Consider the following 57,436-nt stretch of genomic DNA (forward strand, 5'->3'; position numbering starts at 1 on the left):
GCAAAACAAACAACACGCCCCCACAATGATGTGATGTGCCATTACTATACCTGTATAGTATAATTTGTTTTAGTTGGCTGAAAAATTTTCCATAATGTATTCATTTTTGAAAAGGAGGCGATTAGGATGAACGAAGATCTCCTTGCGAGATTGCAGCAATTTCTATTTCGTGAAGACAATGAATCTTTAGTCGGCAAACCCGCTACTGATGAAGAAATTGCTGCTGCCGAGCTAGAGCTTGGTGTTCCGTTAGACAAAGAATATATTCAATTTATTAAACGCTTTGGAGGGGCTTATGCGGGATTGTCGATTCATGCATTCACTAATGGGTCCTCCATCGGCCGGGAGACGGTAACGGAATTAACGAAATCTTTCAGAGCGGACTTCATGGGCACATCTGCAGGAGACATGTTGAACCGTGCATGCGTGTTTTCCATTGATGGTTCGGGCGACCCAATCTTTCTTGATTCGGAAGGCAGGGTCATCATTTGTTATCACGATACAGGCGAGAGCAAGATTTTGGCTAACTCTTTAACCGAACTGATTGAACAACATTTTGACGAATGGTGAGCAAAACTGGGGGGAATTACCACAAATAGCATCGGAAATGATTACTCTTTCATATAAAGAAGCCGAGACGCTTATTCCTTAAGCGTTCCGGCTTCTTTATATCGGCTTGTCAGTCACAAATAGGAATAAAGATTACGTTTCCTATGACTGCACGGTTTCAGTTCATGATCTATTTCTATTCTTACAAAATCTTCGCTTAATCTAACGTAATGAGATCACGGTATACGCCTGGGAAAGAATCTTCAATGACAACGGCTCCAACGATTCTTTGATAGAATTGCAGAGCCTTATCCACCCAGCCAATGATTGCATAGCCGTAGCCATCATTGCGCATCGCATGCAGGGACTCCAGAAGCAGCGCCGTACCTATGCCAAGGCCGCGATAATCCTCCAACACTCCCGTCGGACCAAAGAAGTTTTTGACTACGGCATCATGGCAGGAGAAGCCAATGATCTGTTTGTCTTTCACGGCTACAAAGCAATTGACAGGCAAACGGGCAAAGGTGCACTCGCATTCATTGCTCCAGTTCGTTGTGAAATGCTTGCTGACAAAATCAACAACCTTGTCTTTATCTGCTGTGAGCACCCGCTTGATTTGGATGCCTTGTGCTTTCAGCTTGCCCAGCAACTCCTGGTTATCCGGCAAATCATATAGTTTTACGAGCATATCAGGCATGTTATTCCCCCGCTTCCTTATCGTTTTGTTCGTGCTTCTCAAGCATGGATTGCAGCTTGGCTTCGTAAAGATCGAATAAATAAAACCTAGAATTCATAAACAATTCAACCATCGTCGGCGTCAGCAGTTTGGACAAAATCTGAAACATGCTGGTTCTAGCAATCCTCAAATCTCCATATGCCAATTCATATTTATGTTTTAATGTGGTTACAACCTCTTCAGTTACCTCGGACATCTCGCCCCGGAACAGAAACGTATGAAGCGGGAAGCGTCGTTTGGCTGGAAGCTCGAACTGGATCATAGCTGCAATGAGCTCAGCCGTGTGAAGGTTATGTTGAATATCCGGCAGCAATCGTGGTATCAGCTGATAATAATCTGTTGCCACATAATCGAATTGTTCGCTTGCCTCCTCCCCCTCGGTGCTTACACCATGGTATTGAAGAAGAAATCGTTTCAGAAAATCGCTGCTATCTGCATGGACGTTCCAATTGCAATCCGCTGCAAAAAAGGCAGGATAGCGAGAGGTTTCAAATAACCCGTACGGACTGCCTAACGAAAATGGAGCCGACCAATTCGTATTAATGATGCCGCTAAGCTGTTCCGATTGCGCGAGCTCTACCCAATCCAGCACATTTTTGATACGGTTCTGAATGACCGGATAATTCTGGTCGCCTTGATCGTCCCAACAGCGAACTGCTGAAGCTCCGATTACTGCAACGCCAGCGCTGCGAAGCTTCCGAATAATATCCTTCGCATCCGCCTTCATGCGGTAGCCGCCATAAATCCAAACGACAACGATGACTCTTTTATCAAGCTGGGCAATTTCATCTTCAGCAGCATGGGCAAGCATGTCATGCCAAATCATCGGTTTCTTGCCAAGCGAGCAAGCCTTGTCGATTAAGCGATTTACGAACCGGACAAACGATAATTCCCTGCTTAAGCCGGAAGCTAAGCAATCTTCACAGGTACCTAGGCTCCAAACTTCGTCACACCCTAAATGAAGATATTCGCTATGCGGATGAAGCTCGGCGATTTCTTCCAGGATGCCTTCCATCATTTCAAAGGAGCCTGAACGATGCGGGCAAAGCTCCCCTACGTTGCTCGGTGTCTCCCGCAAGTCTATAAATTGCGGATGCTTCAATATATATTCCAAATGGCCAAAGGATTGCTGCTTCGGAATAATTTGAACAAAGTGCTCATGCGCCGTTTGCAGCAGCTGCTTATGATGTTCATCCGAAAATACCAGCTCGGAATGACGCAAAAATGAAAGTTTGCGGAACGGAAGCTTGTCTTCATACTCAACAACTAGCGTATTGATCTTATAGCTGGCAAGCTCTGCAATATATTCGAGCATATGCTCGAAAGTCGGGTATACGGTTCGCAAATCAAGATAGTCACTGCGAAGCTGTAAATCCGCCCAATCCACAATCGTCAATGCCGGCAAATGTCCATTGTAATTATGAAGCAGCTGCTCGATCGTTTTCATGCCATAAAACAATCCGCTTGCCGTAAGAGCATAAATTTCAAGACTTCCTTCGTTAATAATGAGAACATAGCCGTCCTGCTTGCCTTTAATCCGGTTCAGCATCTCAAGGTTAAGCGGCAAGCCGACGGTATGAAGCGCATACACATCCGATCCTTGAATAAACGGAGTCACCTGCCCAAAGATACACTGCCCCAGCATATACAAACGATTGTCCGCTACCGGGGTATGAATGACAACATCCACATTCGAAAAGTCGGAGGCCAATCGATGGCCGTTCCTTTGTACGAATTGCGGTTGAGGAATGAGATTAAGCTTCATTTTATATCTCCTTTGCCCATAACGAATCTTATAGCCAGCGCACTCTGCCTTTGAAGCGTTGGATGAATTGATTGTTCCACTCGTCCCCGCCCGGCGCATTGCCGCTTCGCCATACCGGAGCTTGAACGCCCATCTCCCCTAAGTAGGCAGCCGTCGTCATCATTAGTGAATTGAGCAAAAACGCATTGGCGAACGTTGAGGTAGATCCCATTTTCGGTTCAATGCCATCGATTTCAAGGGCCGCATCCCCCGGCTTCACCTTGCTGTCCAAATAGTAGTCGCAGACTTCATATAGATTCAGCTGTGAAGGATGGCGGGCGATATGGCCGGATGGTGTCGCCTGTGCATGGCCGACTGAGGTTACTGCAATCGTCGTCACCCCTCTCGCCTTCGCTTCTTGCGCTGCATCTATACAGGCGGTATTGATTCCATAAGCATTCGCAATAATTAAAATATCGCCTTCTTTAAGATTATTGTCGGCAATGACGATTTTCCCATACCCTGGTGTCCTTTCAATAGCCATGGAACGAAGCGCACCATTGGAGATCATCGTACCTTCATCCAAAATCGCGCTAATGTGCATCAAGCCTCCTGCTCGAAAGAAGACCTCCGTTGCGTTCATATTGGAATGTCCTCCTGGTCCATATAAATAGATCAGCTTATCCTCCGCAATATGGCCTGCCAGCAGCTTGGCGACGCTCTGTAATCTCTCCGGCGGCTCACTCTTGATTTCCGTAAAAAGCTCTATAATCTTATCCATATAAGCTGACATAATATCCGAATTCGCATTCATGAATGAAACCTCCTAATCGAGTATAGAAATCGATTTCTATAAAACACTTTAAAACTGATGTATGCATAACGACAATACCAAACATATGCTGAAAAGTAAATGCTAAATTGCTGCTAAAATAGCGGTTACATTTTAAATTCGAACTTAAAACTGCTCAATTTTACACTTACTATCCCATAAAATAAGCAGAAACATCAAAGAAACAATTAATGATTCTGCTTAAATAACTATTATTTTCGGGCAGTAGTGGATTCCCTGATTACCAATTTCGGCTCTAATTGCATGGATACATGGGCAAGCGAATTTTGCTTCTGGGGAACAATGTTTTTGAAGAGTAAATCAGCTGATAAATGCCCTAGGTCAAAGGTGCTTTGGTCGATCGTCGTAATGCTCGGCGTTGTCATTTCAGTAAATGGAATATTGTCAAAACCAACAACAGCCATATCTTCCGGTACTGAAATGCGTTTTTCTTGCAAACGCCTAATTAATCCGATCGCGGCCATATCATTAATGCAAAAAACTGCGGTAGGCGGTGTTGGCAGCGACAAGAAATAATCTGCTGCTCGTTTCCCAATCATAAAATCATAACGCTCGTCATCGTCATTTTCATGGGATTCCACATAGATATAGTCCTCATTAATCGAAATTCCGTTTTCCAATAAGGTTAGCTTATAGCCGGCAAGCAGCTTCTTTCTGCTCATTCTAAGCAGCGGCGCTGTCACGAAACCGATGTTGCTGTGTCCGCATTCAATCAAATGCTCAGTCGCCAGACTGGCCCCAGCCGTGAAATTAAATCCCGTCCGGTTGCATTCTGCTTTAACATCCTGCTCCATCGCTACCACCGCGACATTTTTATCGATGATCTGCCTTAATACCTCGCCGCTGTCATCAATGGAAGCAATGAGTATTCCCTTCACTTGCTTTTGCAGCAGCAAATTCACGTTTTTCTCTTCAACCTTTACGTCCCGGTAAGAGTTGCACAAAATAATTTGTGAATCGTATTTCAGCGCAACATCCTGTATTCCCCTCAGCAGCGTACTATAGTAATTAGACATATTGGGGATGACTACTCCGATATCATGATTTTGATCTGTCTTTAGATTTTTGCCAATCAAGTTCGGAATATATTTCAAAACCTTTGCTGCATGTAAAATCTTCTTTTTTGTCTCCTCGCTTACGGGGTAGTTACTATTGCTAAGCACCCTAGATACTGTAGCTGGAGAAACGCCGCAAAACTTTGCAATGTCATAAATAGTCGTCTTTTTAACCACTAATTTCCCCATGCGCTCTCTACCTTCTTCTAAGATTAGCTGATACAGCCAGATTCTGTTTCTATAGAAATATGAATATTTGTTTCTATTTCGAGTATACTATTCTTTACTAAAAAGTCAATTTACGATATCACAAACTTTGTAAACGCTTTAAACTAACATAAATAGTCAGTTTTTTTCATTGAAATTTCTTGACAGTGACTGTTTTCTATAGTTTAATCCTAATTAACAGGTGCGGAGATGTATGCAAAACCAGAAACCTGTGAAAGAAATCGATTTCTATAACCAACTAACAGTGAAAGAAGATGACATCAGCATGAGGTATCTCATTACGAATGCTCAGGTTGTAACTCCTGCAGGAATTATGGAACGAGGATGTGTTGCAGTCAGCGATCAGCGGATTACAGGCATTTATGAGCATACCGCTGCTGCAGACTTCAGCGACTATACAATGATTGATGCAAATGGCCTTTACGTTTCCCCTGGATTTATCGACATTCATGTTCATGGTGGCGGCGGATATGAATTTAATCGTTCCACGCCGGATATGATTCGCGAAATTTGTGTTGCCCATGCTCGGTACGGAACAACGTCGATTTTGCCGACAACACTGGCAGCGCCACTCTCAGAGCTGTATGAAACCATACATGCCGTCAGAATAGCGAAGCCTCTCGTTGAAGAATGCAACATCTTAGGCATTCATCTGGAAGGCCCCTACTTTGCCCAATCTCAGCGCGGCGCACAAAATCCCGACCATATTCTAAATCCGCTAAAAGAGACCTACATGGGCCTGCTTGACCAATGGGACCAAATTATTATGATGGGCGCGGCTCCCGAGCTCCCTGGTGGATTAGAACTGGGTCTTGAGCTGCAAAAGCGTGGAATTATCGCCTCCATCGCCCATTCCGATGCCACCTTTGATGAAATTACGGAAGCTGTCGAACACGGCTATTCCGATGTAACCCATATTTATTCCGGCTGTTCTATGGTACACCGAGTGAATGGCTATCGCATTGGCGGTGTCGTTGAGGCCGGTTTGCTGCTGGATGACTTAACTGTCCAAGTCATTGCCGATGGCAAGCACCTTCCAGCAGAGCTGCTGCGCCTCATTTACAAAAACAAAGGCGCTGACAAAATTTCGCTTATTACCGACGCTCTCTTTGCTGCCGCTTCCGATTATAAGGAAGGAGATCTTGTCGCCCAGAAGAATGGCATGCAAACAGTACTTGAAGACGGTGTTATGAAGCTGCTGGACCGGCAAGCCTTCGCCGGAAGCGTGGCGACCACCAACCAGCTTGTTCGCAATATGGTTACACTGGCTGGCGCTCCACTCTGCGACGCTGTGAAAATGGCTGCGCTGACTCCTGCTACCCTCCTTGGCATTCATGATCATAAAGGCAAATTGGAATTGGGCTACGATGCAGATCTCGTGCTTTTCGACCCAGATATCGATATCAAAATGACGATGGTAATGGGGAAAATCATCTTTAAGGATGACGAAGTCCAGACAAGTCACATGAAATAGGAGACAAGAAAATGACAATCACAATATCAAAACATGCAAGAGAACTCGGAGAACAAGCCGCAGGCAAAGCTAGCGAGATTTTATTATCCGCTATTCGCAGCTGCGGCAAAGCCCGACTAATGCTGGCCACCGGACAATCTCATTTTGAATTTTACGAGGCTTTGCTCGCCATGGATATCCCTTGGGACAAGGTCGAGATTTTCCATTTAGATGAATACATCGGCATTCCCGCTTCCCACAAAGCTAGCTTCCGAAATTATTTAGTTACAAGGTTTACTAGTAAAATCAATCCGTCCGCTGTCCATCTCATTGACGCTGACCAAGACCCCTCACTAGTTATTGCATCGCTTACGGAGAAGCTTTCGGAAGCGCCTATCGATTTAGGAATCGTTGGTATTGGAGATAATGGTCATATTGCATTTAATGATCCTCCAGCTGACTTTGATACGAAGGAATTGTACCAGGTCGTCGAATTGGATGAGCGCTGCAGGACGCAGCAAGTAAACGAGGGCTGGTTCCCCAGCTTCGAAGATGTGCCGAAAACGGCAATAACCGCTACCGTCGCTCTGATCATGTCTTGCAAAGCTATTGTTTCAGTGGTTCCCCATAAGGCCAAAGCAGCTGCTGTCAAAGAAACGCTGGAGGCAGCAGAAATCACAAATCTGATGCCTGCTACCATGCTTCGCAAGCATGAACAATGGTTCTTATATTTAGATGAGGAGTCTGCTTCACTGCTGAATCGAGACATTTACGTGTAGAGGTGCAATTTTTCCGCTAAGCACGCTTTGCCTGATGCTAAATCGATTTCTGCTGATCTGAAACGAGTCGAGGTGACCTAATCATGGAGCCAAAGAGATCTCTCAAATTCAAAGAAAATGTTGCTGCCTATTTGTTTTTATTGCCTAGTCTTTTGGGCTTTGCTTTCTTCATCGTGTTTCCCATTATCGGCTCCCTCCTGCTGAGCTTTACGGAGTGGAATTTCCTCACCGGCTTTAAAGGAATCAAGTTCGCAGGACTGGACAACTTCACCTTTTTATTATCCGGCAAGGACGAGTGGTTCACCAAATCGATGCTCAATACCATTTTATTCGCGCTCGTTACCGTTCCTGTTGGATTAACGCTCGGTTTGTTGGTTGGCGTTATGATCAATAAATACGTCTATGCGTCAAAATTGTTCAGAGTCGTCGTTTTCATTCCTTATATCTCTAGCGTTGTCGCTTCAGCTGTCGTATGGATGGTTGTCTTTCAGCCTTCCTATGGTCCGATCAACAGCTTTCTGATGTCCATTGGCATTGATAATCCTCCCAAATGGTTCACGGATATGAAATGGGCTTTCCCAACCGTCATGGCGTTTCATATCTGGCAAACCCTTGGCTACAACGTCATTGTGTTTATGGCCGGACTGAAGGGTATTCCAAATGAGCTCTACGAGGCAGCGACCATTGATGGTGCTAACGAGGCTAAAAAATTCCGTCATATTACCATTCCCATGATCTCGCCAATGACCTTCTTTCTTGCCACGATGGGCATCATCGGCTCCTTTAAGGTTTTCGACTCCATCCGCATTTTGACCAAAGGCGGTCCAGGCAATGAAACGACGAATATTGCCTATTACATCTATCGTGAGGCTTTCAGCTTCTACAATATGGGTACTGCGAATGCCGCAGCATGGCTGATGTTCATCATTATCTTTATCATCACAATGATTCAAGTGCGTCAGCAAAATAAATGGGTCATATACGATTGAGGTGAGAATATGAGCGCTCGTATAAAAATCTCCAAGCTTTTGAACACATTGCTATTGGGACTTTTCACGATTACGATGCTGTTCCCGCTTCTATGGATGCTTTCGGCGTCGTTTAAGTATGAGGTCGATGTTTTCAATTTTCCGATTGAGTGGATACCGCCTCGCTGGAATGCGTGGAATAACTATAAGGAAGTATGGTCATCCAACTATGATTTTCCGCTTTATTATTTGAATTCGATTAAAGTCTCGGTCTTCGTAACCGTAACGCAGCTGCTAATTGCCACGATGGGAGCTTTTGCATTCGCAAAGCTGAATTTCAAGTTTAAGCAAGGGCTGTTTGCCTTGTTTCTTGCCACGATGATGATTCCCGATCAAGTAACCATCGTGCCAAAATTTATGTTGCTCACCTGGCTCGGGTTGATCGATACCCATGGCGGACTTGTTCTCATTCTCCTTTTCAGCGTATATGGCGTTTTTCTGCTAAGGCAATACATGATGTCGATACCCGATTCATTAATTGAAGCAGCCAAAATAGATGGCGCAGGATATACGAGAATCTTTATTCAAATCGTGATTCCGATCTCTAAGCCGGCCATCGCTACGCTCGCGATCCTTCGTTTTATATGGACTTGGGATGATTACCAGAATCCGCTCATTTTTCTTAACAGCAAAGAGCTATTTACGCTTCAGCTTGGAATGTCGCAGTTTGCTTCACAATCAGGCACTTACTATTCCTTGCTGATGGCAGCCGCCGTTTGCGCCGTAGTTCCGCTGTTGCTGGTATTTATCGCAGGCCAAAAATTTATTGTTGAAGGTATCACCAGCGGTGCAGTTAAAGGATAACCTCGCACTGCATTCCGCTGTGCCATACATCGCTTTACGGTACATCATACAAAAGGGAAGAGGGAAAATGATGACAAAGAAAAAATGGGTCTCGATGTTTGTTGTTTCAGGCGTACTAATTTCAACCTTATTGGCAGGCTGTTCAAGCGATTCGAAGAACTCTGGCTCAGCTACAAATGGGCCAACAGGGAAAGATCCGGTGGAGATCAGCTTCTTGACTTACGATGGAACGAAAAACAAAGACGGGAAATATTTGAGGCAGCTTCAGGTCGATGCCTTTAATGAAGCCAACCCGGACATTAAGGTCAAGCTGGATCTGCAATCTGAGAACGATTCGGTCGAATTTCTGAAGAAGCTAGATTTGATGTCGCTATCAGGAGCAAAATACGACGTTACTGCCCTTCCATCCTATAAGGATTATGCAGAGCGGGCATTAAAGGATTTATTTGCTCCGGTCGACGAGTATATTCAAGCCGAGGGCAAATCATTTGAGGATGTGTATCAATTCACTGCGGATGTGAATGGCATGAACTACGGCCTTCCTTACAATTCTTCGATTTATTACGTCATTCTGAACAAGAAAATGCTCGATGAGGCCGGACTGCCTGTCCCTCCACTGGATTGGACTTGGGATGATTACAGCACTTATGCGAAAGCACTAACTAAAGGTGATGGTCCAAACAAGGTTTACGGCTCCTACATGCATACATGGGCTGAATACCGTAGAGAGGCATTGTTCGCAACGAAGCTGGACAACCCATATGTGAAAGACGACGGAACTTCCAACCTAGCTGATCCGGTCTTCAAAGAGTGGCTGCAATTCATCCGTGATATGGAGCAAGTAGATGGCAGCCAAATCACTTATGCTGATGCGAAGTCTACGAATATGGCTTACCGCGATGTATTTTTTAATGGCAAAGCAGCAATGGTCTTCACCGGATCATGGATTGCAGCCGATATCATCAACACTGAGAAATTCCCGCATGATTTCACTACCGTATTTGCTATGATGCCAAGATGGAAAGACAGCCCAGAAGGCAGAACATCAGGCTCAAGCACCTATAATGCCATTAATAAATCTTCTGCGAACAAAGAAGCTGCTTATCAGTTTATGAAATTCATTTCCGGCGATGGCGCTAATATCGTCAACGAGTTCTCGACGATGATCGGAGCGGACAACACGGCAACGGTCAAAGCGATTGCCGCGGGTAATGAAGCCTTAATCGACACAGACTCTATGCTAAATGTATGGAATCATCCGAAGCTTGCTCCGAATCCAATTACTAAATTCCCTGAATCCTTTGCCGTTCTAGAGGATATTTACAACGTAGAAACAGAGAAATATATGGTAGGCGGTCAGGATCTGGATACAACGATCGATAAGCTGGTTAAACAGGCGGAAGCGGCACTTACCAAATAAGTTTTTTTAGTTTCAAAATTAACGGGCAACTGGGTTACTACTCCAGTTGCCTGTTTTTATTTGGGAAATGCTACAACGATTCAATTAAGACAACTAATGTGACGTAGAGTAACGGCTTGCGAGTAGGGCCATATCTTTGCTCCCCAATATGGACGCATCATAGCTCTCATGAACTAGATAAATCATTGCCTGTCCCAGCTCTTTCAATGTAATCACATGCCTCGGCAATGTCCGGCGCAGAACAGGATACATCCAGCTTAAAGCGGCGTAATAACGATGTGTATTCGTCAAGCCCTTTGTCGGATGGATGTAGCCTGGCCGAAACATATAGGCTTTACGGAATGGCAGCTGAAGAAGCTGATTTTCCGTTTTCCCTTTCACGCGAGCCCACATGCTTTTTCCATTTTCGCTTTGATCAGTCCCTTCACCTGTCACGTAACAGAACACCATGCCCGTATTCCACTTGGATAGCAGTTTGGCCACATATGTCGTCAAATCAAAAGTAACTCTAGTATATTCTGCTTCGTTCATACCGACAGACGACACGCCCAGACAGAAAAAACAAGCGTCATACCCTTTTAACTGTTCTTCAAATGCTGACAAATCGAAAAGGTCAGCATGTACAATCTCCATTAATTTGGGATGCTTTATACCGACCGGCTTGCGGCTAAGGGATAAAATCCCCTCTACATTTGGGTCTGCTAAGCACTCATGCAGCACCCCTTCTCCAACCATGCCCGTAGCGCCGGTAATAATTACTTTCATTTTCTTAGCTGTTATTTGCTTTTCAGCACTCATCAGAAATCCCTACTCTCTTTGTATTTTCTTTTAATTAATCGTTCGTTCGTTTAATAATGAACGAAAAAGTAGGACGCCATTCCTTAGCTTCTTATGGCGTCCCAACTCATGCTGATCATATGTTCTAAACTCGCTTCATTCGCTTCAAACTGTCCTTTAAAATGAGCTCTCGCCAGCTGTGTCACCGGGAAATAGCAATACGTCAGCAAAACAACGGAATCCACCTGCTTAAGCTCTCCCCTTTGTTTGCCCCTTTCAAACAATTGATGCAAAGGAATAAACATAGACGATGTATCTTCAAGGCACAGTTTCTCCATCAATGGCGAGGTCGAAAACTGTTCTAGAAATAAGAAATAATCTTTATTATCTAAAATAAAGGCATACGAATTTCTCATGTATTTCTCGCATACTTCCTGCGTAGTTAAAGATTCATGAAGTCCCTCCAGCACATGCTGACTCATTTTTTCTTTGACTTTCACATAAAGCTTCCCGAACATATCCTCCTTGTTCTCAAAATAAACGTAAATCGTTGCCGAGGAGACGTTTGCTCGTTTAGCAATCTTGGACATGGATATATTCGAAAATCCAATTTCATTTAACAATTGAATGGTAGCTTCAAAAATCGCTTCATTTTTATTTTCATCTTTATGTCTCATGATCTTATGTTAAATGAACATTTAATTAAAATCAATGTCTATTCCTCATAGCATTCCGGTCTTAATAAAAACAGGAATGATCACGAAGAGCATTAGCGATCGCTCTACGGAATCATTCCACGCTCTACTTACAATGGCAGATCCTTGTCTTCTCTTGCTTGCAGTTTGTCATGCTCCAGCTTTTCAATCCATCCGCCGACCCGAATGAATACAAAAGCCGTAACGATTGTGAATAAAACAATGCCATAAAAACCTGCTCCGATTCCAATGCCTACGCCTCCGGCAAATAAAATCATAGCTGCTGAGGTTAATCCTTTAACCTCGAAGCCGGTTTTCATAATGAGACCCGCACCGAGAAAACCTAAGCCTGAAACAATTTGCGCAGCCAAACGCATAGGGTCCATCATGGTCCGATCATGCATGTGACCATATACTTCTACGCTTTCTATCGAAACGATGGTAATGAGTGCAGACGCAACCGTAACGAAGGTGTAGGTTTTTACTCCTGCCGGTTTGTTCTTATGGGTTCTATCAAATCCGATGAGCAGCCCTAAGAAGGCGCTGATGAAAATACGGAAATAGATTTCATATTCCGAGAAAAAATGAGAAAAAAATGTGAGTATAGGTTCCATGGCAAGCCTCTCTTATTTCATAAATCTTTGCTTCCTTGTTCATATGGATGAACATGAGCTTCTCTCAATAATTTTACTGTTTACAATCCATTGATCCTGATACTCACCGTCAAGGACAGCAAGCTTGTGCATGAGCAGCCTGACGGATTGTACGCCAAGCTCCGATGGCTGGAGATCCATGCCAGTCAGCGATGGCGTAATCTGATGCATCATCGACAAGTCTCCGCAGATAACGAACAACGAAATATCTTCTGGGACACTATAGCCCAAATCCTTAATGGCATTCATCGCACTGAATGCCGTCCGGTCATCATCCGCGATGATCGCCGTTACCTTTTCTTTCAGTGTGCCCAAAATATGAACCGTTTCATTATAGCCATATTTCATATATTCGTCGGAATGAATATACGGCTTATAATGAATCATATGCGGCTGAAGCTCAATCTGATGCTCCTTTAATGATTTTTTGAACGCTTCTGTTCGTTCAATGGAGACGGTCATCTGTTGTCCAGCATTTAGAAACATCATGTTGCGGTGGCCAAGGCCGATTAAATAAGAGCAAATGTCTTGAATAATTTGGTCATTGTCATTATTGACGGTAGAGGAGTCAGGAATGCCTTCATTAATAATTTTGCCGACCGTAACAAATGGAATTTGATTCTGGTGCAGCAAATGGATGCGCCCATCCTCTTCCGTAGGCCCGAGCACGATCGCTCCGTCAATCGGATAGCTTGCAAGCGACGGCGTTTTCACTTCCTCAACAGCAATCATGTCTAGCAATACCCGATATCCGTAGATAGAAGCTTCCAGAACGACGCCATTGATAAATTGGTTGTGAAATGCGCTGAAGAAAAAATTTCCATGCGGGATCGTAAGTCCAATAGCCATTGTTTTCTTGGTGACCAAGCTTCTCGCGATATGGTTAGGAACATAATTGAGTTCTCTGGATACACGAAGCACTCTTTCCGTCACCTTTTTGCTTGTGGGCCTCTTCTGACTAAACACATTGGATACCGTACCTTTGGAGACGCCCGCTAGACGGGCGACGTCATCGATTTTTGCCATTTTTGCAGTAACATCCTCTCAAAGCTAGTTCAAGGCAATTCACGATTAAGAACCTCTACCAAATCTATTAATTCAAGGGGAGTATTAATCGTATAATCGGGAATTTCCAAATCGTCCGCTGGCGATTTCGGGTATCTTGACGTCCAGCTAAGGAACACACTCGTCATGCCAAGCTGATTAGCTCCCCTTACATCACGGCTTAAATTGTTGCCAACCATAATGATGCGGGAATAATCCTCCTCGCTAAGATCCATCGCGCCAACTGCCGCCTTGAACATCCGTGGACTCGGCTTGGATGCTTTCACGGGCTCGGAGTAGGTCAACGTCTCGAAATAATCATACAAACCGTTCTGCGTGAGCAAGTTTTTGAACGATTGCGCTGTACCGTCGGCGACGATAGCCAACCGGTATCCCCGCTCGGCAAGCGTCTTAACCATAATATCCGCGCCTGGAATGACTTTACCGTGAATGACCGTTCCCTCTTCGTCCCGGATCTCGGTACCTTCATCAATGATGGTGTCGCCGCAATCCAAAAAAACAATCAATTTCTTTTCCTCAGCCTCAGTTTGTATTTGCTGCATCATTTTGGACACCCCTTAAATGTAGTTCTTCCGCATAATGACAAGCCGTAAAATGATTATAACCTACTTCACGAAGCTCTGGAACTTGTTGGACGCATTTATCCGTGCGATATGCGCATCTCGGATGGAAATGGCAGCCGCTTGGCGGATTTGCAGGATTCGGCACTTCCCCTTCGAGTATGATTCGATCCTTCTTCATTTCTGGATCCGGCTGCGGAACTGCGGACATTAGCGCCTCCGTATACGGATGCTTAGGCTGACCGAACAAGGAATCCGTTGAGGCTAGCTCTACGATTCTGCCTAAATGCATGACGGCTACGCGATCTGATATATTTTGTACAATCGAGAGATCGTGAGATATAAAGATATACGTGATTTGATATTGCTCCTGTAAATCCTTGAGTAAATTTATGATTTGCGCTTGAATGGATACGTCGAGTGCAGAAACCGCTTCATCGCAGACAATTAGCCGAGGCTGCGTGATAAGCGCCCTTGCGATAGCGATCCGCTGTCTTTGTCCGCCAGAGAAGGCATGTGGATATCGTCTAAGATAACTGACATTAAGGCCCGTCTTCTCCGCAATTTCAGTAACTTTTTCTTCGATTTTCGATTTTTTCAGATTGAAATTAGCGATCAGCGGCTCTGAAATAATATCAAACACACTCATCCTTGGACTAAGCGATGAATAAGGATCTTGGAAAATCATTTGAATATCTTTGCGATATTGCTTCGATTTTTTGCCCTTTAGCTTAAGAAACTCGATTTTCTGCCCATCTTCTGTATGATAAATTACATTACCGGAGGATGCGTCCATGCCTCTTACAATACATCGGCCTAATGTCGTTTTGCCGCACCCCGATTCTCCTACGATACTTAACGTTTCGCCTTCGATGAGCTCGAATGAGATATCGTTAAGCACGCGGACTGAAGTAGGCTTGCGGAATAACGCCGTTTTGGATTTCACTTGAAAATCCTTATTCATATTCATCACATCAAGGATTGGTTTTGTCATTGGGATTCTCCTTCACGCTGCTCTGAATAAAGAAAACATCTGACGGAATGCTGGTCGGAAATTCGGGTTTTGGGCACTGCCTGCGTATTGCAGACGCCTTCGATCCGATCCTTGCAGCGCTCGTAAAACCCGCACATTGGAGGCATATTGATCGGCATTGGAACCGAGCCTTCGATTGAATCCAGCCGTTTGCTCTTATCGCCGCCCAATCTTGGCATCGATTTCAGCAAACCTTTTGTATAGGGGTGCTTCGGATTATAAAAGATTTCTTTCACGGGAGCCTGCTCCACAATTTTCCCCAAATACATAACGGCTACCTCGTCGCACATTTGAGCAATAATGCCCAGATCATGGGTAACCAATAAAATGGCCATGCCTAGCTCCGCTTGCAAACTTCTCATCAGTTCCAGCACCTGCGCTTGGATCGTTACGTCTAGCGCGGTAGTCGGCTCATCCGCTATCAATATTTCAGGATTGCACGATAATGCCATCGAGATCATGGCCCTCTGCCGCATTCCTCCCGAGAACTCATGGGGATACTGGTCAAACCTTTTCTCTTGATCCGATATGCCTACTTTCGCCAGCATTTCCAAAGCTATTTTTTTGGCTTCCTTTTTGTTTTTGGTTCGATGGATTTGGATCGCTTCCATAATCTGATTTCCAATCGTATACATCGGAGAGAATGCTGTCATCGGCTCTTGAAAAATCATAGCGATCTTGCGACCGCGAATGGAACGGATCTGCTTGCTAGTCGGATTCAAAGAAAGCAAATCCAGCTTTTTTAATGAAGCCTCGTTATCAGAACGATAGACAATGCTCCCTGACGTCTCGCATTCCTTCGGATTAATGCTAATAATCGCTCTGCTGGTCAAGCTTTTGCCGCAGCCCGATTCTCCTACTAGTCCGAGCGTCTTCCCTTTATGAATTTCAAAATCGACACCGTCTACCGCTTTCATTTCCCCATTATCCATCTGAATTCGAATTTTAAGGTTCTGTACTGATAGCAAAGGCTGCTCCGATTGAGCTGCTTGCGTCGTCATGGTATCCCCTCGCTTGCCTTTATTTTAGAAAGCTATTTTTTGTATGGATCTGCAGCATCGCGTAATCCGTCACCAAGGAAATTGTAGGTTAACACCGTTAATATAACGATTCCAAGCGGAATCAGCTTCCATGGATATAAGGCTACATTCTCAATCTTCTGGGCCTCCTGCAGCAGTACTCCCCAGCTAGTAGCCGGAGAACGAATGCCAAGACCGAGGAAGCTCATGGCTGTCTCGCCTAAAATCATGCCAGGAATAGCCAGCGTCGTCGCAACGACTAAGTAACTAATGAAGCCGGGCAAAAGATGCTTCACGATAATCTTCGTATTGCCAACGCCAGCGATCTTAGCGGCAATGACATAATCTTCATTTTTCAATGCGATAAACTTCCCCCGTACCACCCTCGCCAAATCGGTCCATCCAATAAAGGCAAATATAATGACGATGTATAGATACATGGTGACGACGGGTATTCGAGGCGGAATGGCAGCAGATAATGCCATCCAGAGCGGCAATGTTGGAAACGATCGAATAATTTCAATAATGCGTTGAATAATCGAATCGAGCCAGCCGCCAAAATAACCCGAAATCCCGCCGATAATCAAGCCTAGCACGAAGCTGATTGCCACACCCACTAGCGGTATGCTTAGCGAGATCTGGCTTCCAAGAATAATACGCGAGAATAAATCCCGGCCCATGCCGTCCGTTCCCAGCAGGAAAATTCGTCCTGGCTGCTCTACGCCTAGCAAATGGGTTGAAGTCGGAATTAAGCCCAGAAACTTGTAGGGCTCCCCTTTCACGAAAAACTGGAGCGAGTAGCGCTTCTCCGTGTTCGACACAAATATTTTGCGCATCGTTTCTGGATCGCGCGTCGATTGCAGCTCATAGACGAACGGTTTGATATGAAATTTGCCGGCTGCATCTACAAACCGAAAGCCCATCGGAGGCGCGTTCACATATTTGCTGTCGTAGCTCTGCAGCCCATAAGGCGCGATAAATTGAGCAAATAGCGCGATCAGATAAAGAAAAGCTAGAATGAAGAGGCTAATCCGCGCAAGCTTATGCTTCTTGAATCTGAGATAGATCAGCCGCCATTGCGAGCTGTAGTTGGCATCCTTGATTTTGACTGGCTGAGGAGCTTCCGTCTTTTGTCTTCTGAATACAGGCATTGTTCTCATCGGCTAATTACCCCTGAACTCTGTACGAATTTTTGGATCTAACCATGCTAGCAAAATATCCGAAATCAATGTCCCTAAAACGGTAAGCAGCGCCATGAACAGCAGCCAGCTGCCGGCAAGGTACATGTCTTGCCCAAGCAAAGCGTTATACATAACCGGACCCTGCAAAGGTAAATTCAGAACAATCGCGGTAATGGTCGCACCAGTGAAAATCGAGGACAGCGACCACCCAAACGTACTAACAATGGGATTCAGAGCCGCGCGCGTCGGGTATTTAAACAAAATTTTAAATTCCGACAACCCTTTTGCTCTGGCCGTAACGACATTGGGCTTATTCAGCTCATCGAGCATCTGGCCCCTCATTATCCGAATGAGATCCGCGGTGCTCGCAAGCCCGATTACGATAACGGGAATAACCATATGCTTCATAAGGTCAAGCACTTTGTCCATCGACCAAGGCGCATTGACGTATTCACTGGAAAACAGGCCAAGCAGCGGATCACCGAACCAGGTGTAGGAGAGATACATTAATATAATGGCTAAAAGGAAGTTCGGCGTTGCCATACCGATAAAACTTAATCCGGAGAAAAAATAATCGCCAGCGGTATACTGTTTGACCGCTGTGTAAATCCCTATCGGGATCGCTACGACATAATGAAACACCATCGTGACAAGCGATACGACCAAGGTCAGCCCCATGTATTGTTTAATGACGGCGGTGACCGGTTTGTTGTAATTAAAGGAAAACCCGAAATCGCCTTTTGTCACTATTTTTTTCATCCATACAAAATATTGTTCATAAATGGGCCGGTCCAGCCCTAAGTTCGCCCGCATTTCATCCATTTCGACCGGAGTCATGACATCTCCAGCCGCAGACATTTTGGCTGAGTAGTTGGAAACATAATCGCCAGGAGGAAGCTGGATGATATAGAAAACGATAAAAGAGATAAATAACACAACGGGTATGACCAATAGGATTCGTTTTAATATATATTGAAGCATGTCATATCCTATCCTCTCCGTAACAATTCGACTCGTATTGGTGGGACAATAGCAGGGAATTTCGGTTCCCTGCTATTGCTTCTTAAGCTAAAAGCGACTATTGCTTAATGAAAAATTGCGATGGATGGCCTTGGCCAAGCGAACGGTATTCATCTGCCCATACTGCATCAGTCGGAATGTTGCGCACGTTATTTGAAGCGACAATCAGCACTGGAGTAGGCCCCGCATAACCGATAACCCATTGGTTTTTCTGATGGAGCTTAACAATTTCGTTGCTTAATTGATTGATTTCATCTACACTTTTGCTTGCTTTGATCTTATCCCAGTATTCAAGGATCAGAGCTACGTCGCCCTCTGGCTTAACGCCCTCTTTGCCACCCGAGGAGCTGTACAAGCCATAATGGCCGAACCAAGGTGTTATGACACGAAGCGGAACAAGCGTATCCGGACGGAAAGCTACGTTCGCAACAGAGATATTCTCTGTTGTCATAGGTACCTGATTCGCATATTTCATATCAAAATGCGTTCCTTGATCAACGACCTTGAGGTTTGTTTTCAGTCCCATATCCTCATAATATTTTTTAAGCAGCTCTAGGAAAGCCGCAGAGTCCGTGCTTGATTCGATGACGGTTAGTGTCAAATCGGAACCATCTTCGTACGTACGGAAATTATTTTTATCCCGCTTGCTTAATCCGAGTTCATCTAGAATTTGGTTAGCGCGTTCTGGATTATAATCCGCCCATTGCTTCGACCAGCCCTCTTGATAGCCAATAACGCCTTCCGGAACGGAAGCTTGCACAGGCTCTGCTAATCCGTTGGATACGATTTCGGAAATTTCTACGCGGTTAACCCCGATCGACAGCGCCTCTCTAAAGCGAATATCTTGGAAGAGCTTGCGCAGCTTAGGATCTTCCGTCGTCTGATTTAACTGAATACCCGCACTGGACCAGGCAGGCTGTGTCCAAGGAATAATTCGGTAGTCACCTTTCTTCTCGTTTTCCTTCAAGACCGTAAATTCTTTGGAATCAAAGGTTAACAAATTGTAATCGCCTGCCAGCGTGCCAAGCGTCTTTTGGCTTGGATCTTGGATTTTTGTTGCAACAATCCGGTCGATGTATGGAAGCTGTTTTCCTTCGGCATCCGTTTTCCAGAAGTACGGGTTCCGTTCCATAATGAACTGATCGCTGTTCGGATCGGTTTTCGCAACCCATGCCCGCAGTGTCGGAATTTGGGAGTGAAGCCAGAAATAGTAGCCTGTTTCCACTAGGAATACCTTTGGATCCTCATAGCCCCACTGCTTTGTAATTTCCAGCGTTTTATCGTCGCCTACAAACTCAGGTAGGATCGTTTTGTGAAAATGCGCGGGAGCGAAGAACCATTTGTTATCGATGGCGACACGCTCCAAAAACTGAACGCTCGGATACTTGTGGGTAACCGTAAATGTGTAAGCATCTACTTTTTTGACCTCAGCCAACGCTTTGTCGCCCGTAACCGGATCAACGGAGTAGTAGGCATCATAGATCTTCTTGCCGAATGTTTCTTTCGTCAGCATGTGCTCCCAATAAAACAGGACATCATCTGCCGTAAACGGTACGCCGTCCGACCATTTCATCCCTTCTCTCAAGTGGATGGTGAACACTGTGGAATCTGCATTCACTTCATAGCTTTTGGCTACATTCGGTTCCACTTTATCTCCCGTTTTGTTAAAACGGAAGAGAGCCTCTTCGGTAGGCTGGCCAACCCCCCATTTGTCGCCAGGACCTGACCATGGCATTTTCCAATCTCCGCCATATTGCCCTATTTCATCGACAACCTCTTCAATCTTGACATCCGCCTGAACCGGAAGTCGCTCTTCGAGCGGCGGCAGCGTGCCAGCAGTGACAAGCTTAGCAAGCATCGGAGCTTCTTTGGCATCGGTAGGAGTGACCGGAGCTTCCTCCACCTTTGTTGATGGTTTGGGACTGTCTTTCACTTGCGCCGGGCCTGCATTATTGGTGCAAGCTGCTAAAACGACGGACAAAATCACGAGCAGCATAATGATAAATCGGTTTCTTTTCAAATGAACCCCTCCAAATTTAATTTTCCCATTTGCTTGTTGCTTGTGATGCAATAAAACCATTGCACCTCCTCGATCAAGATTAAACCGGTTTAATTTTCAGGGTTATCATCCGTACTTATGTAATAAATTTCTCATGTTTGTTAAACCGGTTTAATTAAAACGGTTTTTGTAAGCGCTTAATGTAAACGCTTTATTTGTATAATACATGGCTTCCTCATCCGACGCAAGAACATTTGACAAAGATGGAATTTTTTTTTTGTGAAAATATCGGCTTTCTTATTCCGGCTGCAGGCTCCCCTCTCGTTGGCTCACCTCCTCTTTCTTATATTTCTAAGCACCACTAGCTTTATTAATATAATTGTGAATTGTAATAGCAGTGTTAGGCTTTTATATGCTTATGGTGAAAATAGTTAAATAGTCTTACGTCCTGACTATATGCTCCTTTTTCCCTATATTCGCCATTTCTTCGTGAGGTAAAGTCAATCATTTTTCGTTTGTAATATTTTTAAATCGCTATATAATAGGGGGTGAAGCGCATAACCCGCTTTGGGTTACCTAATGAGAAATCATGAATCGACTATTTTCTAGGAGGCTATCCTTTATGTCTTTGTCCGATAATCATCTTGACTTGGAAATGGTAAGACGCTATTCCCCTATTTTGTTCATGGATAAGCTCGAACCGTTTCAACCGATCCGCGTGGGCGTGACTGTATTCGAATCCGATGCGCCATCACCGTCATTCAATCGCAGCATTCGGTTCGACCGCTCAAAAATAAAAACAGTGATCGAATACGCTATTTATTATGACTATGATATCCAGCATATTTATGATTTGGAGCATGTTTGGATCTATGTTGATCATGCAGGCAGCATTGCCTCCTGCGAGGTCAGCTTCCATGGCCGCTACTTCCTCGGCTTGCTGCGTGATCGCAGTAATCTATCGGATCAGGATCAGCGCGTCAAGCTGTTCGTCCAGCCTGGAAAACATGCGATGTCACCGCTCGAAGAAGTCTTTCATCTGCTGCCCAACGTTTCATCATGCTGCCTAGAAGAGGCCGGAAATGAAGGGCTGCTAGAGCCAGATTTGTTCCGGGGGGAATACAAGCACGGAGAAGAGATTGACAAGCTATCCGAGGAGCATCTGCGCACGTTCTGCTTCCAGCCGTCATTCGACTATTCACCTCATAACTGGGCTTCTGACGTCTTCGTCTCGTGGAATGAGCTGCGTGTGGAAATTCCGGCTCGTATGAATTCGCTGCTCGCTTCATTGAGATAAGTCGATTTCTCTCAAAACAGACAGTCACGGCTTTCATAAGAACTCCAGCCGTGACTGGATTCAGCAGCTTACTTGATATAGGATTTCAATTGCAGCCGAAACCTGAATTTCCCATCCTCGCCATACCACATTGGAAAATTAGTGCCCCAGATGTTGTTATGCAAGTTAAATTGCCATCCGTGCTCCAGAGAAGCGAACGTGTTGTCAAACTGCAGAAGTCTCTTTTGTCCTGGTGCTGCCAATGCCGAATCAAGGCTTTGAATGACAGCTAACCCGTCTGCCCCCACATAAGAGACCCCGTAACCAAGAGCATGGAGATTCCTGTTTCCATCCTTCACCACTCGAAGCGGTGAGACGGCCTGTCCAAGCTTGTCCATCATCCAGAGATTGGGGTTATTGACTTTCAAACCGCAACCAAACCAGCTTGCTTCAGGCAGTCGGTTAGCTTCTTTCCCAAACCATTGCAACGTTATATCAATCCAGCCGGGTTGTTGAAATGTATATTTAATTTCCAATTCCTTAGGCGCCCCATAACGCTCATGCGCTTGCGCTGGCATGCGAAGCCGAATCAAATAAATATCAGATTCCGCTCCTCGATTTCTTATCATTTCCGTAGCGACAGGATGGAAAAGCTGATAACTCGGCAATGGCCTTACAAATTCAAAGCCAGGCTTATTAAAATCCGCATCCGCCCATGGATGCGTAACAGGCAGATTTTGCATATAGGACCTAAAATATCGGTCATAATCCTCTTTCCCAAAAGTCTCATACGCATATAAGCCAAAGGGATGCTCTTTCTCCACCCAGCACTTACCGTTGCGATCCTCCAGATGCATTAAAGCTCCGTTCGTATGAAAAGCAAACTGAAAATCCCCGCTCCGGTAAACTTCATTTGGACTGAAGGACTCGTATGACCCCCCATCCGTCTTCGCTGGAATTAAGAATTCCAGAGCCTGTACTGCCTGTGCTTGTTTCTCCTTCTCCAAACTAGATACCGCCTGCTTCACATATTCCCGCTGCTCCTCCCATGATCTTTCGAGCATGGAATACGTCCGGCGCCTTTGCTCTGCTGTAAATAAATCACTGGAATGCTTATCGAACTCATTCATGGCAAATGACCCGATATAGCTAAATTTGGCGGGCAGGTCATCCAGATCGATCTCATCCTTTATGCGAGCTTTATGAAATGCCGTCTTGGCATAATTCCGGAAGTCAGGCAGCCACTTCTTCACATCTAGTCCCCAGGTATGCTCGGTAACAAGCAGCATGGCATCGCTCATCTCTTTGTATTCCTTACTCTCCTTGCTCATGCTGCCATCTGCCAGCCACACCTTTCTCAATCGCATAAGCTCCCGAAGCTGGGCAAGCTTAAGCGGGTCTGTACTGGCCCCATGAATCCATGTATCTCCTATTTCCTCATAGACGATTGGCAAATGCTCGCGAACGCTCGCCAATTGGCCAGCAAATGAATCGAGGGAAGACGCTGCCACTTCAGCATTGGCATAACGCACCTGAATTTCACGAAACTGCTCACGGATTTCTTCTGCACTCGGCGGACCGCAGTTATCTCCCGTATGCGCGAACACTAAAAGCTCATCTAATCCTTCCACCACTACCGGTTCACCGTAATTCCCCGCGTAGTTCACGATGATTTCACTGCCATCCTCCGCTTGCCAGCGAAAGAGTCGCGGAACATCAGGGCGCTGCGATGCCGGATTAACGCCAAGATGCAAATATTGAATGCCGGCCGCATGCATATAGGGTACCATTGCCAGCGTATGGCCTGGGACATCGGTCATTTTCGCTGCGATGGTTTGTTTGCCAAACTCGATATCCAACTCATTGCTGATCGACAGCGCATAACGAAACAGCGCGGGGTCCATCAGCTCCGAATGCGTCGTAAACGGCAAGCCATGCCAGACGATGTACCCTTTCTGGATGGCTATCTCCATGGCTTTCCGCTTCGCACCTATGGCATCGTCTAAATACTTGCGAATAAGCCATGATCCCGTTGTCCACACAAACCTTACCTTGCCGCCTTCTGCTTCCAACTGCTCGGACAAAGCAATGGCTTTGGGTATGTATTCGTGCATATATTGTTGTATCACATGTTCCGCAAGATGAGTAAAGCCGATATCCAAATGAGTCTTAAAGATGACATGCACTTTTTTAATATTATCCATTTATGAGATATTGCCTCCGTCCTACGAAGTAATGGTGACTATTTTGTAATTAGTCCAACACGACATCATTCGTTAATGCGCCTTTTTCCTGAGGACCGGTGGGCCCGTCTGCAAATAGCGGCTGCCCAAAGAATGTACCTTGAGCAGGATTTCCAAAACGGTACACCGAACCGCTGTTTGGATTCGTGTAATCCTTGTCCAGCCAAGAGGGCCAAGCATTGCCAAGTCCATGGCCTGTCGCTAAATTCGGATAATATTGAAATGCCTGAATGTTATTCCATGTGTCCCAAGCCGTGCCTTGATTCGTCACATCCGTTAATTGGGTAACGACAAGCTCTTGGTACACATGGGTTCCCTGATCCTTCCACATGCCGTGAGAGCCGAATGCCGAATAAGCTACCGGATGAGTTTGATTAAGTTTTGTCACCTCATCCCAGTTGTAGGTTGTACCGAAGGAATGTGAACCGTAGAAAACTTGGACCGGCTTCAAATAGTTTGTGTTATGATCTACGAATTTGGCCAAACGGACAGTAACCCGCTCCCAATCGCCTACATGGTCGCCCACCTCGGTGCCCAGCACGTTTTTGCCCAAATCGTATGGCGTGAACTGAAAATAGACCATATCCACGTTGTTGTATTCCTTCTCTACCCAAAAGGCATAGATGGGTGCGTTAGCCAAGTCGCCTGAAAAGTAAGGAAGCTTAAGCGTATAGGGATCAAGCGTCGTCTTCGTCTTAAACTCGTATTTGCCAGAGTTCGGATTCAAATAACGATCCACATACGGGAACGTAAATTCCACGGAAGAAGGAAAATAAGCTTCCCCCTGTGCAAACCAAATTTTCGGGGCGAATGTCTCCAGCAATTGTCTCTTAGAAATATCGCTATATGCATTGTTGGGAACAGCGACGCTAGTTGCGTCCAGTGGGGATATGGTCTCTACCTTCAAACTTGACACACTATCATTAAAATCAAAAATGAATATCGCATCGGCAGTCAATACTTTGGATGCTCCACCAAAATTATAATCTTTGTATAGGGTGACCTTATAGCCGGGAGCAATTCGAAGAGAAGAAATTTGATCGTTCCCCACGCCAGATTGCAGCACGTCTACATTAAAGTTCCCTACTCCAAATGCCTGCTCAATTCCTCCATAAGGTGAATTGGCATATGCGGTTACTGGCAAATGAGCAGCACCAATAATTTCAACCTTTAAACTGGAGGTCTTGTCGTTAAAATCATCCAGCCATGCCGCGTCAGCCGTTATAATCTTGGAATCACCTGAGAAATTGTAGTCCTTGTAGAGAGTTACCCGGTAACCTGAGGCTACTTTGATGGAGGAAAGCGTATCATTGCCTATGCCTGCCTTTAACTCATTTACATTATAAAATCCTGCCGAGAGCTCCTGTGAAGCGCCTGTAAAATTACCGTCCTTGTATAGGATGACAGGCGCTCCTGCATCTGCGTACACTTGCTTGGAAACCGGAATCGTGAATGAAGTGGACAACATCGCTAGTAGACAAACAAGAATCCATCCTTTGATTTTTTTCATAAACATCCTGCTCCTCTTATTTTATTCTGTTCTTCTGACAAACCGGTGCAGCGTGCTTTTTATGCATGTCCTTTCTTACACAGCCATTGATAGCGCTTACACTTATCATCCTCCTTTTGCATAAAAATGTAAGTTGCATACATTAAGACTAATGTATGTCATTGACATATACAATCCGTTAAAAAATAAATAATTTAAGGGCCAATATGCAAAAGGATGGTATGTCACTGACCTATTTTATACAAAAAAAGCTTTTGGACCGTTTAAATGGCGGCCGCGAAAGCTTCACGTTGATTCTATGATTTTGATTCCACCCTGCTGCATAGCGTATGTACAGAGCTGCGCTCTACAATCATTGTATTCACTTTAATTGTAATCGCGCCTTCTCTGGATTTTTCAATTCTTTTCAATAAAAGGTTAACGGCTGCTTGTCCTAATTGTTCTGTTGTTTGCCTTGCCGTGGTCAACGGAACGGGTAACAAACTGGACAATTGAATATCGGAAAACCCGATGATCGAAAGCTGCTCGGGTATGGCTAGGCCCATATGCAAGGCTGTATAGAGGCATGAAGTCGCTAGATAGTCATCTGCGCAGACCACAGCAGTTATCGAAGAATGGTTTGATATATACGCTTGGAGTTGGGGATGGGGAGCATTCAGATTATTCATGTACTCCTCATTGCAATGGAGAAGAATATTGGGGTTGCTAATGGACAAACCATGATCAAGCATCGCCTGCACATAACCTTTATAACGATCCTCCCTGCTAGTCACCCCGTCAAATGGCATGGATAGATAACCGATTTCGCTATGGCCTTTGTTAATTAAATACTGCACGAGATTGTAGGTCCCCTGATAATGATCGTGATACACGCAATCAAGACTGACTTCACGAAAAATTCGGTCAATAATAACTAAAGGATAATGCAGCAGATTCAGCTCAAGTACCTTTTCGCTGCATTTCGTTCTTCCTCGCGGATACAGGATGATACCGTCCACCCCATCCTCATAGAGCTCTCGGAGGCACTCGTTCTCATCTTCTTTATTCAGAGATATGCGAATAAGCAATTGACAATCCGATTTCCTGGCTTCCGTTTCTGCAGAAGCCATAATTCTAGCCGTATAGTCATCCATGTTGGGAAAGACCATGGCTATTCTTTTCTTCTTTAATTTTTTCTCAGGCCGATTGCTGTTTTTTTCTGCTGCATTTGAACGGCTTGTTTCATTGTCGGATAAGAACGTCCCTCTTCGCGACATTCGATAGACAATGCCTTCTTTCTCCAGCATTTGCAAAGCTAGCTTAGCAGTCATCCGACTGACAGCATAAAGCTTGGCAAGCTCGCCCTCCGAGGGGACAGGATCATGCGGCTTCAGGTTCCTTTGGACGATCTCGTTTCTGACCTTCTCTGCTGTTTGTTTATACAGTAACGGTTTCTGTCCTCTATGATGATGGTTAACTTTCATCCGAGCATTCCTCCTGCTATTGAATACTAGAGTGACGCCGATTCTGCTGTTCTAGCTCGGATTGTTTCTTTGTGACATGGCATATTTACTAGGAACAATGCCCTCTGCTTGTTTAAATAGCCTGCTGAACAAATGAATACTGGAAAAACCAACTTCATCCGCGATTTCCGTTAGGGTCTGATTCGCTTGGATTATTCTTTTTTTGGCATGCTCGATCCTGATATGGGTTACATATTTATGAATGGAGATGCCTAGCTGCGTCTTAAATAAGTAAGACAAATGATTCGTAGACACGCCAACATGGCTGCTAATGACGGCATTATCCATTTCTGGATCATGATAACGTTCATTCACGTACTTCATTGCCTTTTCAATAAATATCCAGCCTTTTGTCATCTTTCCTTCTTCCTTTTTGCGAACGGTCTGACTAGTAAGAAACAAATACAATAATTCCAAACAAATGGATTTCAGCAGCAGGCTGCTTCCATGCTTCCGGTCAGTGTAGGCATTATACATAGTTAGAAATCTTTTCTTAAAAATGATTTGATCGGACAGCTGCAAATGGACTAATGGATATACCGATGCCAATCTCATTTCCTGAGTATCTTTTTTTTCTGGAAGCATAGTGGATGCGCTTTCATGCTTTAAAGTGCTTCGCTGCTCATCATAATAAAGATCAAAATGAAAAATATATTGGATTAATGGTGCAGACGTTGTTGATTTTATAATATGGGACATATAGGGATGCATTAACAGCACATCGCCTTCTTTAACCAAATATTTAATTCCGCTTAAGAAAAACTCTGCTTCTCCTTGCTCAATGTAGGTATACACATAATCATAATCCATCCATTCTCCGCTTAATGAGTGGGATTTCATAATCTTCGCAACCCTCACGAATGGCGATATGCCATTCAACCAAGGCTCATCCATTAGCTTCCTCCTGATTGCTGCTCGGCTTCGCATGCCAGATGGGCTGCAGCCCTAATAATTTCCCTTTAATTATAGCCCAAGCCTCATCCTGGATGCTATTCAAAAAAAAGAGAAGGCTTAGAGCTTTGGTCGTTTGCCTAGTCGCAAACTCCCTCGCTCAGCCTTCTTTAACTAGGACCAATTAAACAATACGCCGTTATACTGATCTTTATTTAATCTAAGGCCCTCATAAGCCTCTCTTGCTTGTTCAGGTTTAATCACATGACTGATAAGCGGCTCGATATGAAGCCTCTTCTGCTTCATAAGCTCAAATACAATTTTGGAGTTTCGAACCAAAGAATGTTTAACAAATTCAGCAGGATGGGTTGGGAAGCGCCATTCATGTGCCCCTTTAAATGTAATACACCCCCTGTTGTAGAGATGACAATAGTTTAAAATGTCGGTTACATCCGCATTGTACTCTCCGCGCGGGCTGCCCAGAAATATAATTTCACCTAGTTTAGCAATCCATGCAAGGCTATCGACGCCAACCTTGGCTACTCCTGTAGCTTCGATATGAGTAGAGACGCCTTTGCCATCGGTTAAGCGAAGGATCTGTTCCTTTATATCCCCTTCCCCGCCATTTAACGTAAAATCCAAGCCGCAGCTCGCTGCAGTTTGAATCCGCTCCTGTGATAAATCTACACCTATCACTGTCGCACCTTGCAATCTCGCTAATTGTGCTGCCATATTTCCTACGAGTCCTAATCCGGTAATGCTTACTGCATCGCCAATTTCAATAGTAGAGACGCGTACAGAAGTAAAGGCAACGGTTGCCATACGGGTAAACGGCACCCACCTCGCATCTATATCCTCTGGCAGCTTTATGAGAAGCTGATCGGCGGCCACAACCTGGTATTCCGAATGGCTGCCATAATGAAATACGAGATCTCCGGGTTTGAATTCCGTAACTCCGTCACCGGTTTCCAATACTCTGCTTACGCTTGAGTAACCGGGGCAAATCGGCAGCTTAGCCCATGCTTCTTTTCCTGAAAGCATAGCGAGTTCAGTTCCAGGACTAATCAGTGAATACACAAGTTGCACAAATAGCTCATGCTCACCCAACTTGCCTGGAATATAGTCCTCCTCTATAGTTTCAACTTCCAGCGGACTCATAAACATTATTTTTCTATTTTTCATCACATACACTCCCTCGGCGTTTGCTTTCACACTAAATGTAAAACTTTTCGCCACGGAAGTCTTTGATAGCAATAACGATTTTTTGTCTAAAACACCGAAAATAGGTGCTGTCCTTTTCTTTTGAATATCTTATATTGACCATTTCCAATAGGCTGATAGACTTTTGTGCATAATTTAATACTTGCTCTGCGGACTCCTTTTAAAGCGTGGCCTAACACCGTTAAAGGAGAAATATTCTTTTCACACCCCTTTAATTCAAAAAACATATTACCAAATGGTTCTAGGTATCTTTCCTGTTAGGCCTTTGATTAAAGTTAATTAAGGCATAGTAAGGCAAATGTCCAAGCAAGCAGGTTATTGCCTGCATTTAATAGTTAGAAATTATAATTAGGAGGGATTAAGCAATGGCTTGCAATAACACTGCAACTGCTTTAACCTGTTGCGCTGATAAGGATTATGTGCAAGATAAAGTATGTACGCCGTGGAGTGGGACAGTTGTCGCGGCCGATGTCCTAGTTGTTGTGTTCACCAATAATATTAATCAAAATATCGTAGGTACCGGATATCTGCAATTCGATATTGGACCAGATGATATTACGTTTGATTTTCTTGATAGTACAGGAGCGCCTATTAATCCAACTCCCTTTACCCTTACTCCGGGCACAAGCCTTGCCTTTACGTACCGGCGTTTTAGCGCCATCCAAATCACATTGCCTGCTGCGTCTCCAGGAACCTACCAAGGCGAGTTTTGTATTACAACCCGTTACCCTGTCCAATAAAAAATAAAGGAGGGATAAAGTTACATGTGTAATTCAAATCTATCGACTCTTAGCTGTTGCTCGGATAAAGTCGTAGTACAAGATAAGGTTTGTATAAACTGGGCTTTGGCGGCAGCAGGAACACAAACCATTTATACGGATAATATATCCCAAACTATAAACGGAACAGGATATGTTAAAGCAGAAACGGGTACGGGTACAGTAACCGTAAACTTTTTCCGAACAGGCGTTGTCGCAGCTATACAAACGATCGTTGTTCCTGCAGGGGGAAGCACATCGTTTACAGTATCTCGATTTAATACAATTTCCTTAACCACAACCGCAGCGGCGCAAGGAGAATTTTGTATTACTGTCCGGTATGCCCTATAATAGTCAAAAAAATATTCGGTGGTTCAGTCAGGCAACTGACGAACCACCTTTTTTATTGTTCAATAGCAGACGCGGGATGATCCGGTAGATGTAGCGTAATCGATATAACGTATTTCCCTTCTACATACGCATGCTCATTGCCTTTTGCGGATACCTTAACCGTTTTGATGCCGTGACCAATAAAATTGATGGTATTGCCTGGCGGGACCATCATATATTTGATTTGATCACCATCAATTTCCACTTCAATGGCCTCTGTGCTGGAAGAGAAAGAATAAATGGTAATTTGTACGACACTAATTTTGGAATCAACATCGTTTTCCCAAATTTGAAAGGCTGGCTGTCCGCCTTGAATTAATAAGTTACCGCAGCATTCCTTCTCCACCGGAATATTCGGCTTTACCGGATCTATCGGATCTATACAACATGGCACAGGAATTGGAATGGGACAAGGTCTTGGCTTTTTCCTGTGGCAGCGCTTGGGCGGGCAAGGAAAAATGGGAAAGCATCGCTTTCGTCGCAGCCTCTTTTTGCAGCGTTTTTTTCTTGTTTTACATTTCCTTGGTTTAAGGCACTGCGAATTGCAAGAGGGATTTACTTTGAGAACGATCATTGCTGCGAATATTGTTTTTTTTTTAACGCATCTTTTCCTTTTCAGCATTCTCCCCCCTCTTCAAAAGCTTTTTCAACTCCTTCCTTATATTAAATGTATTTTTTCGGAACATGGTCCTACTTTATCTAGAATTATTTCAAATAAGGTTATATGCCTATTAAAGTGATCATTCACGGTACACTGGGATTTTGTGAAATCATTTACGTGATTTCATGCATGGACCAAACGACCCCATTAGAGGCACCATTTCCTACGTTTAACGCAACGGTCAGTCCATTGGCATTATAAAACAGACCAACGACATCACCTGCATTTAGCGTAACCTCTCCAGCTAAAGTGACATTTCCTGTCCCAAGAACGGCACGCAGTGTTAACAATAATACAATACTGACATTCAAAATGGGCAATAGCCCGGCAACTAAACTCGTAGCAGTGGGCGAAGTTCTCTGGACAACAAAGAAGGGGTTAATGCCAGCTCCCAGAACAGCGCTTATCGCGGCTGTCGTCGTATAATTTATCGTTGCCAAGATCGTATACCTTCCAGTCACGGGGATCACATAATTGCCCGTCACCGGATTAAAATTTGCGTTTCCATAATAAGGGCTCGCTACAGACCAGTTTGTCAATTGACCACTAGCTGATATCGTTACGGAAGACAGAAAAGCCGAGAACCCTTCGGTAGCAAAGTTCGGACCTGTTGCTCCTGTCGCCCCCGTGGCACCTGTTGCCCCTGTCGCTCCTGTTGCTCCCGTTGCTCCGGTCTGACCTGTTGCCCCTGTCGCTCCCGTTTGCCCCGTTGCTCCCGTTGCTCCGGTCTGACCTGTTGCTCCTGTTGCTCCTGTCGCTCCTGTCACACCTGTCGTGCCCGTTGCTCCTGTTACTCCTGTCACACCTGTCGTGCCCGTTGTTCCTGTTACTCCTGTCGTCCCTGTCTCCCCAGTTACTCCTGTTGCTCCTGTCGCCCCCGTGGCACCTGTTGCTCCTGTTGCTCCAGTCTGTCCTGTTGCCCCTGTCGCTCCCGTTTGCCCCGTTGCTCCCGTTGCTCCGGTCTGACCTGTTGCGCCTGTCCCCCCTGTCGCACCAGTCGCTCCTGTGGCCCCCGTTATTCCTGTCACTCCTGTCACACCTGTCGTTCCTGTATCCCCAGTTACTCCTGTTGCTCCAGTCTGTCCTGTTGCCCCCGTTGCACCTGTCGCTCCCGTTTGCCCCGTCGCTCCTGTTGCTCCAGTCTGCCCTGTTGCCCCTGTCGCTCCCGTTTGCCCCGTTGCTCCTGTTACTCCTGTGGCTCCTGTGGCTCCTGTGGCTCCTGTGGCTCCTGTCTCCCCAGTTACTCCAGTTGCTCCTGTAGCTCCGGTCTGACCCGTCACCCCTGTTGCTCCTGTTGCTCCCGTGGCACCAGTCGCTCCTGTTGCCCCCGTTATTCCTGTCGTTCCTGTCGCTCCTGTCTGACCTGCTGCTCCAGTGGCACCAGTCGCTCCTGTCGCTCCTGTCTCCCCTGTCGCTCCTGTCGCCCCCGTTGCTCCTGTGGTTCCTGTCGCTCCTGTCTGACCTGCTGCTCCAGTGGCACCAGTCGCTCCTGTCGCTCCTGTCTCCCCTGTCGCTCCTGTCGCCCCCGTTGCTCCTGTGGTTCCTGTCGCTCCTGTCTGACCTGCTGCTCCAGTGGCACCAGTCGCTCCTGTCGCTCCTGTCTCCCCTGTCGCTCCTGTCGCCCCCGTTGCTCCTGTGGTTCCTGTCGCTCCTGTCTGACCTGCTGCTCCAGTGGCACCAGTCGCTCCTGTCGCTCCTGTCTCCCCTGTCGCTCCTGTCGCCCCCGTTGCTCCTGTTGCTCCTGTTGCTCCTGTTGCTCCCGTCGCCCCTGTTGCTCCCGTGGCACCAGTCGCTCCTGTGGCCCCCGTTATTCCTGTCGCACCTGTGGCCCCATTTGCTCCTGTCTGCCCCGTTGCCCCCGTTGCTCCGGTCTCCCCAGTTGCCCCTGTCGTTCCTGTCTCCCCCGTCGCTCCTGTAGCTCCAGTTGCACCTGTAGCTCCAGTAACCCCTGTTTTAGGGCGAGTACCGTTGCAGCTTAATGAGCCTGAACAGGAGCAGTTGCTCGATGAGCATTTACCGGATGAACAGCTAAGTGACGAGCTATGATGAAATGGAGATTCCAATATAGGTCTATTAAATATCAGTCCATTATCAAACATGTATATTATCCTCTCATAAAAACTGACCTTATTGACAGCGTTACTGTCTCATCTCTAATAAGCCCTTAAACGAATAAGGCTGTCGCGCTCTCCTAACCACGAAGTAGATATTCCCTCTATTTGTTCTCTCTACTACTATTAAATGAAATTCCTTGCTCTTTTGATTGTACTTAAGCCTTACTGAATGCAGTTTTGGTTCATTAAAACCCATGCTTCATAAATCATAATTTTCATCTATCATTATTATAGAAACTACGTTATTTACTAATGATTATGTTTCAATTATAGTGGGTTACAGCAACATATTGTCCTGCAGGGCACATAAAACTAGAGGAGGAACAACGTTGGCACAACGTATCGCAAACATTATCATTCCTGACAGCAAACTCGCTATCGGCGCAGCAGAGCTGCTTCGTGAGCACGGTGACTCACTCTTATGGAACCATTCACATCGTGTATTTTTATTTGGTGCTCTCCAGGGTGAGAGGAATAAGATCAAGTATGATGCTGAATTGCTTTATATCAGCGCTTTATTTCATGATTTGGGCTTGACTAAACAATATAGCAGTCCTGACAAACGCTTTGAGGTTGATGGAGCTAACGCTGCAAGAGACTATCTACGACAAAATGGCGTGCCTGAAGCATCTGCAAGTCTCGTCTGGGACGCTATTGCTCTTCATACTACAATTGGAATAGCACAATACAAAGAACCGGAGGTAGCACTCATTTATTCAGGAGTAGGCTATGACGTCATGGGCGAAAATTTCGAGAGCATTACTGAAGATGTTCGTCATACGGTAGTTAGCTCATTCCCTCGAAATAATTTTAAGAACAAAATATTGCCTGCCTTCCTCGAAGGCTTCAAGCATAAGCCTGAAACCACATTCGGCAACATAAAAGCTGACGTTTGCGCCAGATTGCTCCCTGATTTCAAACCAACCAACTTCTGCGATTGCGTACTCCATTCTCCTTGGAAAGATTAACAAACATGGATTCATAAAAAAAGACAAGCAGCCCTTGACCTTCCGGTAGGGCTGCTTGTCTTTTCTCTATCGCACATCCACATCAGAATTATCCATCCTAGGATCATAAATAAAGTGGGTAAACAACAATTATCAAATGTCTACGGTACAAACATCCAATCACGCCCCCCCGTTCATGCATAAGCTACATCGTAGTCAAAATGCTTGGAGGTGAATGTCTAATGTCAGGATTCGTTGGTGGTGCTAACAACAGTATTGGTTTCATTCTGGTACTGTTCATCTTATTGGTCATTATCTCTTGCAGCTGCGGTATTTTCGGTGGCGGTTACTAATAACCGGCAAATGAAGGTTTTCAAATAGTCTGTTCCAATGTTCAGGCTGCAGAATAACCCTAAATACTCTCCAAAGGATAATCCTGCCTTTATAGCTGATTAAAGTCTCAATAAAGTGACGAACTATTTTTTGGCTAATCCATTGAAATTTCGAATAAATGAAATCTATACGTAAGGAGGTTGAATGGAAATGTCCGGTTTTGTAGGTGGTGCGTTTACGAACACTGGTACCATTCTGGTGCTTTTCATTTTATTGGTGATTATCGCTTGTAGCTGTGGAATTTTCGGCGGCGGCTGTGGTTACTAAATAATAAACCAAATCTCCTAAAAACACTCAAGCAGCTTCTCCACAGGAATCACACAAAAAGGCCCATACTTTGGGCCTTTTTGTTATGTGCAGCTTCGAAATGACCTCCGATTTCCAGGAAAAAGGGTCGATGACCGAGGCAGCCTAAGATTCATTTAAAATAATAATACAAATTCCCTTCATACTGATGGTCCAAATTCTGTTTGCTGTCAAAATAAACCTGCAAGCTGTCATCCGAAAAATAATCAAATTCGTCGTAACTCTTAACCGCACGATTGAGTTCGGCTTTCAACTCTTCGCAGTTTCCGTTGGCCTTGTTGTGCTTGACATCCGCATTCGTTAAATAAAAGACGTTTATGCTGGGGAACCTTCCAATGATATCCCATAGATTTTGGCTGTGAAACTTAGCTGCAAGATTGTCATGATGGTCATGAAGCATCTGTTTAACAGCCCGCTCCCCTGCTTCGAACTCAAAATCGGTGTAACAAATAAACAGATCATCAATAGGAAAGGAAATCTTAAGTCCCGATTCCCTAACAATTTCTTTGAAATGCAGGCGGATGGCCTCGCGGTATTTTTGATTGTAGCTATAGCTATTTTTTCTGTCATGCATTTTGTTGTACTGTTTGGTTGTATTCAATATAAGATTTAATTTCGGTGTATGCTCAGCGTCATCTAAAATATAATTCAGCATTTCCACTTGATATTTCATCTTCATGAAATCCGCCAGCTGATTAAATGCCGGCTCTAGCGTTGAACCGCTGCGCTTCAACTTGCAGGTTTGCGCATATGCCTCGGAATCAAGAAACACGGATTCACCCTCTTCCCAAATAACATTAGCGTTCCGTTATTCCCAAATTTCACAATGGTTTTGCAAAAGAAAAGATGAGATCTCCTCAAACAAGTCCTGTTGCTCTGCTTCGTATTGAACTGCAATTTCTCGGCCATTCGCATAATTTAAACGCAAAAAGCCGCCAAGAGAGTGGATAAACAGCTTACAAGTATATTCGTTTTCTATAAGCAAGTCGGGCTTGTAGCGTTCCTTGCACTGCTTGCCTAAATCTGATAAAGCAGGGTATTCTGCGCTCGGTGTAAAACGAAAAAAGACATGATTTCTCGAATCATTCCAAGGTTCAAAATAAGAAGATTCCGGATTTGAATTCCCATACGCTCCCTGAAAGATACGGTCCAAAGTTTCCGTATAGTCACCATCGCCGGATAGCTTTACTGTAATTTCCTCAGAATGCCTGGGCAGCCAAACGATACCTTCGACATTCGGATGAACAGCCAGAAAATCGCCATCAATCGTTGTGCCGATCGACACGCATTCCTTAATCTGCGGCTGTGTAATGGGACTGAATTCATCATGCTCCCACAAATCATATTCTGCAAAGGGCTGCATCACTCCCGCGTCTGGAAGCTGCACGTTTAACCATCCCCGGTAAGTTCCCTGTCCATATTGACTAAGAAAACGGATATAAGCCTCCGGAAGCTTAACATGCGTTTCTTTCTCGACTTGTTCCAACTGCTCCAACGGTATGGGAATCATTTTTGGAGATGAAATATACATCAGCGGATCTCCCTCCCTTCGTTCAAAATTCTTTTTTATACATCTTCTGAACACCTGGCAGCAAAGCAACGACAAGGATAACGATTGCTAATGCCATATAAATGAAATGGATGACGACAAACCGATCAATAATTAACACTTGTACGGTAATCCATAAGATTAAAGAGATTCCCGAGTACAGCGTAAACGTCCAAGACCAATGCATATCGGCAAATAAATTGCATTTTTCAGCAGAAGACCATGCCCATTGCTTATATAATCCCCAAGCGATGATTAAGGGCATAACTCCAAATATGGTTACTAAGATCAAGCCCGGTATGAGATAATTGCTAAACCAAGAATGCTCGATCAGGGATAGCGGCATATCCATCAATTCGCCACTCGGATCTATGATCAGAAAAGACCCGCCAAACAACGCGCCGACAGCTAAAAATAGCTGAAGATCAATTAAAAGGTTGGAGTGTTTCTTTGTATTTGATTGGTTCATCTAGCAGCATGAAGCAAAAGCTGTGTTAGCCTTTCATGCTTCTCTCCTTTGGCTTTGGCTATAGCAGCTTCGAGCTTGGCTGAACCACCCCAAATGGTGTAAATGAGATGCTCCACTTGATGCCGCTGCAAATCAGCCATTTCATGTAACAACTGCGGTAAAATACTTTCTTCCTCCATTTGCTTTTGAACCTTCAGCTTAATCGTGTCAGTGCAATGCAGTAAACAAACGACAATAGTTGAGAGCACCTGTTCCGTAAAGTCGTATTTTTCGGTAAACGCTGCCGTAAAACCATTTTGAACAGACTGATGCTCGATGTCCACGATTTTCATATAATCTTTAACCAAGGGGAAATAGACCTGATCTGCCAACCCAAGGCCAAAAACGGCAAACGTACCCGGCATGCAGCATTTCTCGCCTTCTGCATCCTCATACCACTCAAATTCTTGCATAGCTGCCCGTGCATATTGCTCTAACAGCGGTCTCAGCTTCGCATATTCTAAAGCGTTAGCAAAGAAACGATGAGTGCCCGTCTTTGCCAAGCCTTTGATCGGTAGAAACTGCTTCTCACTCGATTTTAGCTTAATTTGGTAACTTGCAGGAAAGCCATGTTCTAATAAATGGATCATGAAACGAAGCGCTTGAGCGTAACTCTCCTCTGTTTCCTTTCGTAACACGATCGTTATCGTAGAAAAAATATCGTTTGCTTTGCATTCTACAAACTCATCTTTATAATAAATCTCGTCTTTAGCAAAGGTGCCGCTACCTTCCTTCTTTAGGAGAGAAGCTTTTTCGCTACCAAGCTCTTCTGCTCGATTCAGGAACTCAATTCCCGTGTTTTTGCTGTAGGCCGGCTCATATTTAATTATGGCTATCGCCGCATATAATAGGAGATCTACGGTAGAATGATCAAGCTCTTCAGAAATGCCAGCGTTTTTTCTGATATAGGTTCTGGAATGCCACTTTTGTTCCTGTATCGTATAATAACGAGGAAGAAATTGATCCTCCGCCCAGTTCTGCAGAGAACGAATGATATAACTACGATGCTCCTCCAGTTGGGACTTGTTTACTTTGTTGAGTTCAAGCACTTTATCGAAGAGACCGATTACACGCTGCGAATCAAGCTCGGGAAATAGTTCTTGATCCAATAGATGCTTAGAGAGAAAAAATGTCTCTAAAGGCTTGGTAGGCTTCTGGCCCTGATCGAGACATATCTTTAAATAATTCGCTATTCTCTCCAATAGCAGCTGCTTCTTCTCCTCATTTATGTATGTTACTAACGGAGTTTTCACCTCGCCGCCCTGGGCTCGAAACTTGCCCCAAAAGACAAACTTGTAATCAATTAATGTGGTTGGCTGCAATGCATCGAGCTCCTGCTTCACAAAACCGGCAAGCTGAGGCTTAATGAATTCATGGATCATTTCCTCAGTCCATGATTCGGCCGGCTGTCCGTAAGTTCGTTTAGCCGACGGTTCCATAAAATCAAGATCAGAATCATAGATGCTTATATCGCCATTCTTATATTCCAACAAGGCATAATCATGAACGCCGACCTGCAGCTTTGTTCGACCGACAATATGATTCGTATCCTTCTGGCCAAGAAGATCAAACCATTTGCTTATTTCCGCTTTTATCTCATTCATCAAATTTTCAGTTGATCCGAGTGCCGTCTCCATGGTTTAACCGCCTTTCATTTCAGCATTATTCAACTGCACCTACTTAAGAGCTGACAAAATGGTCAACGATTCGATAACCAGCCTTGGAAGCTAAGCGTTTGAGCTCGACCAGTTCCTCAAATGGCACGGTAATCAGAACGTAAGAATCACTCAAGATATCTACGCTTGCAAGAGCAATTTCGTAAGGCTTGAGCTTATTTTTCATGATTTCCAGTGCTTCCGCGGTAGGTAAGTCTTCCATAAAATCGAATTCGGACCAATCCATATCTTGCGGCAGGAGCTGCTTGCGTGCTATTAATTTTCTAATCGTGTACAAAACGATAGTGCTCTCTGTTTTCCAGTCAAACTCTTCCGCCATACGCTCTTCTATTAGCGCATCTACCATTGCAATCCACGAAAGCTCTTTAAACGGCACGCTTATTCCGCGATCGTCAAGCCGATCCTGCCATTTCTCGCAATATGCGTGTGGTGTCAGCAGTGATTCGTTTACTTCAAGAACAACGTCTTCATTATCTAATGATAATTGGCGACTGAGCATAAGCAGCGCTTCGCGGCGTTCCTCTTCGTTCTCATATTGTCCATCGCTTGAATCAAGAGGCTCATCCTTGCTTAACCTCTTTTTCCGAAAAAAATCAAATATCCCCATCCGATCATGCCTCCAGTTTAATAGCTATTTATGGCCTTTGTTCTATGGTTTAAGGTAATCTACCGTTTCATTTTTAGTTAAAAATATGCAAAAAGGCACCCTGTGTGGGTGCCTGCGTCAATTCACAGCGATGGAACGCTTATTGTTCCCACGTTTAAAAACCTTTTCTAAATTTTATCCCATCGGTTTCCATATGGCAATAAGCCTTATGATGGGTTTAATTTATCATTTTAAAAGCGGTATAGTCACTTAAGTAAAACCGGCATCCAGGCTTTTCGTAACAAATGTATGCCAACTTTCATTTCATTCTCTGTTACTCCTCCAAAACCTGCATAAACCTTGGCTTTGCCGCCACAAGTGCTTTTAGAAGAATCTTGGCTGCCATAGACGAGCACGCCTTCATTACGCGCTAATTCGACCAGCTCTTCCGCACTGCAATTAGCCGATATGGATAATTCAAGATGCAAGCCCGATCCACTTGCTTCGACTTGTACGGAATCTGGCATAACCTCTTTGATCAGTTGGACGAGTGCATGATGCTTCAACCGATATACCTTTCGCATTCGTCTCAAATGCCGATACCAATGCCCGCGGGAAATAAACAATTGCATTGCCCATTGGTCAATTCGGGAAGGTGGAGACAGCATTTTATCCATCGTGTGCATTTTATTTAATAGCTTAGGTGGCAATACCATATAATTCATTCGAAAAGCAGGTGTGAAAACCTTAGAGAAGGTTCCCATATAGATGACAACCCCTTTTTTGTCCAAACCCTGAAGCGAAGGGATTGGTTTGCCTGACAGTCGAAGCTCCCCATCGTAATCATCTTCAAGGATATACCCTCTTGTATCAGCGGCCCATTGCAGCATTTCCTGTCTGATTCCATAGGGCAAAGGCTCTCCAGTCGGACGGTGTGAAGGTGTAACGTATAGCGTGCGAAGGTTATAAACAGAACATTCTTGCTCCAGTTGCTTGCGCGTCTGCATCGATATGGGAATGGGATGAAGCCCGTTTTGTACAAATGCTTCTCTTACTTGAGCGATTCCAGCCTTCTCAATTCCGACGCTTGTTTCTCCCTCCAACAGTTTGGAAAGCAGCTGAATGCTATAAGAAATTCCATTCCCAACGATGACCTGTTCAGGAGTGCATACAACGCCTCGTGAATGCTGTAAATACTGTGCCAAGCTGACTCGCAAGGCGTATTCTCCGCGTGGATCACCATATTGATGAATGAACGGACTATTTTGCGAAAGGGCTTCTCCTGCTACAGACTTCCATATACGGATTGGGAAGGAATCACCATCCACCGTCAATAGACTGAAATCAATGAGAGGTTTCTTATCCGTCTCCCTTGTTTCAGTACAGCACCCTTCCGATGTGAAGCTGGCAGACATCTCTGCCGGATTCGATGCAAGCAGGTGACTCGGATTGATAACAACTAAACCGGACCTTTCTTTGCTAGCAGCGTAACCTTCCTCCAATAAAAGATGATAGGCCGTCTCAATTGTCGTTTTGCTTATGTTTAATTGTTGCTTTAACGCACGGATGGATGGCAGCTTCGTACCATCCTGCAAGACTCCATCCTGAATTAAGGAACGGATATGAAGATATAATTGCAAATACAAAGGTCCAGCAGCATGAAACGAAATAGCCAGTTCGATGCGGCATCCTCCTCATCTGACCTTGGAATAAAATACGAAACAACCTCTTTAACAGTAAAACCATCCCATAAGCAGGATGGCTCTGTTCTTAATTCGCTATGGCCACTTGCGCGGCGGTACGTCTATTAGACTCAGCTGTCAGCTTGCCTTCTCGTACTAAGACAGACAGAAATGCCTTGGCTGCCGCCGGGTCGAACTGAGAACCGCTGTATTTGGCCAGCTCCTCTGCCGCCGTATCCGCGGACAGCTTTTGCCGGTAGGATCTATTTGTTGTCATGGCATCAAAGGCGTCGGCAACTCCGATAATGCGAGCGCCTAGCGGAATTTCCTCGCCTTTCAAGCCGCTTGGGTAACCCTTGCCATCCGGCCGCTCATGATGAAAGCGGACCATGTCTGCCACCCCTAGGTCTTTGAGCCTCTTCATATCTTTAACAATCTGATATCCCGCTTCGGAGTGCTGCTTCATAATATCATATTCTTCATCGGACAAACGGCTCTCCTTATGGAGGATAAGATCCGGTGTTCCGATTTTCCCGATATCATGAATGAGTCCTGCCAAGTAGATCGAATCAACCTCACGTGAAGGCAATCTCATTTCCTTAGCGATGCTCCTAGCATATTCAGCAACGTTATTCGAATGGTAAGCGGTATAATGATCGCGCGCATCGATCGTTTTGGCTAAAGAGAACATAGTGCTCATCAGCATATCTTCTTGGTTTGTCTTTTCATTAAAGTGCTGCTGCGAGACCCACACGACACGCTTTACGATTAGGATGAGCAGCGCAAATGCAGCTGTAACAGACAACAAAACGACGCTAACCGGATTAAGCAACACAATGGTGCTCAATAGCAAAATCCCCGTGACCGCAAACTGAGGAATTGTAATCTGAAGCATCGCCAAAAATACAATGGGAAAGGCGTACAGCATAAGAAGCAGTTCTGATTCAAATGCAAAATTAAAACCGATTGCCATAAATCCGCTCAGCAAAAACAAGCTCCAGTACATTCGACCGTCCCGTTTATAGGAAACTGGGCAAAACGCGGGCTCATCTTTGCATCTCTTCCATTCATCCTTCATGATTGTCTCTCCCATTTCTTAGATGCTCAAGAATAGTAAGCTTCTATATTATAACTTGTATAATAAAGGTTGTCCGCAACCATTTCAATGCGTAAATTGACATTATATATAAATTGTCTTCACTTTCGGCATTTCTCGCCAAATCTTCTTATAAACCTCGACGAATATTTGACATACTTTTTTGCAGGAATCCGTTATTCTTGATTTGTCTCTATGCAAGTGAATGATAAAGTATTCCAATTCGATTGAAAAAGAAAGAGGAGATGGATGATGCTAATCAAGAAAAAAACGGATATCACGTTGATTTTGGAAAGCTTTAGTGATTTGGCGCAATGGGATGCAGCCGGCAAGAAATTTTATCTTGTCTTTTCCGATCGGAAACGCGGAGGACAATGGACTTTGATGGGCTATGACGAGGATCGTTACAGTATTCATGGATTGGGAGAAGACTACAGGGATGAAGCCGAACTCTTTTTCGAGGAGCCGAGTCAAATTCATTCTTTTTTATGGGAAAATCGCGCTGCCTTTAACGCAGCTTTAAAGCCTGCTGCCATGTGCAGCTAAATCCGATAGTATGCTTGCTTCACTTATGCTATACCATTCCTTAAACAAAAAAACACATGGCTCATGTGTTTTTTTGTTGCTATTGCTATATAGCCCAAGATTTAATTTGCTAAATTTAGGAAGCCGTTCCTTTATGGCTTAGCTTCTGCTGCAGCATTGCCGCTAAGTCCTCTGCTTTGTCCCAAACGAACGGACGAATCGGATGTGATTGAACGAGCACCAAGTCGACTGAACTCCGTTTGATTGTCCAGGTCACCGGAATGTTTTGGCTTAGCGCGTAACCTGCCGCAAAATAAACCTCTGGAGAATGGTTCGTTAAATCCGCAATAATAAGCTTGCTATCTAATATTTGCTCCAGCGTATGATTTTCCCTTCTCTCCGTTTCGGTTTGCTGAAACAACCTTGGCGAATAGCCGCATTGCTCCATTTTCGGAAAGACTTGCAGCGCCCATTCGCTTCGCAGCTCCTCATCCTCAGCAAGCAGAATAAAACAATCCTTTGTTTTCCCGCCAGCCGAACTAGCGGCAGCCTCGTCCCAACCTTTCTCCGTAAGCTTAAACGTCATGCCTTCCCTTATAATCAGTTGGCTCTCTCGCAGCTTCTCAATAATATAAACAAGCTCTTGCATATTAGGCGAATACGTCAGGTTATAATTTTGAGACAGAGGATGAATGACTATAGCCTCTCCTGGCCCTTCGGATTTTTTGTACAAATATTGCAGTAAGCGCATTTCCTTTTGTTCAATCGTAACCGGAATGCTGGCTAAGTTCTCAATCTCCGCCATATCCTCGGCAGCTAAAGTCATGCGCTCACCCGATTCGGAGCGTTCGCGCAGGTAAGCCGAAACAATCGGAAATCTTTTGCTCTTTATGGAGTAAGAATATGAATTTATCGTATCATAGCTTTCGCTTAACAATCGATATGAGCCTTGAGGCGTGCAATGACAGCTTACGTAAACCTCATATCCGTTGTTTTCTTCTATAGTGACAAACTCCGAGCAGAACAAACATCTTTTTTTTCCCATTTCGCTTCTCCCCCTATACGTTTATCATTCGCATATCTTAACGAATATTAGGGGGAAGATGTCATTAAGATTTTTTAATAAGGGGTGGTATTATTTCCCTTGCCCAATCCGTGTCCAATTTTGGGGTGTATCCCAGCATCAATTCCAACAATGGTGGCGACATGAGATTTATAATTTTTGCTGCGACGGTTTGGAGCATAACTTTTGCCTTGCAAATCCACAATAAGAAGCAAAAGGATTCTCCCTGTTTATTTCATTACCATTCCGCGCACCAAGCCGATTCATACCCCTTGTTGATCGAATGCTGCGGGACAGCTTGATCCCTTGGTTCCTTAAAGGCATCATTCGTACCCATAAAGTTGGCAAAATGCTTGCTCTCCTGCCTACGGATACGACGGGCTTCTTTGCGCTCTGGTGCGGTCTCGAACAGCAACCGCTCCTCAGCCGATTCCGCAATAACGCCTGGAACAACCGTCGGCTTGTCATCCTCCCCTAAAGCTACAAAGGTTAAAAAGGAGGTGGCGCAAACTTTGCGGCCACCAGTCAGCAAATCTTCGGTCACAACTCGAACGAAAACCTCCATTGAGGTTTTGTGCGACCAGGTAACGAAAGCCGATAAACTAACCGCATCCCCTTTTCTGACCGGATGGAGAAAATCTACCGAGTCGGTTGAAGCCGTGACGACAGGACGACGAGCGTGCTTGGTTGCGGCAATCGTTGCCACATCATCAATATATGCCATGAGCTTGCCCCCAAAAATAGTTCCGTGATGGTTCGTATCGGGAGGCAGCACAATAGATTCTTTTATAGTCAGCGAAGTTGAAGCAGGTCTTGAGTCTAACGGTACGTTAAGCTTTTCCATCATAATCATGGTACACCTTATTTCTATTTAATTTCTGGACACCGATAAGTTTACACCCGCTCGACATATAGGTAAAATACATATATCGAATAGTTTTCATTCCTTTTCACTATACCTGACACAGCAGCACTAGCAGTACGACCTGCTGACATGCTTAGAAGGAGCCTGTCTCATGGACCTTAAACATTTGAATTATTTTGTTGCCGTAGCTGAAGCGGGCAGCTTCACGCAAGCCGCCCGGACGCTTCACATTACACAGCCCTCCCTCTCCAAGATGGTTCGCATGCTGGAGGAGAATCTTGGCGTGCAGCTTATTGACCGTTCGTCGAAACAGATCGAATTAACCGATGCCGGCGTAACCATCCTTCGTTCAGCGAAGCATATCATCCAATCGTTTGAGCATATGTCGAGCGAGCTGGAGGAGGTCGTGTCTTTAAAGAAAGGAACGCTGCGCCTCGGTATTCCTCCGATGGTTGGTAGCTATTTCTTGCCAGCAATCATCGAGAAATTTTTGACTCATTATCCACAAATCAAGCTGCAGGTCATTGAACAGGGCGGCAAAAGAATGGAACAGGACTTGCTTCAAGGCGAGCTGGATTTCAGCATGGTCATCCTTCCAGTCAAGGATATGGAGCGCTACCACATTCTCCCTTGCATTCATGAAAACTTACATCTTGTCGTTCATGCTAATCATGAGCTTGCGTCTAGCTCCACCATTCGTATGCATCAGCTTCAACACGAGCGATTCATCATGTTCCGTAATGACTTTACCATTCACCACCTGATCAAGGAGCAATGCGAAGCAGCAGGCTTCGAACCGAAAATCGTCTTCGAAAGCTCTCAATGGGACTTTATGACAGAGATGGTCGCTGCCAAATACGGAATCACGCTTCTGCCCGAAGGCATTTGCGGGCAGCTTGACCCGCTGCGCTTCGCTACCATTCCTATCGTTCAGCCTGCTATTCCTTGGCAGCTGTCGATGATTTGGCGCAAAGATAAATATTTATCCTTCGCCTCCCGCGAATGGATTCGGTTCTCCGAAAGCGAGCTGGCTCTCATTCATAAGGCATAAACATTGAATATAAATTTTATTTTTAATTGTAATAGGCTTGAAATTTGGAAAACTACTTGAACGTGGAGGAAAGGTGGCTTGGCTAGGGGGAAAACAGGAGCTGCCGTTTGGTGAGGCGCTCCTGTGCAGATTCAATTGAAAAATATAGTTAACGCCTAATGATCCGCTTTTCTTCCGCAGCCTTAAGCCAGCTCGGGAATTCATGCAAAAGCTGATCATACAGCATCTCATCTGATGTTGCGGCAATATCGTCCAAATGGAAGAAATTCGCGTTGTCAACGATTCGCCCCTCCATCGTGTCCAACTGCTTTAACACTTCAAAATCAGAATGTCCAATACCTACAAACTGCCAAAAGATTGGCTGAACCGCAGCTGCCGTAATGACCTTCTTAATCGGTTTTACTACTCCCCCATCGTTAATAAAAATAATAAATACGGGAACGCCAGTATCTTCTTCAACGGTATATTTGCGGATGACATCTTCCATGACCGGTGGTTCATTGTTGCGGCCAAACTTATGAATCGCTGCATTGTTTAAAATTTGATTTTGCACATAATCTTTAAAATCCCGCTCCGTCACCGACGGCAATCTGCTGAAATGTGTATCGTATACCCATACGTCCAAAGCCCCGTTATCGTCAAACTTAGAGGCTACAGCCAATATGCGCTCCACTACTTCCTGTACCGTGCCATTTTTATACAAGGTTTGCATAGAGCCCGTAATGTCCAGCACAATTCCGACTCTGGCTTCGACATGGGTTAGTTTTTTCTTCTCCAAGGTGATTTGAACGATCTTCTTGCGCAAATCGATAGGCGCTAGAGCCACTTCTTCTGCCCATTCAACCGCTGCTGCCGCCTCACCTTCTTGAGCCTCAATCTCCAGCCCAAAGCTTGTGCATAAGGCTTCAAGGCCCCCGTAAAACCCACTGCCGATGGCGTTAAATTTCCACTCTCCGCTATGCCTGTACAATTCACCGACAACGACCGCTGTTTCCTTCGTGAATTCGGCACCGTACTCGTAGCGATATAATTCTTCTCCCGTTCTGCCATCAAGAAGTCTTACATACATGCCGGATACGTCCTGCATGAAGTGACTTAAGCGCTCTCCTTCATGAATCGTCACGGTAAACGCAATTTTTGACGTGTGATCCTGCAGACGATTCAATGCAATCGTTACGGACTCCTTGTCAGCTGGATGCGGAGCAGCAGCATGCGACACAGAACCATCGCGGGCTACCGGATTACCGTAAAAAATAAAATCCTCATCCTTTTCGCAGCGGTTTTGATCCGAAAGCAGAAATGCTGCAGCGTCAATACTCATAGATGAATGACCAACCGACCAACCAAACTGCAAGCTTATGGATGTCAGCTCACGCCCCTTGGTTACGTCTGCTTTCTGACCTCTTAATAGCAGCATGAATTCAGCTCCAATCCTGTATGATTTAGTAAACATTTCTATTATTATACCTAATCTTCAGGTAGTAAGATATGGCTATGCCAAAGACGAAAGAACCCCAACCAGCCATGGGGCTGCGAGCAGCGTAACGAAGGCCGTCACCATCATGGCAATGCTGGCAACCGAGCCTGTAACCATATCGTATTCAAGCGCTTTGCTGATACCTGCGGAGTGTGCGCTTGTTCCGAATAATATGCCGCGTGCTACCGGACTCTTAATGCTGCACCATTTGACAATTAGCGGTCCTGCCATCAATCCGATTAATCCGGTGATTAGAGTCGCCACGGCCGTAATCGTAGGTACTCCGCCCATCGAGCCCGATATCGATATGGCGATTGGCGTGGTCGCCGAGCGAGGGGCGAGGCTTTCCATGACTGAGGGGTCCAGTCCGAACCCAATCGCCAAAGCAGCGGATGTAACAATCGCCAGCACCGCACCTGCTGTCACGCTAACCGCAATAGCCCATGCATTTTTCTTCAAAATATCCATATGACGATACAGCGTAATCGCGAGCGCGATTGTGGCAGGCTCCACGAGCTTCGTTAACCAGCCCGCTCCTTCATCATATTGATCAAACGTTGCCCCGCTGATTGACATGCTTAAGATCACCACAACCGGAGCGACGAGCAACGGCGTAAGATACACTTTAGGAAAGAAACGATACAGCTGCTTAGACGCCCAATAGATTCCCACCGTAAATACTAGCCAACCCAGTGACTGAATCATTGCGCTTCCTCCCGTCTCCCTCTCACCATACGTTCACCCAGTATCCCGGCAAGCACCATAACCAAGATCGTACTGCAAAAAATAGTGATGAAAATTACCATGCCGCTATGCAAAATCAAGCTTTTATACTTCGTGATGCCGACTGCCGCTGGGATAAAAAACAACAGCATTTCGGCAAGCAGCCATTTCGATCCTAATTCGATCCATTCCATCCGGATTGCCTTTATTTGCAGCAATCCAAATAGCAGCATAATACCAACCACACTTCCGGAAACCGGCAAATACAGCTTAGCTACGATAACATCCGATACCTCGGCCAATATAATAAAAAAAACAACCTGGGCAGCCGTTTTAAATAGGTTTTTCATGCTCATAACACCTCTTCCTCTATAAAAGTATACAGAGTGACCTATCATAGGTAAAATGAATATATCGTATGAAAGACATTCCATTCATCTATGCTAAGAGGTGCTATTTTGGAAATCCGCCATCTACACTATCTATCTGAAATTGTGCGACATAACAGCTTCACCAAAGCGGCAGAAGCGCTTCATATTACGCAGCCGACGATCAGCAAAATGATTAAAAATTTGGAAAACGAGCTGAATTTTGAAGTGTTTGATCGGGATGGCAAGCAAGTAAAGCTTACGGCTGAAGGAAAAGCAATCTACGATTATGCCATCCCCATATTGGAGCTGTTCGAGCAATTACAGGCAGAAATCAATGATTTGGCCTATTTGAACAAAGGCAGCATCCGTATCGGGCTTCCGCCCATGGCTGGCTCCAGTTTTTTCCCAAGTGTAATTAAAAGCTTTCAAGACAAATATCCTGGCATTGCGATGAAGTTAATAGAGGACGGGGCAAAAAAAATAGAAGAGCAAGTGCGGAACGGCCTGCTTGACGTGGGTGTTGTCTTAGAGCCGATTGATACGGAAGCGTTCGACTCATTCCCCGTTATAGAGGACCGTTTGAGAGTCATCCTCCATCCGTCGCATCCTCTTGCCGGAAACGCACAAATCGGTTTAAGCCAGCTGGCACAAGAACGATTTATTTTATTTAATACTGACTTTGCGCTCCATGACCGGATCATTAACGAATGCCGCATGATCGGATTTAATCCGCTGATCGTCTACGAGAGCTCACAGTGGGATTTTATTGGCGAGATGGTCGCCGAAAACCTTGGCATTGCGATGCTGCCCGACCGCATATGCCAGCTGCTCGATCCAGCGAAGGTTACAACGGCTGCGTTGATTGAACCAAGCATTCCATGGCGGCTGGCTATGGTTTGGAAACGTACCGGCTACCTTTCATTAGCGACCAGGGAATGGATAGCCTTCAACCGGCAACGATTTGCGAACGAAAAAGGACGGCTTGATTAATCAAGCCGTCCTTCTTGCGATGGTCCCTTCAAGCCTATATAAGCTATACGACCAAGTGTCCTTTATTTTCCGCAAGGCCAATCGTTGCCTCCACACCGGAATTGAATTCCAGAAAATCGCTCTCCACTCCATCGCTGAATATAACCCCGTTTTCCGGCATTTGCGACGTAATCCGAAGCGGCCTCCGCTCCTCGATCTTCCCAAATACCAACTCCGCGTCCGTCGTTTGGCTCGGAAATGGCTCTCTGACCGTAAAATAAAGAAACGGGGAATTCCAATGAAAGCCGTCTTCCGAGCCCGTTATCGCCTCAGGCGACAACGGGAGGTTCTGATTCGTTGTACTCCTCATAATCCCCTTTGCGCCGGCAAGAACGCTTTTGAACCAGCCTGTGGAGCCAAGCCCCGTTGATACGATAATGCCACTAGAGGATTGTTGTTCCATTCTATCGCTGAGCTCAAGCTGATATCGGGCGGAAACATGGGTTTTTCGGCCAACGAACAAATCATTTACGCCATATAAGCACTGGCCGTCATTCAGTTCTGCCTTGGCAAGCGTCACTTCCTTGATCGGCCTGCGCCTGCGGATAACATCGGGCACGATCAACTTTAAATCTTTAACCGTAAAGGGGAGCAGCACGCCATCCCACCGCAGCGGGTCCGGATTAACGCCAATCAACGGCTGCTCTCTCAAATATTTTAGCGTGTTCGCTACTAGTCCGTCTTGCCCGATCACAACGACCATATCCTGCTTGCCAAATATAAAATTGGGAACATGCTCCCGGTCCAGAATCTGCACCCGACCGTAAGCGTTCAACTCGGCAGCGGCATAGGCAACTGCTTTGCTGTAACGGTCATCCTCTTCTATATAATGGCTAAAATCCGCTCCAAGCCGCTCAATATAGAACTGCGCCTGCTGGATCGTATTATAACGAACGACGAGCTCCTCAAGCCTGGTTTTGCGCTTGATTAGAATCATTTTCTGGTGGAGAGCCCCTTCACTCATCGTCCCGCACCTCCGCGCATGCTTGTTCCAGCCGTCGTTGGTTGAGGAGTCATCAAACCTTGCAGAAGATCCGGCGTAATGTTCAATTGGCCGATCTTCTCCGCTTTGTCAGCAATATCCTGAAAGGCAATCGCAATAAGCTTGTTCGGCTCCATGCCCATATTCGCCATTGCCTGAAGGATATGCGGCTCAATGCCGCTCATCGAGCCCATAAGAGCTCCCAGCTCATACGCTTTCGCATCAGCCTCGGCATTCTTGTTCGCTATAGCCAGCTCTATTAAAGATTTCTTCTTCTCTTCCAGATGCGTATCAAAGAGAAGCTGCTCCTCCTTCATTTCGTTTTGCTTCTGCTTCACTAAGCGCTCTGCGTCTAGCTGGGTTTCCCGAATTTGCTTTTTCTTCGTCTCGACCGCGATCTCCGTGCTCAGCTCGTTTTCCTTAACCCGTCTTTCCTGCTCGATCGAGGCATTGCGGCGCTCATATAACGCTTTATCCGCTTCGCGCAAAATCTCCTCGCGCGCCTTCGCTTCAAGCGCTCGCATCGTTTCTTTGTTCGGCAGAATGGCCAGCACGGACAGGCTCATAATTTCAATGCCAAGTTTCGCAATATCCTCGCTGCCCTTGACCTCACGCGTTGTGACTTCAACTAATTGTTCGCTGGATTGGATTGCATCCTGCAAAGGCATCTTCTCCAGCTGTTTCTTGATCATGACCTTAACAATATTGATCACTCGCTGGGCAAGCTTGCTTGGGTCATCCGACAAATAAGCCCTTTTTCTCAGATTGTACGTATAATTCAAAATTTCTGTCGTCTTCTTGTAATCGACGATGCGATAGGTTAGCTGTCCCTGAACTGTGACCGTCTGATAATCATGGGTGATTTCTTCAAACATAAACGGTACGTCTATGGAGGATACCGGCACGACAACGACCGAGGTCGTCGGCTCATAGTAGTAGAAGGAAAGTCCAATCCCCTCTTCGACGACTTTTCCGTTTTTAATTTTAAGGACATAATCACTAGGCTGAAACTTTACAAATTTTAATCCAAACATGGCAAAAACCTCGCTTTCATTCAGATGATGGGTCGGAATTTTTATTAGTCGTTTTGATATTATCAATACGATAACATCGAAATTTGATAATGTCAACATGATATTATTGAATTGGTTCAATTGGTGCACACTTACAAATGATCCTGACTCAAACTTGGATCATCTACGGCTAAAGCCCCGCTACTAAATATCCATAAAATATCAATTCATTCGTTTACAAAAGGACTAATTTATTATAAAATTCTTTATAACGAACAATTTGTTCGCCATTTATGCCGTGTCGGGGGAGGTGTTAGTGTCATGTCCATGCTCAAGAAAATGATCTGTCTAACCTTATTAATCAGCGTATGTATTGTCCCGGCTACCGCATTTGCAGCATCCAATTCTGAATCTTCCAGCAATAAGAAAAGTCTGATTTCCAGCATTTTATCTATTTTTAGCAATACTAAGAGCAACAACAATACCAATAACAACAATCATTCCAATTCTTCGAACGCTCCAAAGCCAGACAAGGATTGGAACTCCAAGAGCTGGTTTGACTGGTTTAATCATAATGATAACTGGTGGGACGAGATCTGTTGGTGGGACAAGAACAAAGATGATTCTTACAAGCTTTGGGAACGTTATTATTGTTATTAATTGAACAAACGCAAAAGAAACCGTTGACGATCGTCAGCGGTTTTTTCTTTTCTATATGTCATTCACATGAATATAGCTATAGTTAAGAGAATTTATTTGATTCGACACTTATTAGAACACTCGGCTACTTATTGATTTCAGCCTCTGCTTTGTTGAAGGTCCCCTCTTTGATTTTATGAACATTGTACATGTTAACGGAAGAATCGATGATATAAGTAGGGCCTTCCTCGTTTCTTCTGTTCCGGTGTCCGGCGATATGAACGGGATCCTTCTCCCAATTTTTCCAGGCTTCTTCGGATTCCCAGCGTATCATAATCACGACTTCCTCCGAATCCTTTGCTTTTCGGTTCACCATGATATGAATATCAATTAAGCCTTCCATTCCGTCAATATGGCCCTCTTTGCTAAAATTATCAACAACCATCTGAGAGTTTCCCGTTTCTACTACAATGGATCTCATTTGAATAAACACTGCCACGCCTCCCGTCATCATTATCATTTATGATCTCCCATAAAATATAACGATAACGATAATCAATGTCAAATAGCTTTGATCGATATCTCTCTTCTAACTATTCGGTTCGGTAAGCCTTGCATTGCAGTCTTACCGCCAATAGGCTAACCCAATCGTCGAATGCGCGCATCATGCGCCCTGTTCGCTTCTCATTGCGCAGCCCCCTGTAGTCTTTCAGCAGCGGTACCAGCCACCGGCTTAGCGGACTGGCCGCATTCGCTACGGAGTAACGCACCTCACAGCCTTTGGCATGCGGCTTTAGTTCATAGTCATTGCGATACCACCAGCCGCCAAATACGGAGAAATGCCCATTTGCAGCATCGATATCCAGATAAGCGATACGGATTTCTACGCCTTCCTCACCAGTATATACCGTAAAAAGCTGAGGCCCTCCTTTCACCTGCAATATTCCATCCGCGCCCGCAGCACTCGTAAGGAGAAGCGGAATTTGACTCGCTTTAATCCGACCGGTAGGCATTGCAGACATGTACCGGACAACCTCTTCATATGGCTTTTCGATAATCCCGCGATAACCTATTAATTCCTTCACTTGCGCACCTCCTACATACCTTCCTTCATTTTCGCATATTGCCGCTGCCAAACACTCACGCCTCGGTTGGATTCTTTCTCCGCCTGAAGGCGGAGGATAAAACAAAGCCGCCCAAGCCATAGCTTGGGCGGCAGTCAGATACTCCATTTAATGCTTGCGTTTGTAATAAGTAATAGCCAGTGCCAGCGCCAGGACAGAACCTTTCACTATATCCATTGCGTAATACGGAACGGATAGCATGATCAAACCATTGGATAAAATCCCGATTAACACAGCGCCTGCAAACGTACCGAACGCATTCGGCTTACCCGCTCCAAGGACGGAATAACCGATAAACGCAGCTGCAACGGCATCCATCAGGTATGGTCCACCGGCATTAACCTCAGCATTCATGACACGGGCGCCCAGCACAATACCGCCAATCGTTGCAAAGAGAGCAGAAATTAAATAAGCAGTCAGTCGGTATCTGCTTACTGCTATGCCAGAGAGCTTAGCCGCTTCCTGGTTTCCGCCGATCATATACATATACCTGCCATGTTTCGTATAGGTAAGGAACAAATGAACAGCAGCAACGATGAGCAGCATGATAATGATAATCCAAGGGACCTGTCCTAATTTTCCAAAAATCTTAGGAATTTGGCCGGTCGCAAAATCGCCGCTTGGCATCACCATGTTTTGTGATATGGTAGCGCCTCTCGTATAAGTGAGCGCTACGCCCTGGAACACGAACATTGTAGCCAGCGTCATCAACATGTCCTGAATTTTAAAATTAATGACTAAGAAAGCATTAATGACCCCTACAACCAGGCAAAAGATGATCGTCACTGCGATTCCAAGGCCAAAGCTTTGTCCATGCCACACATACATCGAAATCACGATAGCATTGGCAAGAGAAGCAACGGAGCCTACGGAGAGATCAAAGCCTCCTACTGCCAAGGATACCGTTAGTCCAATCGCAATGATCGTTACGATCGAGATGGAGCGTAAAATGTTAATAATATTAGCCGTACTCAAGAAGTTATCCGTCATCATGCCAAAGGCAGCGATAAGCAGCAATATGGTAATCAAGGTGCCGTATTTATATAAAAAATCTACGAGCTGAAACGTTTTTTTCTCCCGAACAGGTTCGGCAGCTTTCATGTCAACAAGCCTCCAGTACTGTATAGCAATATCTCTTCCTCATTGGTATTGCGGGTTTCCAGCTCTTTAATGACGTAACCATCGTACATGACATAAATGCGATCCGTAATGCCGATCATCTCCGACATTTCGCTGGAAGCGTACAGGATACACTTCCCGCGACTCGCAAGCTCAGATACAAGCTCATAGATGTCCCGTTTCGCTCCTACGTCCACCCCTTTGGTCGGTTCGTCAAAAATATAAACATCCGCGTCCGCAAGGAGCCATTTGCCGATAGCAACCTTCTGCTGGTTCCCGCCTGAGAGATTTTTCACCTTGGCATGCTCATTTGGTGTCTTGATGCCTAGGCTTCGAATCAGCTCCCCAGACGCATTCTTTTCCTTGGATTTGCTAAGCCACGGACCCAAGCTTGTGAAACGGGACAAAATAGCCGCTGTCAGATTAACGCCTACCGATTCCTCTACAAAGACGCCTTCGCGTCTGCGCTCTTCCGGGACTAGCGCCAGCCCGTTTTTCACTGCCTGATACGGTGACTGTACTCTCAGCCGTCTGTTGTTCATGTACAGCTCGCCGGAAGCATCCGGTGCAGCTCCGAACAATGCTCGGCAAAGCTCGGTCTTGCCTGCGCCTACCAAGCCGCCTATCCCCACGATTTCCCCTTTATGAATATGGAGATCGACACCGTGAACTTTATCGTTGTCACGCATAGACTTGACCTCGAACCATTTTTCGCCAATGACTCGCTCCGTCCTCGGAAATTGCCCGTCCAGCTTAGAGCCTAGCATATATTCGACGACTTTATGCTGATCAACGCTTGCCAGCTGCTCCCGTATGACAAGCTGGCCATCTCTCATAATCGTAATATCGTCGCAGATTTCATATAATTCAGGCAGACGATGAGAAATGAAAATAATACCGACGCCTTCCGATTTTAGAAACCGGATTAATCGAAATAACTGTTCGGTCTCGCTATGGCTAAGCGGAGCGGTCGGCTCATCCAATACGAGAAAGCGGCATTGCTTCGAAACCGAACGTGCGATAAGCACCATCTGCTTCTCTGCGAGCGTCAGCTCCTGTACAAGCTTTCTGGTTGGAACCTTAACGTTCATGCGATCCAAAATGGCTTGCGCAGATTGATGCAGCTTTTTCCACTTAATGAGATGCTTGCCCTTCATATCGTGTACGGTCTGCTCAAGCATAATATTTTCGCCTACTGACAAATTAGGAATTAAGGCAGTGTCTACCTCTTGATACACGACTTGAATGCCATTGTCCTTTGCATCCTTCGGCGTCCTGATCCGCACATCCTTGCCATCTATAGAGATACTGCCCGTATAATGGTCGTATGCGCCGGCTAGCACCTTCATGAGCGTTGATTTCCCAGCGCCATTAGCGCCAATCAAGGCATGGGCCCTGCCGGATTCCGTATGAAAGTCAACATCGGTTAACGCCTTGACGCCTGGAAAGGCAATGGATATCCGTTTCATATCCAGACGGCTTGCCTTCGAGTCTGCCAACAGCCCCACCTTCCTCTCCAAACAGGATTTAGCGCCCTTGTCCGCTTGGACAAGGGCGCTATTTTTAAAACTGATTATACCATTTTTTCGGTTTATTTGCCGTAAATGGTTTTTAGGGATTTCATCCAATCTTCCAAGAATGCATCAGTCGTTCCCCATCCAGGAATAATCGTAGCCAAGCTCACCATATTTACTGGATCTGCTGATTTGCTTAGTTCTGCTTGATCAATAAGAGCAGCTTCCAAATTATAAGTAGCAGGCGTTTCTTCGCCAGCAATTTTTTTGGCAAGCAATCTTACGTTTACAGCGCCAATCATTTTCGGATCAACAGCAGCCGTTGCTGCCCATGGGCTGTTTTCTTCCTGCATTACTTGCAAGTCCGCATTCGAGACGTCAATTCCGTAAATTTTGATTTCTGTGCGTCCTGCTTCAATAATTGCTCTTGCTGCACCAATCGCGAAAGCGTCCCATGTCGCAAAAATCGCGTCGATCTCGCCTTTTGGATGCTTCGTCAGCATAGCAGCAACTGCATTTTGCGTATCTACCGAAGTGTTGTTATTGGCAACGCCAAAGCGCTCTACTTCTTTGATGCCTGGATATTTGGCCAACGTATCCTGATATACTTTGTTGCGGCGAATCATTGGCGGAAAGCCATCTACCCACAAGTATACGATTTTTGCTTCTTCGCCTTTCTCCTTGACCAATTGATCCAACGAGAATTGTGCAAGCGCTTCGTCATCCTGCGATGTTAGCGTAACGCCAGGAATGGCAGACAATTCACCAACGGAGTCAAATGCGACTACCGGAATGCCCTTGTCCGTCAACTTTTGGACAGCTTCCACTGTAGCTGGATCATCACCGTGAGAAATAACGACACCGTCATAACCACCGTCGGTTGCTTGCGCAATCGCATCATGGAACTTAGCTGTATCGCCATTAGCTGAGAAGGTATCCACTTTAAAGCCTAGTGATTCCCCTTCTTGCTTTGCTCCTGCCAAATATTGTGCTGTATGGTCATCTCCGCCGATTTTACGGATAACCATCAGCTTGATGTCCTTCTTCTCCGCAATGGCCGCCGGTAAATTTTCAATGCTTGCTTTGTCCGTACCTGCGGTAGCCCCTGTGTTTCCTTCGCTCTTTGCTTGCCCGCAGCCCGTTGCGATAATGACAATTGCCATTAGCAAGCCGAACACGCTGCGTAGTTTCTTGTTAGTCATGCTGTCTTCTCCCCCTGTACCTATCTACTATTTTTAATAATAGTAATCCTATCGGATATTTAATTTGCCGTCAATACATTTTTATGATAATAAGGATCTCCTTCACTAGTTCTCATAAACATGCCGACTTGTCTTCGAAAAAATGGTAAAATAAAAACGAACAAACTGAAAGGCGGAGATTACATGATCCATCATTTCGTTATTGAGCCCAAAAATGACATTGCCTTCGAAAACGAGGCGGAACTCATAGAAAAATGCAAGGAATGGGGTTTGCTTTCCGAGAAAGCCTCTAAGTCAAAATCATTCACTTACAAACGTAGCGGCTTGAGCTTAGCTTGCACCATTACGGGCTTCGTAGATCGAATGACAGCTGTCATTACGTTTGAAGACGGTCAGAGGCATTGCATTCATCCCTCGTTCTTAAAGGAGATGCAGGCTGCGAACTATGGCCTAAAAGTATCAGCTGTCCCTGAGGAGTCTCTCCAAGCAGACAACGCTGACATGGTGGAGTTGGATACGCTGCCGGTTGCCGTTTTGGAATCTGAGCCGAAGGTTGAAGAGGAACCCCAAGTCATCCCTAGCGATGAGCCAAAAGCTGCTCCAAAGAGCAAAGCCAAAAAAGAAAAAGCACCGAAGCTTGAACTTCCTGAAGCAAAAGTAAAAATGGTCGCGACCGTCAAAGAATTTACGACCGTCCCGAACAATTTCTCCGATACGGAGGATGAAGTTGTTATTTACGAGGCGGTTGCGATCCTAGAACCTGAGTTAGCCGTCGGCGA

The 57,436-nt window shown here is 45.2% G+C and carries 57 protein-coding genes and 2 pseudogenes (1 of these 59 running past the window's edge); 16 read left to right on the forward strand and 43 right to left on the reverse strand.

Going from position 1 to position 57,436, the window contains the following annotated elements:
• The first annotated feature begins 126 nt into the window (after positions 1-126).
• Positions 127-570 (forward strand): SMI1/KNR4 family protein, encoded by a 444-nt coding sequence (locus FJQ58_RS30350; protein ID WP_139999319.1) that lies wholly within the window; start codon positions 127-129, stop codon positions 568-570.
• Positions 571-766: 196 nt separating this feature from the next.
• On the opposite strand, the gene FJQ58_RS30355 is transcribed toward FJQ58_RS30350, so the two are convergent.
• The 4 genes from FJQ58_RS30355 to FJQ58_RS30370 all read right to left on the reverse strand — a co-directional run bounded on the left by FJQ58_RS30355 (position 767) and on the right by FJQ58_RS30370 (position 5,126).
• Positions 767-1,246 carry a GNAT family N-acetyltransferase gene (locus FJQ58_RS30355; protein WP_139999321.1) on the reverse strand — a complete coding sequence of 160 codons (480 nt, stop codon included), beginning with the start codon at positions 1,244-1,246 and terminating at the stop codon, positions 767-769.
• A gap of 1 nt (position 1,247) precedes the next feature.
• Positions 1,248-3,050: a family 20 glycosylhydrolase gene (locus tag FJQ58_RS30360; RefSeq protein WP_162341859.1), complete on the reverse strand. Its 1,803-nt coding sequence runs from the start codon at positions 3,048-3,050 to the stop codon at positions 1,248-1,250.
• A 28-nt stretch (positions 3,051-3,078) separates the two neighbouring features.
• Entirely contained in the window at positions 3,079-3,843 is a 765-nt protein-coding gene (locus FJQ58_RS30365) for a sugar isomerase domain-containing protein (RefSeq protein ID WP_139999325.1), read from the reverse strand.
• Between the two features lie 230 nt (positions 3,844-4,073).
• Positions 4,074-5,126: a LacI family DNA-binding transcriptional regulator gene (locus tag FJQ58_RS30370; protein ID WP_139999327.1), complete on the reverse strand. Its 1,053-nt coding sequence runs from the start codon at positions 5,124-5,126 to the stop codon at positions 4,074-4,076.
• A 232-nt stretch (positions 5,127-5,358) separates the two neighbouring features.
• Between FJQ58_RS30370 and nagA the strand changes: the two genes are divergently transcribed.
• From nagA to FJQ58_RS30395, 5 genes are all read left to right on the forward strand, one after another.
• Complete coding sequence (gene nagA / locus FJQ58_RS30375; protein WP_139999329.1) at positions 5,359-6,639, forward strand: N-acetylglucosamine-6-phosphate deacetylase; 1,281 nt, start codon at positions 5,359-5,361, stop codon at positions 6,637-6,639.
• A gap of 11 nt (positions 6,640-6,650) precedes the next feature.
• Positions 6,651-7,397 carry a 6-phosphogluconolactonase gene (locus FJQ58_RS30380; protein ID WP_139999331.1) on the forward strand — a complete coding sequence of 249 codons (747 nt, stop codon included), beginning with the start codon at positions 6,651-6,653 and terminating at the stop codon, positions 7,395-7,397.
• A gap of 83 nt (positions 7,398-7,480) precedes the next feature.
• On the forward strand, positions 7,481-8,386 hold the full coding sequence (locus FJQ58_RS30385; protein ID WP_139999333.1) for a carbohydrate ABC transporter permease: 906 nt from the start codon (positions 7,481-7,483) through the stop codon (positions 8,384-8,386).
• 9 nt (positions 8,387-8,395) lie between these two features.
• On the forward strand, positions 8,396-9,229 hold the full coding sequence (locus tag FJQ58_RS30390) for a carbohydrate ABC transporter permease (protein ID WP_139999335.1): 834 nt from the start codon (positions 8,396-8,398) through the stop codon (positions 9,227-9,229).
• A gap of 70 nt (positions 9,230-9,299) precedes the next feature.
• Positions 9,300-10,649, forward strand: coding sequence for an ABC transporter substrate-binding protein (locus FJQ58_RS30395; protein ID WP_162341861.1), 1,350 nt, complete (start codon positions 9,300-9,302; stop codon positions 10,647-10,649).
• 93 nt (positions 10,650-10,742) lie between these two features.
• Here FJQ58_RS30395 and FJQ58_RS30400 read toward each other — a convergent pair whose 3' ends face one another.
• The 11 genes and pseudogenes from FJQ58_RS30400 to FJQ58_RS30445 all read right to left on the reverse strand — a co-directional run bounded on the left by FJQ58_RS30400 (position 10,743) and on the right by FJQ58_RS30445 (position 20,672).
• Complete coding sequence (locus FJQ58_RS30400; protein ID WP_139999339.1) at positions 10,743-11,447, reverse strand: NAD-dependent epimerase/dehydratase family protein; 705 nt, start codon at positions 11,445-11,447, stop codon at positions 10,743-10,745.
• An 83-nt stretch (positions 11,448-11,530) separates the two neighbouring features.
• Positions 11,531-11,926, reverse strand: a complete 396-nt coding sequence (locus FJQ58_RS30405; RefSeq protein WP_238404454.1) for a TetR family transcriptional regulator C-terminal domain-containing protein — start codon at positions 11,924-11,926, stop codon at positions 11,531-11,533.
• Positions 11,927-11,950: 24 nt separating this feature from the next.
• A pseudogene (locus FJQ58_RS33275) lies at positions 11,951-12,103 on the reverse strand (TetR/AcrR family transcriptional regulator); the annotation flags it as partial.
• 128 nt (positions 12,104-12,231) lie between these two features.
• On the reverse strand, positions 12,232-12,735 hold the full coding sequence (locus FJQ58_RS30410) for an MgtC/SapB family protein (protein ID WP_139999343.1): 504 nt from the start codon (positions 12,733-12,735) through the stop codon (positions 12,232-12,234).
• 39 nt (positions 12,736-12,774) lie between these two features.
• Positions 12,775-13,800 (reverse strand): LacI family DNA-binding transcriptional regulator, encoded by a 1,026-nt coding sequence (locus FJQ58_RS30415; protein ID WP_139999344.1) that lies wholly within the window; start codon positions 13,798-13,800, stop codon positions 12,775-12,777.
• Between the two features lie 29 nt (positions 13,801-13,829).
• Entirely contained in the window at positions 13,830-14,384 is a 555-nt protein-coding gene (locus FJQ58_RS30420) for an HAD family hydrolase (RefSeq protein WP_238404401.1), read from the reverse strand.
• Positions 14,362-15,393: an ABC transporter ATP-binding protein gene (locus FJQ58_RS30425; protein ID WP_139999346.1), complete on the reverse strand. Its 1,032-nt coding sequence runs from the start codon at positions 15,391-15,393 to the stop codon at positions 14,362-14,364. The genes FJQ58_RS30420 and FJQ58_RS30425 overlap by 23 nt, the downstream gene beginning before the upstream one ends.
• Complete coding sequence (locus tag FJQ58_RS30430) at positions 15,390-16,433, reverse strand: ABC transporter ATP-binding protein (RefSeq protein WP_139999348.1); 1,044 nt, start codon at positions 16,431-16,433, stop codon at positions 15,390-15,392. Before FJQ58_RS30430 ends, FJQ58_RS30425 begins: the two co-directional genes overlap by 4 nt.
• Positions 16,434-16,465: 32 nt before the next feature.
• The gene (locus FJQ58_RS30435; protein WP_139999350.1) at positions 16,466-17,611 is read right to left on the reverse strand and encodes an ABC transporter permease; all 1,146 of its coding nucleotides are present in this window, start codon (positions 17,609-17,611) and stop codon (positions 16,466-16,468) included.
• A 3-nt stretch (positions 17,612-17,614) separates the two neighbouring features.
• Positions 17,615-18,613 carry an ABC transporter permease gene (locus FJQ58_RS30440; protein ID WP_139999352.1) on the reverse strand — a complete coding sequence of 333 codons (999 nt, stop codon included), beginning with the start codon at positions 18,611-18,613 and terminating at the stop codon, positions 17,615-17,617.
• 97 nt (positions 18,614-18,710) lie between these two features.
• Positions 18,711-20,672 (reverse strand): ABC transporter substrate-binding protein, encoded by a 1,962-nt coding sequence (locus FJQ58_RS30445; protein WP_139999354.1) that lies wholly within the window; start codon positions 20,670-20,672, stop codon positions 18,711-18,713.
• Positions 20,673-21,273: 601 nt separating this feature from the next.
• On the opposite strand from FJQ58_RS30445, the gene FJQ58_RS30450 reads away from it, so the two are divergent.
• The gene (locus tag FJQ58_RS30450) at positions 21,274-21,948 is read left to right on the forward strand and encodes a hypothetical protein (RefSeq protein ID WP_139999356.1); all 675 of its coding nucleotides are present in this window, start codon (positions 21,274-21,276) and stop codon (positions 21,946-21,948) included.
• Between the two features lie 68 nt (positions 21,949-22,016).
• On the opposite strand, the gene FJQ58_RS30455 is transcribed toward FJQ58_RS30450, so the two are convergent.
• The 5 genes from FJQ58_RS30455 to FJQ58_RS30475 form a co-directional block, all read right to left on the reverse strand.
• On the reverse strand, positions 22,017-24,131 hold the full coding sequence (locus FJQ58_RS30455) for a DUF5054 domain-containing protein (protein WP_139999358.1): 2,115 nt from the start codon (positions 24,129-24,131) through the stop codon (positions 22,017-22,019).
• Between the two features lie 49 nt (positions 24,132-24,180).
• Positions 24,181-25,680, reverse strand: a complete 1,500-nt coding sequence (locus FJQ58_RS30460) for a Vps62-related protein (protein WP_162341863.1) — start codon at positions 25,678-25,680, stop codon at positions 24,181-24,183.
• Positions 25,681-25,976: 296 nt separating this feature from the next.
• On the reverse strand, positions 25,977-27,143 hold the full coding sequence (locus FJQ58_RS30465) for a GntR family transcriptional regulator (protein ID WP_139999362.1): 1,167 nt from the start codon (positions 27,141-27,143) through the stop codon (positions 25,977-25,979).
• 51 nt (positions 27,144-27,194) lie between these two features.
• Positions 27,195-28,076 carry an AraC family transcriptional regulator gene (locus tag FJQ58_RS30470; RefSeq protein ID WP_139999364.1) on the reverse strand — a complete coding sequence of 294 codons (882 nt, stop codon included), beginning with the start codon at positions 28,074-28,076 and terminating at the stop codon, positions 27,195-27,197.
• A gap of 171 nt (positions 28,077-28,247) precedes the next feature.
• On the reverse strand, positions 28,248-29,255 hold the full coding sequence (locus FJQ58_RS30475) for a zinc-dependent alcohol dehydrogenase (protein ID WP_139999366.1): 1,008 nt from the start codon (positions 29,253-29,255) through the stop codon (positions 28,248-28,250).
• A gap of 404 nt (positions 29,256-29,659) precedes the next feature.
• On the opposite strand from FJQ58_RS30475, the gene FJQ58_RS30480 reads away from it, so the two are divergent.
• Both FJQ58_RS30480 and FJQ58_RS30485 read left to right on the forward strand, forming a co-directional pair.
• Positions 29,660-30,034 (forward strand): DUF3992 domain-containing protein, encoded by a 375-nt coding sequence (locus FJQ58_RS30480; RefSeq protein ID WP_139999368.1) that lies wholly within the window; start codon positions 29,660-29,662, stop codon positions 30,032-30,034.
• Between the two features lie 24 nt (positions 30,035-30,058).
• On the forward strand, positions 30,059-30,403 hold the full coding sequence (locus FJQ58_RS30485; RefSeq protein WP_139999370.1) for a DUF3992 domain-containing protein: 345 nt from the start codon (positions 30,059-30,061) through the stop codon (positions 30,401-30,403).
• Between the two features lie 52 nt (positions 30,404-30,455).
• Here the strand turns inward: FJQ58_RS30485 and FJQ58_RS33340 are convergent, their stop codons facing one another.
• Both FJQ58_RS33340 and FJQ58_RS30495 read right to left on the reverse strand, forming a co-directional pair.
• Positions 30,456-31,064, reverse strand: coding sequence for an S-Ena type endospore appendage (locus tag FJQ58_RS33340; protein ID WP_338016181.1), 609 nt, complete (start codon positions 31,062-31,064; stop codon positions 30,456-30,458).
• A 152-nt stretch (positions 31,065-31,216) separates the two neighbouring features.
• A complete protein-coding gene (locus FJQ58_RS30495) occupies positions 31,217-33,202 on the reverse strand; it encodes a collagen-like protein (RefSeq protein ID WP_139999374.1) in 1,986 nt (661 codons plus the stop codon).
• A gap of 344 nt (positions 33,203-33,546) precedes the next feature.
• Between FJQ58_RS30495 and FJQ58_RS30500 the strand changes: the two genes are divergently transcribed.
• Positions 33,547-34,185 carry an HD domain-containing protein gene (locus FJQ58_RS30500; RefSeq protein ID WP_139999376.1) on the forward strand — a complete coding sequence of 213 codons (639 nt, stop codon included), beginning with the start codon at positions 33,547-33,549 and terminating at the stop codon, positions 34,183-34,185.
• Positions 34,186-34,707: 522 nt separating this feature from the next.
• A complete protein-coding gene (locus FJQ58_RS33100) occupies positions 34,708-34,824 on the forward strand; it encodes a YjcZ family sporulation protein (protein ID WP_206669740.1) in 117 nt (38 codons plus the stop codon).
• Between the two features lie 151 nt (positions 34,825-34,975).
• On the opposite strand, the gene FJQ58_RS30510 is transcribed toward FJQ58_RS33100, so the two are convergent.
• The 7 genes from FJQ58_RS30510 to FJQ58_RS30540 all read right to left on the reverse strand — a co-directional run bounded on the left by FJQ58_RS30510 (position 34,976) and on the right by FJQ58_RS30540 (position 41,942).
• On the reverse strand, positions 34,976-35,635 hold the full coding sequence (locus tag FJQ58_RS30510; RefSeq protein ID WP_139999378.1) for a hypothetical protein: 660 nt from the start codon (positions 35,633-35,635) through the stop codon (positions 34,976-34,978).
• A 36-nt stretch (positions 35,636-35,671) separates the two neighbouring features.
• A complete protein-coding gene (locus tag FJQ58_RS30515; RefSeq protein WP_139999380.1) occupies positions 35,672-36,394 on the reverse strand; it encodes an SMI1/KNR4 family protein in 723 nt (240 codons plus the stop codon).
• Positions 36,395-36,416: 22 nt separating this feature from the next.
• Positions 36,417-36,881: a hypothetical protein gene (locus tag FJQ58_RS30520; protein WP_139999382.1), complete on the reverse strand. Its 465-nt coding sequence runs from the start codon at positions 36,879-36,881 to the stop codon at positions 36,417-36,419.
• Positions 36,878-38,557 carry a DUF6138 family protein gene (locus FJQ58_RS30525; RefSeq protein WP_139999384.1) on the reverse strand — a complete coding sequence of 560 codons (1,680 nt, stop codon included), beginning with the start codon at positions 38,555-38,557 and terminating at the stop codon, positions 36,878-36,880. The genes FJQ58_RS30520 and FJQ58_RS30525 overlap by 4 nt, the downstream gene beginning before the upstream one ends.
• 43 nt (positions 38,558-38,600) lie before the next feature.
• Positions 38,601-39,203, reverse strand: coding sequence for a DUF6630 family protein (locus tag FJQ58_RS30530; protein ID WP_139999386.1), 603 nt, complete (start codon positions 39,201-39,203; stop codon positions 38,601-38,603).
• A 245-nt stretch (positions 39,204-39,448) separates the two neighbouring features.
• Positions 39,449-40,828, reverse strand: coding sequence for a MocR-like pyridoxine biosynthesis transcription factor PdxR (gene pdxR / locus FJQ58_RS30535; RefSeq protein WP_338016182.1), 1,380 nt, complete (start codon positions 40,826-40,828; stop codon positions 39,449-39,451).
• 124 nt (positions 40,829-40,952) lie between these two features.
• Positions 40,953-41,942 (reverse strand): HD-GYP domain-containing protein, encoded by a 990-nt coding sequence (locus FJQ58_RS30540; protein ID WP_162341867.1) that lies wholly within the window; start codon positions 41,940-41,942, stop codon positions 40,953-40,955.
• Between the two features lie 267 nt (positions 41,943-42,209).
• Here FJQ58_RS30540 and FJQ58_RS30545 point away from each other — a divergent pair, with 267 nt between their 5' ends.
• Positions 42,210-42,506 (forward strand): hypothetical protein, encoded by a 297-nt coding sequence (locus tag FJQ58_RS30545; RefSeq protein ID WP_162341869.1) that lies wholly within the window; start codon positions 42,210-42,212, stop codon positions 42,504-42,506.
• A gap of 115 nt (positions 42,507-42,621) precedes the next feature.
• Here FJQ58_RS30545 and FJQ58_RS30550 read toward each other — a convergent pair whose 3' ends face one another.
• The 3 genes from FJQ58_RS30550 to FJQ58_RS30555 all read right to left on the reverse strand — a co-directional run bounded on the left by FJQ58_RS30550 (position 42,622) and on the right by FJQ58_RS30555 (position 44,392).
• Positions 42,622-43,530, reverse strand: coding sequence for a hypothetical protein (locus tag FJQ58_RS30550; RefSeq protein WP_139999394.1), 909 nt, complete (start codon positions 43,528-43,530; stop codon positions 42,622-42,624).
• A gap of 74 nt (positions 43,531-43,604) precedes the next feature.
• Complete coding sequence (locus FJQ58_RS32470; RefSeq protein ID WP_162341871.1) at positions 43,605-43,763, reverse strand: hypothetical protein; 159 nt, start codon at positions 43,761-43,763, stop codon at positions 43,605-43,607.
• A gap of 23 nt (positions 43,764-43,786) precedes the next feature.
• The gene (locus FJQ58_RS30555) at positions 43,787-44,392 is read right to left on the reverse strand and encodes an acyl-CoA thioesterase (protein ID WP_202915377.1); all 606 of its coding nucleotides are present in this window, start codon (positions 44,390-44,392) and stop codon (positions 43,787-43,789) included.
• Positions 44,393-44,564: 172 nt separating this feature from the next.
• On the opposite strand from FJQ58_RS30555, the gene FJQ58_RS30560 reads away from it, so the two are divergent.
• Positions 44,565-45,464, forward strand: coding sequence for a LysR family transcriptional regulator (locus FJQ58_RS30560; protein WP_139999398.1), 900 nt, complete (start codon positions 44,565-44,567; stop codon positions 45,462-45,464).
• 148 nt (positions 45,465-45,612) lie between these two features.
• On the opposite strand, the gene FJQ58_RS33105 is transcribed toward FJQ58_RS30560, so the two are convergent.
• The 4 genes and pseudogenes from FJQ58_RS33105 to FJQ58_RS30575 all read right to left on the reverse strand — a co-directional run bounded on the left by FJQ58_RS33105 (position 45,613) and on the right by FJQ58_RS30575 (position 48,014).
• Positions 45,613-46,290: a vWA domain-containing protein gene (locus FJQ58_RS33105; protein ID WP_238404456.1), complete on the reverse strand. Its 678-nt coding sequence runs from the start codon at positions 46,288-46,290 to the stop codon at positions 45,613-45,615.
• A 72-nt stretch (positions 46,291-46,362) separates the two neighbouring features.
• Positions 46,363-46,917 (reverse strand): annotated as a pseudogene (locus FJQ58_RS33110) (TerD family protein); the annotation flags it as partial.
• Positions 46,918-46,956: 39 nt separating this feature from the next.
• Positions 46,957-47,646: an LrgB family protein gene (locus tag FJQ58_RS30570; protein ID WP_139999401.1), complete on the reverse strand. Its 690-nt coding sequence runs from the start codon at positions 47,644-47,646 to the stop codon at positions 46,957-46,959.
• A complete protein-coding gene (locus tag FJQ58_RS30575; protein ID WP_139999403.1) occupies positions 47,643-48,014 on the reverse strand; it encodes a CidA/LrgA family protein in 372 nt (123 codons plus the stop codon). The genes FJQ58_RS30570 and FJQ58_RS30575 overlap by 4 nt, the downstream gene beginning before the upstream one ends.
• A 108-nt stretch (positions 48,015-48,122) precedes the next feature.
• Between FJQ58_RS30575 and FJQ58_RS30580 the strand changes: the two genes are divergently transcribed.
• Entirely contained in the window at positions 48,123-49,025 is a 903-nt protein-coding gene (locus tag FJQ58_RS30580) for a LysR family transcriptional regulator (protein ID WP_139999405.1), read from the forward strand.
• Positions 49,026-49,068: 43 nt separating this feature from the next.
• Here the strand turns inward: FJQ58_RS30580 and FJQ58_RS30585 are convergent, their stop codons facing one another.
• Positions 49,069-50,028: a diacylglycerol kinase catalytic domain-containing protein gene (locus tag FJQ58_RS30585; protein ID WP_139999408.1), complete on the reverse strand. Its 960-nt coding sequence runs from the start codon at positions 50,026-50,028 to the stop codon at positions 49,069-49,071.
• Positions 50,025-51,080, reverse strand: coding sequence for an SPFH domain-containing protein (locus FJQ58_RS30590; protein ID WP_139999410.1), 1,056 nt, complete (start codon positions 51,078-51,080; stop codon positions 50,025-50,027). Before FJQ58_RS30590 ends, FJQ58_RS30585 begins: the two co-directional genes overlap by 4 nt.
• A 300-nt stretch (positions 51,081-51,380) precedes the next feature.
• On the opposite strand from FJQ58_RS30590, the gene FJQ58_RS30595 reads away from it, so the two are divergent.
• Positions 51,381-51,719 carry a hypothetical protein gene (locus FJQ58_RS30595; protein ID WP_139999412.1) on the forward strand — a complete coding sequence of 113 codons (339 nt, stop codon included), beginning with the start codon at positions 51,381-51,383 and terminating at the stop codon, positions 51,717-51,719.
• A 124-nt stretch (positions 51,720-51,843) separates the two neighbouring features.
• On the opposite strand, the gene FJQ58_RS30600 is transcribed toward FJQ58_RS30595, so the two are convergent.
• The 5 genes from FJQ58_RS30600 to FJQ58_RS30620 form a co-directional block, all read right to left on the reverse strand.
• A complete protein-coding gene (locus FJQ58_RS30600) occupies positions 51,844-52,218 on the reverse strand; it encodes an antibiotic biosynthesis monooxygenase (protein WP_338016183.1) in 375 nt (124 codons plus the stop codon).
• Between the two features lie 73 nt (positions 52,219-52,291).
• Positions 52,292-52,783, reverse strand: a complete 492-nt coding sequence (locus tag FJQ58_RS30605) for a hypothetical protein (protein ID WP_139999414.1) — start codon at positions 52,781-52,783, stop codon at positions 52,292-52,294.
• 147 nt (positions 52,784-52,930) lie between these two features.
• Positions 52,931-53,923 carry an ABC transporter permease gene (locus FJQ58_RS30610; protein WP_139999416.1) on the reverse strand — a complete coding sequence of 331 codons (993 nt, stop codon included), beginning with the start codon at positions 53,921-53,923 and terminating at the stop codon, positions 52,931-52,933.
• On the reverse strand, positions 53,920-55,410 hold the full coding sequence (locus FJQ58_RS30615) for a sugar ABC transporter ATP-binding protein (RefSeq protein ID WP_140000244.1): 1,491 nt from the start codon (positions 55,408-55,410) through the stop codon (positions 53,920-53,922). The genes FJQ58_RS30610 and FJQ58_RS30615 overlap by 4 nt, the downstream gene beginning before the upstream one ends.
• Positions 55,411-55,532: 122 nt before the next feature.
• Positions 55,533-56,657 carry a sugar ABC transporter substrate-binding protein gene (locus FJQ58_RS30620; protein ID WP_139999418.1) on the reverse strand — a complete coding sequence of 375 codons (1,125 nt, stop codon included), beginning with the start codon at positions 56,655-56,657 and terminating at the stop codon, positions 55,533-55,535.
• A gap of 183 nt (positions 56,658-56,840) precedes the next feature.
• Between FJQ58_RS30620 and FJQ58_RS30625 the strand changes: the two genes are divergently transcribed.
• Positions 56,841-57,436: the 5' portion of a hypothetical protein gene (locus FJQ58_RS30625; protein WP_139999420.1), read on the forward strand. It continues 160 nt past the right edge of the window; only the first 596 of its 756 coding nucleotides appear in the window; its start codon is at positions 56,841-56,843; its stop codon lies beyond the right edge, outside the window.

This window comes from Paenibacillus paridis (assembly GCF_006345825.1).
GTDB lineage: Bacteria > Bacillota > Bacilli > Paenibacillales > Paenibacillaceae > Pristimantibacillus > Pristimantibacillus paridis.

What these genes read in the sequence shown, in the direction of transcription:
- FJQ58_RS30350 (WP_139999319.1), top strand. Translation starts at nt 127, where the DNA reads ATGAACGAAGATCTCCTTGCGAGATTGCAGCAATTTCTATTTCGTGAA.
- FJQ58_RS30355 (WP_139999321.1), bottom strand. Translation starts at nt 1,246, where the DNA reads ATGCCTGATATGCTCGTAAAACTATATGATTTGCCGGATAACCAGGAG.
- FJQ58_RS30360 (WP_162341859.1), bottom strand. Translation starts at nt 3,050, where the DNA reads ATGAAGCTTAATCTCATTCCTCAACCGCAATTCGTACAAAGGAACGGC.
- FJQ58_RS30365 (WP_139999325.1), bottom strand. Translation starts at nt 3,843, where the DNA reads ATGAATGCGAATTCGGATATTATGTCAGCTTATATGGATAAGATTATA.
- FJQ58_RS30370 (WP_139999327.1), bottom strand. Translation starts at nt 5,126, where the DNA reads ATGGGGAAATTAGTGGTTAAAAAGACGACTATTTATGACATTGCAAAG.
- nagA (WP_139999329.1), top strand. Translation starts at nt 5,359, where the DNA reads ATGCAAAACCAGAAACCTGTGAAAGAAATCGATTTCTATAACCAACTA.
- FJQ58_RS30380 (WP_139999331.1), top strand. Translation starts at nt 6,651, where the DNA reads ATGACAATCACAATATCAAAACATGCAAGAGAACTCGGAGAACAAGCC.
- FJQ58_RS30385 (WP_139999333.1), top strand. Translation starts at nt 7,481, where the DNA reads ATGGAGCCAAAGAGATCTCTCAAATTCAAAGAAAATGTTGCTGCCTAT.
- FJQ58_RS30390 (WP_139999335.1), top strand. Translation starts at nt 8,396, where the DNA reads ATGAGCGCTCGTATAAAAATCTCCAAGCTTTTGAACACATTGCTATTG.
- FJQ58_RS30395 (WP_162341861.1), top strand. Translation starts at nt 9,300, where the DNA reads ATGACAAAGAAAAAATGGGTCTCGATGTTTGTTGTTTCAGGCGTACTA.
- FJQ58_RS30400 (WP_139999339.1), bottom strand. Translation starts at nt 11,447, where the DNA reads ATGAGTGCTGAAAAGCAAATAACAGCTAAGAAAATGAAAGTAATTATT.
- FJQ58_RS30410 (WP_139999343.1), bottom strand. Translation starts at nt 12,735, where the DNA reads ATGGAACCTATACTCACATTTTTTTCTCATTTTTTCTCGGAATATGAA.
- FJQ58_RS30415 (WP_139999344.1), bottom strand. Translation starts at nt 13,800, where the DNA reads ATGGCAAAAATCGATGACGTCGCCCGTCTAGCGGGCGTCTCCAAAGGT.
- FJQ58_RS30420 (WP_238404401.1), bottom strand. Translation starts at nt 14,384, where the DNA reads ATGATGCAGCAAATACAAACTGAGGCTGAGGAAAAGAAATTGATTGTT.
- FJQ58_RS30425 (WP_139999346.1), bottom strand. Translation starts at nt 15,393, where the DNA reads ATGACAAAACCAATCCTTGATGTGATGAATATGAATAAGGATTTTCAA.
- FJQ58_RS30430 (WP_139999348.1), bottom strand. Translation starts at nt 16,433, where the DNA reads ATGACGACGCAAGCAGCTCAATCGGAGCAGCCTTTGCTATCAGTACAG.
- FJQ58_RS30435 (WP_139999350.1), bottom strand. Translation starts at nt 17,611, where the DNA reads ATGAGAACAATGCCTGTATTCAGAAGACAAAAGACGGAAGCTCCTCAG.
- FJQ58_RS30440 (WP_139999352.1), bottom strand. Translation starts at nt 18,613, where the DNA reads ATGCTTCAATATATATTAAAACGAATCCTATTGGTCATACCCGTTGTG.
- FJQ58_RS30450 (WP_139999356.1), top strand. Translation starts at nt 21,274, where the DNA reads ATGTCTTTGTCCGATAATCATCTTGACTTGGAAATGGTAAGACGCTAT.
- FJQ58_RS30455 (WP_139999358.1), bottom strand. Translation starts at nt 24,131, where the DNA reads ATGGATAATATTAAAAAAGTGCATGTCATCTTTAAGACTCATTTGGAT.
- FJQ58_RS30460 (WP_162341863.1), bottom strand. Translation starts at nt 25,680, where the DNA reads ATGAAAAAAATCAAAGGATGGATTCTTGTTTGTCTACTAGCGATGTTG.
- FJQ58_RS30465 (WP_139999362.1), bottom strand. Translation starts at nt 27,143, where the DNA reads ATGAAAGTTAACCATCATCATAGAGGACAGAAACCGTTACTGTATAAA.
- FJQ58_RS30470 (WP_139999364.1), bottom strand. Translation starts at nt 28,076, where the DNA reads ATGGATGAGCCTTGGTTGAATGGCATATCGCCATTCGTGAGGGTTGCG.
- FJQ58_RS30475 (WP_139999366.1), bottom strand. Translation starts at nt 29,255, where the DNA reads ATGAAAAATAGAAAAATAATGTTTATGAGTCCGCTGGAAGTTGAAACT.
- FJQ58_RS30480 (WP_139999368.1), top strand. Translation starts at nt 29,660, where the DNA reads ATGGCTTGCAATAACACTGCAACTGCTTTAACCTGTTGCGCTGATAAG.
- FJQ58_RS30485 (WP_139999370.1), top strand. Translation starts at nt 30,059, where the DNA reads ATGTGTAATTCAAATCTATCGACTCTTAGCTGTTGCTCGGATAAAGTC.
- FJQ58_RS33340 (WP_338016181.1), bottom strand. Translation starts at nt 31,064, where the DNA reads ATGCTGAAAAGGAAAAGATGCGTTAAAAAAAAAACAATATTCGCAGCA.
- FJQ58_RS30495 (WP_139999374.1), bottom strand. Translation starts at nt 33,202, where the DNA reads ATGTTTGATAATGGACTGATATTTAATAGACCTATATTGGAATCTCCA.
- FJQ58_RS33100 (WP_206669740.1), top strand. Translation starts at nt 34,708, where the DNA reads ATGTCCGGTTTTGTAGGTGGTGCGTTTACGAACACTGGTACCATTCTG.
- FJQ58_RS30515 (WP_139999380.1), bottom strand. Translation starts at nt 36,394, where the DNA reads ATGTATATTTCATCTCCAAAAATGATTCCCATACCGTTGGAGCAGTTG.
- FJQ58_RS30520 (WP_139999382.1), bottom strand. Translation starts at nt 36,881, where the DNA reads ATGAACCAATCAAATACAAAGAAACACTCCAACCTTTTAATTGATCTT.
- FJQ58_RS30525 (WP_139999384.1), bottom strand. Translation starts at nt 38,557, where the DNA reads ATGGAGACGGCACTCGGATCAACTGAAAATTTGATGAATGAGATAAAA.
- FJQ58_RS30530 (WP_139999386.1), bottom strand. Translation starts at nt 39,203, where the DNA reads ATGGGGATATTTGATTTTTTTCGGAAAAAGAGGTTAAGCAAGGATGAG.
- FJQ58_RS30540 (WP_162341867.1), bottom strand. Translation starts at nt 41,942, where the DNA reads ATGAAGGATGAATGGAAGAGATGCAAAGATGAGCCCGCGTTTTGCCCA.
- FJQ58_RS30545 (WP_162341869.1), top strand. Translation starts at nt 42,210, where the DNA reads ATGATGCTAATCAAGAAAAAAACGGATATCACGTTGATTTTGGAAAGC.
- FJQ58_RS30550 (WP_139999394.1), bottom strand. Translation starts at nt 43,530, where the DNA reads ATGGGAAAAAAAAGATGTTTGTTCTGCTCGGAGTTTGTCACTATAGAA.
- FJQ58_RS30555 (WP_202915377.1), bottom strand. Translation starts at nt 44,392, where the DNA reads ATGGAAAAGCTTAACGTACCGTTAGACTCAAGACCTGCTTCAACTTCG.
- FJQ58_RS30560 (WP_139999398.1), top strand. Translation starts at nt 44,565, where the DNA reads ATGGACCTTAAACATTTGAATTATTTTGTTGCCGTAGCTGAAGCGGGC.
- FJQ58_RS30570 (WP_139999401.1), bottom strand. Translation starts at nt 47,646, where the DNA reads ATGATTCAGTCACTGGGTTGGCTAGTATTTACGGTGGGAATCTATTGG.
- FJQ58_RS30575 (WP_139999403.1), bottom strand. Translation starts at nt 48,014, where the DNA reads ATGAAAAACCTATTTAAAACGGCTGCCCAGGTTGTTTTTTTTATTATA.
- FJQ58_RS30585 (WP_139999408.1), bottom strand. Translation starts at nt 50,028, where the DNA reads ATGAGTGAAGGGGCTCTCCACCAGAAAATGATTCTAATCAAGCGCAAA.
- FJQ58_RS30590 (WP_139999410.1), bottom strand. Translation starts at nt 51,080, where the DNA reads ATGTTTGGATTAAAATTTGTAAAGTTTCAGCCTAGTGATTATGTCCTT.
- FJQ58_RS30595 (WP_139999412.1), top strand. Translation starts at nt 51,381, where the DNA reads ATGTCCATGCTCAAGAAAATGATCTGTCTAACCTTATTAATCAGCGTA.
- FJQ58_RS30600 (WP_338016183.1), bottom strand. Translation starts at nt 52,218, where the DNA reads ATGATAATGATGACGGGAGGCGTGGCAGTGTTTATTCAAATGAGATCC.
- FJQ58_RS30610 (WP_139999416.1), bottom strand. Translation starts at nt 53,923, where the DNA reads ATGAAAGCTGCCGAACCTGTTCGGGAGAAAAAAACGTTTCAGCTCGTA.
- FJQ58_RS30615 (WP_140000244.1), bottom strand. Translation starts at nt 55,410, where the DNA reads ATGAAACGGATATCCATTGCCTTTCCAGGCGTCAAGGCGTTAACCGAT.
- FJQ58_RS30620 (WP_139999418.1), bottom strand. Translation starts at nt 56,657, where the DNA reads ATGACTAACAAGAAACTACGCAGCGTGTTCGGCTTGCTAATGGCAATT.